Source organism: Nonomuraea sp. NPDC003560, assembly GCF_042878785.1.
In the GTDB taxonomy this organism is placed as follows: domain Bacteria; phylum Actinomycetota; class Actinomycetes; order Streptosporangiales; family Streptosporangiaceae; genus Nonomuraea.
Map to the genome: position 1 here is coordinate 1 of NZ_JBIAOF010000020.1, position 52,427 is coordinate 52,427.

Below are 52,427 nucleotides of genomic sequence, written 5' to 3' on the forward strand. Positions count from 1 at the left end.
GCCTGCAAGGTGATCGCCGAGATCTCCGGCAGCACGAACAGCGTCACCGTGACCGTGCCCAGCCACCACAGGGTCCGCCGCCACCGCTCGACCTGGCCGATCATCCAGGCGAGCGTGAGCGCGTACAGAGCGAAGGAGGCGGCGAACTTGAACGGCTTGAGCCAGACCCCCTCGCCCATGACGGTCCGCCCGTCGACCACCAGGCCGACGCCGCTCACCAACGCGAGCGCCGCCATCGCGAGGGCACAGGCGACGAGCGGACCGTGCCAGGTTCTCCAGCGCAGGGAAGTCATGACGTCTCCTTCAGATCGACTGACAACAACCCTGCTGGTCAGGCGCGACACGAACCAGAGACGTGATCACCGGCTGCACATGACATCGTCATGAATCGGGCAAGCGGGTCGTGGAGACGTCCCAGGCGCGTGGGCGACCGGCCCGGGCACCGGCGCGAACCCCTCCTCGCTGAGAACCGCACCGCCGCCCGGGCGCAGATCAACGTTCCCGGTCGGGTGCCTCGGCGAAGCGGCGGGTGGCCACCAGCGCGGCCAGGTCGGGTGCGAGCCGCAGTTCCGCCGTGTCCATGCCGGGGTGGTCGAGCCAGTGCATCCGGGTCCGGTCGACGCTCCCGTCGAACCGGGGCGGCCAGTGCCGGGCCGGGGTCAGGTCGTCGATGACCAGCGTGCCGCCGGGCCTGAGCAGCCGCTGGGGGTCGGCGGGCGGCTCGCCGTGCTTGCCCTGGCCGCCTCCGTCGAGGACGAGCAGGTCGTACGGCGCGTCCCGGTGGATCTCCCGCCAGTCGCCATGGACGACCGACACCTGTGGCTGATCGAAGAACACCTCGGCGGCCAGGGCCGCCGAGACCGCGTCCCGTTCGACGCTGACCAACCGGGTCCCGGGCCGCGCCCCTGACGCCAGCCAGGCGAGCCCCACCCCGCACCCCGTCCCGGTCTCGCCGATCATCTCGGCCCCGGCGGCCAGCGCCAGCAGCAACCGTCCCTGCTCGGGACGGCAGGACGCCCCGAAGCCCGCCCGCCGCGCGACCTCGACCGCCCGCCGCACCAAAGGCGGTAATTGCGCGAGATCGGGGTACGTCGCCGTGCCCTCAAGTGACATCGGTCCAGGCTAAGCCGGCCGACCGCCCTACGGCACCCTTTGGTCGAAGCGGCCGACCGAGGGTCCGTGGACGAACTCGCGCGACATGTGGATGAAGTTCTGCGGAAACCGAGCGGGAAGGCGCTGGCCTCGTCGAGGTGCTCCACCACCTCGGGCGGCAACTGCAGCTCACAGGCGGCGAGATTGCCGGTGCGCTGGTCGAGCGTCCTGGCGCCGGAGATCGGATGGATCCGGGCGTGGTGCGCCCGGGTCCAGGCGAGGGCGACCCGGGAGGAGGAGACGCCGAACTCGTCGGCGACAGCGTATCTCCATGACTCCCCATGACCTGCTGGCTGACCGGTTCGAGGGGCATCGTCCCCGTCTGAAGGCGGTCGCCTACCGCATGCTCGGCTCGCCGACCGAGGCCGAGGACGCGGTCCAGGAGGCGTGGCTGCGGCTGGCGCGCTCGGACTCGGGCGACATCGCCGACCTCGGCGCCTGGCTGACCACCGTGGTGAGCCGGGTCTGCCTGGACGTCCTGCGCACCCGCAAGGCCCTGCGGGAGGAGCCGCTGGAGGCGCGGCTGCCGGACCCGGTGGTCGGACGGGCCGAGGCCGCCGACCCGGCCGCCGCCCCCGAGCAGGAGGCGCTGCTGGCCGACTCGGTGGGCCTGGCGCTGCTGGTCGTGCTGGAGTCGTTGTCGCCGGCCGAGCGGCTGGCGTTCGTGCCGCACGACATGTTCGGCCTGCCGTTCGAGCAGATCGCGCCCATCGTGGAGCGCACGCCGGTGGCGGCCAAGAAGCCGGCCAGCCGGGCGCGTCAGCGGGTGCGCGGCGCGGCCCCCACCCCCGATCCCGACCTCGCCGGTCAGCGCCGGGTGGTGGAGGCGTTCCTGGCCGCGGCCCGCGAGGGCGACTTCGACGCGCTGCTGGCCGTCCTCGACCTCACGACCCTGGAGCGCCGATCGCCGGACGGTGATTGACGAAGGTCGCCGCGGTGCTGCACGATCGGTCGCGCGGGGTCGTCCACCGGCCGCCACCTACGAAGGGTTCGCTGATGACGCTCGCCTCCCGGCTCGGCCACGCCCCCGACGACCGGCTGCTCATCGTCAACGCCGACGACTACGGCATGAGCCGGTCGGCCAACCTCGGCATCACCTCCCTCCTGCGGGCCGGGGCGATCAGCTCGGCCACGGTGATGACGCCCTGCCCGTGGGCGCCGCAGGCCGTCGCCGAGGCCGCCGGTTTCGACGTCGGGGTGCACCTGACGCTGACCAGCGAGTGGGAGGGTTACCGCTGGGGCCCGGTCACCCGCGACCGGCCCGTCCCCACGCTGGTGGACGAGACCGGCTACTTCTTCCACGACTGCGCCTCCTTCGAACGGTCGGCCGACCCCGAAGAGGTCCGCGTCGAGATCGTCAACCAGATCCGCAAGGCCGTCGCGCTCGGCCTGGACCCCTCGCACGCCGACAACCACATGGGCAGCCTGTACGGCCTGGCCACCGGCCGCCACTTCCTGGACGTCGTCCTGCCGGTGTGCGCCGAGTTCGGCCTGCCCTTCCGCCTGCCCCGCTCGCTGGAGGGCACCGGCGCGCCGGAGGAGCTGGAGCCCGTGGCGCGGGCCCTGGCCGCGATGGCCGACGAGGCCGGGGTGGTCATCCTCGACCGCCTGTGGTCGCTGCCCTTCCAGCAGTCCGACGGCGAGGACTACGACTCGCTCAAGAAGGACATGATCGGGCTGCTGCGCTCGTTGCGGCCGGGCGTGACGGAGATCTACATCCATCCCTTCGAGGACACCGACGAGCTGCGCGCCATCATGCCGGGCGCGGCCAAGCGCGGCTGGGAGCTGGCCCTGTTCACCGACCCCGACGTCCGGGAGGTCCTGGACGCCGAGGACGTCAAGCTGATCGGCTGGCTGGACCTGCGGGCCGCGCAGCGCGGCGAACGCCCGTGACCCCGGGCCGCTGCCCGGGCCCGGTGGGCACCAGGTAGCGGCGTTTGCGCTCGGTGAGGTCGAGGAGCCGGCCGCCGTTGGCCTCGATGACCCGCCGGGAGGCGGTGTTCGTCCGGTCGCACATGACCAGGGCGGGGTCGACGCCCAGCCGCCGGGCGATCGGCAGCGCCGCGGCCAGCATCGCCGTCGCGTGGCCCAGACGGCGGGCGCCCGGGCGCACGTCGTAGCCGATGTGGCCGCCGAGCCGCTCCAGCTCCGGGGTGAGCCGGTGGCGGACGGCCAGCCTGCCGAGGAACCGGTCGCCGTCGGCCCACCACAGCGTGGTCATCGGCACGAACCCCGCGCGCACGCCCGCCTGGGTGCGCTCGCCGAGCAGCCGCCGGACGTAGGCCGCGAAGGCCGCCGGATCGGTCAGCGCCGCGGGATCGACGTCCTGGACGAACCACGGGAGCGGGAAGTCACGGTCGGCCCGGAACTCGGCCACCGCCTCCAGGAACGACGCCCGCAACCCGGGCGTGGGATCGACGAGGACCGGCATGCCGACCATGATGCCCGACGGCCGGTCAGGACGGGCGGGGTGTCCTCGCGGTGGCGCGGTCGAAGAGTTCGGCGAGCTCGTCGGCGCAGTGATCGGGGTCGAGGCCGCCGGCGACCCGGTCGGCCACCGCGTCGATGCCGGCGCGCAGGGACGTGGCCATCAGGACGCTGTCGAACGTCCGGAACGCGCCGCTGCGCTGGCCGTCGTCGAACAGGGCGACCAGCCGGGCGATGGCGGCGTCCCGCTCGCCGCCCCCCACGGGCGCGCGGTTGAACGCGATCTGCTGGACCGCGCGCACGTGGGCCGGATGGGCGGCGATGAAGGCGATGTTCGCCCTGATGAACGCCTCCAGCTGGGCACGGGCTCCGGACGCGGCCTCGATCGCCGGCCGCATGAAGGCGGCCGCGTCGGAGACGACCTGCCGGACGACGGCCTCGAAGAGCTGCTCCTTGGTGGAGAAGTGGTAGGAGATCAGCCTCTTGCTGCTGAGCCCGGCATGGTGGCAGATGGCCTCGAACGTGGTCTCCGGGTAACCCCGCTCGGCGAGCACGGCGATCGCGGCCGAGGCGATCTGGGCCTTGCGGGCCTCGGTGGCCGCCTGACGGGTTCCGGAGCTCTCCATGTCAGCCCAGCTTGCCACGCTTCGGGAACGCCGCACGCACGGCACGGCGGTTGACGACGACCGCGACGGCGGCGACCAGGACGCCGACCACGGCCTGCTCGGCCTTCATCCACAGCGGGTAGCCGCTGTCCGGCGCGAGGAGGATGAGCACGACGCCGAGGGGCGCGGCGACGGAGACGAACCGGATGCGCACGTAGGCGGCCCGTCTGCCGCGGGCGGCCTGCCCGGCGAGGGAGACGAGCCAGGCGGAGGCGGCGGCGACGGCGGCGGCGCGCAGCCACACCACCCAGTTGCCGCCGACGACGGCGGCCACGCCGAGCGTGGCGATCGACAGGAGCAGCACGGCGGCGAAGAGGATCCGGACGAGCCGCCAGACCTGGTTGTTATCCATAAGGATAAATTTACACGGTCGGATAAAAATCTGCGCGGGGATCCGCCGGGGAAAACTCGTTGCCGCCGGCCGGGCGCGGCGGCCACGATCGATCATGACCGTGACCCGCGAGGTGCTCGCCTACTACGCACAGGATCTGGAGCACGTCCGGCTGCGCGAGGGGCGCGGCCGCCTGGAGTTCTGGCGCACCCAGGACGTGCTGCGCCGCACGCTGCCGCCGCCCCCCGCCCGGGTCCTCGACGTGGGCGGCGGCACCGGCGTGCACGCCGAATGGCTGCTGGCCGACGGCTACGAGGTGGACCTGCTGGACCCCGTGCCGCTGCACGTGGAGCGGGCGGCGAGGGTGCCGGGGCTGCGCGCCCGGGTCGGCGACGCGCGGCGGCTGCCCGTGCCCGACGGCAGGGCGGACGCCGTCCTGCTGCTGGGCCCGCTCCACCACCTGGCCGACCGGGCCGACCGGCTGCGGGCCCTGGGCGAGGCCCGGCGCGCCGTACGGCCCGGCGGGGTGACCCGGACCGCCGGGCCCTGCTCCTGGACGCCCAGCGCTCGATGGAGTCGGAGCCCTCGCTCCTGGGCGCCAGCGGGCACCTGCTGACCGTCGCCCACCGGCCCGGCTGAGTTTCCTTACACGCCCTTGATCTCCAAAGGTTCATAGTACTAGGAGCCTAGATAAATGGAGGAAAGGGTGATCGACTTCTATCTGGACGCCCGGTCCGGCGTGTCGCCGTACCTGCAGCTGGTCCAGCAGGTGCGGCACGCGCTGCGCCTGGGCCTGCTGCGCGAGGGCGACCGGCTGCCCACGGTCAAGGAGGTCGTCGCCGCGCTGGCGATCAATCCCAACACCGTGCTGAAGGCCTACCGCGAGCTGGAGCACGAGGGGCTGGCGGCGGCCCGGCCGGGGGTCGGCACGTTCGTCACCAGGACGCTGGCCGACGCCTCCCTGGCCGCGCACGGGCCGCTCCGCCAGGACCTGCGCCGCTGGCTGGCCAAGGCCCGCCTGGCCGGGCTGGACGACGAGAGCATCGAGGCGCTGTTCATGAGCACCTTCCGGGCCGCGGCGCGGCGGGAGACGGCATGAGCGGCGTCCTGACCGCCCAGGGGCTGGGCAGGAGGTACGGCAGGCGCTGGGCCCTGCGCGACTGCGCGCTCGACGTGCCGGCCGGTCACGTCGTCGGGCTGGTCGGCCCCAACGGGGTCGGCAAGACGACGCTGCTGAAGCTGGCCGGCGGTCAGCTCAGACCATCCGAGGGCAGCATCTCCGTGCTCGGCGGGAACCCGCCGGACGCGCCGGGACAGCAGGCCAGGATCGGGTTCGTCGCGCAGGACGCCCCGGTCTACGCCGGGCTGAGCGTGGCCGAGCACCTGCGCCTGGGCGCGCGGCTCAACCCCGGCTGGGACGCCGCGCTCGCCGATGACCGCGTCCGGCGGCTGGGGCTCGACCCCGGGCAGCGGGCGGGCAGGTTGTCGGGCGGCCAGCGCGCCCAGCTCGCGCTCACCATGGGCCTGGCCAAGCGGCCCGAGCTGCTGCTCCTGGACGAGCCGGTCGCCGCGCTCGACCCGCTGGCCCGCCGGGAGTTCCTCCAGGGCCTGATGGAGGCCGTCGCCGAGCAGGAGCTGAGCGTGGTGCTCTCCTCCCACCTGGTCGCCGACCTCGAACGCACCTGCGACTACGTGGTCGTGCTGGTCGACTCGCGCGTGCGCGTCGCCGGCGAGGTCGAGGAGCTGCTGGCCACCCACCACCGGCTCACCGGGCCGCGCCGCGACCCCGGCCGGCTGCCCGGCGAGCAGCAGGTGATCTCCGCGCGCCACACCGACCGGCAGAGCACCCTGATCGTCCGCACGGACGCGCCGATCCACGACCCCGCCTGGACGGTCACCCCACTCAGCCTGGAGGACCTGGTGCTGGCCTACATGGAACGGCCGGCCGCCGTCCCCCCGCTCACCCTGGAGGTCCAGCGATGATCTGGCTGACCTGGCGCCAGTTCCGCGCCGCCGCCGCGATGACGGCCGGGGCGCTCGCCGTGCTCGCCGCCGTCCTGGCCGTGACCGGGCCGGAGCTGGCCGGCGACTACTCCGCCGGCGTCGCCGACTGCGCCGCCGACGGCGACTGCGCGCGCTTCTTCGACCGGTTCTTCGACGAGCACCAGGGCCCCTTCCTGGCCGCCACGGCCGTCGTGCTGGTCCTGCCGGCCCTGGTCGGGCTCTTCTGGGGGGCGCCGCTGATCACCCGCGAGCTGGAGAGCGGCACCCACCTGCTGGTGTGGAACCAGAGCATCACCCGCGGCCGGTGGCTGGCCGTCAAGCTCGGGCTCCTCGGGCTGGCCGCGGTGGCCGCCGCCGGGCTGTGCAGCCTCGTGGTGACCTGGTGGTCCGGCCCGCTGGACAGGTCCGCCGCACCGGGGTTCGGGCTGATGGACCCGCTGGTGTTCGGGGCGCGCGGGGTCGTCCCGATGGGGTACGCGGCCTTCGCGTTCGTCCTGGGCGTGACCGTCGGTCTGCTGGTCCGCCGTACGCTGCCGGCGATGGCGATCACGCTGGCCGTCTTCGCCGCGCTGCAGATCGTTGTGCCGCTGCTGGTCAGGCCCCACCTGCTGCCGCCGGTCAGCGCGTCGTTCGAGCTCGGCCACGACAACGTCGACGACTTCCTGGTGCCCGGCGGCGACGTCGGCGGCCCCGGTGCGCACGTGACGCTGGCCCCGGCGATCCCCGGCCGTCCGGGGGCATGGGTGCTGTCCGGCCGGCTCGTGGACGGCTCCGGGCGCGTGCTCGGCGACCAGGGCGACGGGGTCCTCATCCCGGTGTCCCTGACCTCGGGGCCCTGCGGGCCGTCCGCGATGCGGGAACAGGGCGAGGGCGCCATGAGCACGTGCCTGGCCGAGGTCAACCGGCTGGGGTACCGGCAGCGGGCGGTGTACCAGCCCTTCGAGCGCTTCTGGCCGTTCCAGTGGATCGAGACCGGGCTCTACGCCCTGCTCGCCCTCGGCCTGACGGCGTTCTGCTTCGACCGGCTCAGAAGGAGGCTGTCATGAGGGGCGGGACGCTGGCGGCGGGGCTCGTCCTGGTCCTGGCGACGGCCTGCGCCGGGCAGACGCCGCCGCGCGCCCGGCCCGGCGGCGCGTCCGCGGCCGCCCCGGCCGTGTGCGCGCCGCCGAAGGGCGGCGCTCCCCCCGGCGCGGAACGGCCGACCACGATCGACGTGGTGGGGCAGGCGTACCGGTGCGTCCTCGCCCGCTACTACGGCGCCGCCACCCTGGACCACCGGACGCTGCTCACCGCCGGGTTCGCCGCCTTCGTCACGGAACTCAACCGGGCCGGCCGCGACCTGCCCGAGGCCGCGATGCCGGCGCTGACCGGCGACAGGACGGCCGACTGGGCCGCGTTCGAGGCGGCCTACCGGCGGGTCATCGACCGGCTGCCGCGCGACGACGCCCTGCGCGCGCGGCTGGCCGCCGCCACGCTGGAGGCGATCGTGGCCGCGCTCGGCGACGACCACGCCCGCTGGGAGCACGGCACACCACGCCCGCCCGGCGCCTACGACGGCGACCAGTACGGCCTGGGCCTCACGGCCAGCGCCCGCCCGGCCGACGCCCCCGGGACGGCGCTGCCGCCGCTGTTCGTGACCGCCGTGCCCGGCGGACCGGCGCGGGCCGCCGGAGTGCGCCCCGGCGACGTCGTCGAGTCGGTCGACGGCTCGGCGCCCTTCGTCGGCACGCAGGTCACCCCGGCCGTCGTCGCCGCGCTCCACCCGCGCTACCCGCAGGCCGCCCCGGTCCGGCTGCGGCTGCTGCGTCCCGACACCGGCCGCCGCCGCACCGTGACGCTGAAGCCCCGCCTGTTCCAGCCCGATCCGGACACCCTGCCGGTCGTGGCGGCCGGCCTGCTCGCCGGGGACGTCGCCCACGTGCGGATGAGCGGCTTCGCGCCCGACTCCGCCGACCGGGTGCTGCGGGCGATCGCCCGGCTGCGGACCGGCAGGACGCTCGCCGGGGTCGTGCTGGACCTGCGCGGCAACGGCGGCGGCAGCCCCGGGGAGGTGAACCGGCTGCTGGGCGGCTTCGCGCACGGCGCGGTGACCGCCTACCAGTGCGCCGCGGACGGCTCGTGCGAGACCATGCGGACCGACGACACCGTCCCGCTGGTCGGGCTGCCGCTGGTGGTGCTGACCGACCGGGGGTGCGCCTCGGCGTGCGAGCACTTCAGCGCCGCCGTCAAGGACCTGCGGCTCGGCCGGCTGGTCGGGACGCGGACGGCCGGGGCGGTGTCGGGGCCGGCGCAGCCGTACGCGCTGGGCGACAACACCGTTCTCGCGTTCCCGTCCAGGCATCACCTGGCGCCGGGACGCGAGGTGATCGACCGGGTCGGCGTGCCGCCCGACGTGCACGTGCCGCTGACCCCGCGCGACGCCGCCGCCGGGCGCGACCCCGCCCTGGCCGCGGCGCTGAACCTGCTGCACCCCTGACGATTCCCGTGCCGACGAGGACGGACCATCTCATGAGCCATGCCGTCGTACCGAAGCCGATCACCCGCGCCGTGTCGACCCTCCTGACCGTGTCGTGCCTGCTGTCGGCGTGCGCCGCGCCCGCACCGCCGAGGGCCGCCGCCGCCCGCCCCTCGGCCACGACCGCCACGCCCGCCACGCCCGCCGCTCCCCCGGCGCTGCCCCCGCCGACCGGCGACCGGCCGGTCGGCGCCACCGTCCTGTACCTGAAGGACGCCTCCCGCGCCGACCCGTGGGCGCCCGAGGCGAAGGCCAGGGAGCTGATGGTCACCCTGTGGTACCCGGCGCGGACGCGGACGGGCACCCCCGCGCCCTACATGTCGGCCAAGGAGTCCGAGCTGACGCTGAAGGGCAAGCGGGTGACCAGTGCACCCTCCGACGTGCTCAGCAAGGTGCGGACCAACGCCCGCACCGGCGCCGAGCCCGCCGGACGGGCGGGCGGCCTGCCCCTGGTGGTGCTCTCCCCCGGCTTCACGCTGCCGCGCGGCACGCTGACCGCCCTCGCCGAGGACCTGGCCTCGCACGGGTACGTCGTGGCCGGCGTCGACCACGCCTACGAGAACTACGCCACGACCTTCCCGGACGGGCGGATCGCGACGTGCGTGGCCTGCGACAGCGACACCGATCCCGGGTTCGGGCCGAGGGTGACCGCGGCGCGGGCGGCCGACGTCTCCTTCGTGCTCGACCGGCTGACCGGCCCGGACCCGGCGTGGCCGGGCGCGCGGCTGATCGACCGGAAGCGGATCGCGATGGCGGGGCACTCGATCGGCGGGGCCGCGGCGGTGGGGGCCATGCTGAAGGACCGCCGGATCCGCGCCGGCCTCGACATGGACGGCACCACGTACGCCCGCATCCCCAGGGGCGGGCTGTCGCGGCCGTTCCTGTTCCTGGGGTCGGCGGGCCACCCGCCGGGCGGGCGCGACACCTCCTGGGACCGCGACTGGAAGCTGCTGTCCGGCTGGAAGCGGTGGCTGACGCTGCCCGGCGCGGACCACCAGTCCTTCACCGACGTGCCGCTGCTGGCCCGGGCGCTCGGCCTGGGCACGCCGGGCTCCCTTGACGCGGCCCGGCCCACGCAGATCGTCCGCGCGTACGTCCGGGCCTTCCTCGACCTGCACCTGCGCGGCAGGCCGCAGCCGTTGCTGGACGGGCCGTCGGCGCGCTACCCGGAGGTGCGGTTCTGCGTGCCCGGGAAGAAGGACTGCCGGTGACCGCCCGGCCGGGAGCCCGCGGTCAGGTGAGGCGGTCGAGCAGGTCGTCGAGCGTCCCGGTGAGGGCCTGCGAGCTGGCCGGGGTGAACCAGGTGGTGCGGACGCGTTCGTTGCTGCCGTTCGGGGTCTCGTGGTCGGCCGCGAGCCGCGCCAGCGAACGGCTCTCGTCGCCCAGGGCCCGCCCGAGCCCCTGGAACAGGCCGCGGACGTAGCCCTCCGCCACCTCGGGCGGCACGCCGTGCCCGGCGGCCCACGCGCTGAGCGTGGCCAGGTAGGACAGGTGGGTGGTGAGCGTGGCGGTCAGCGCGGAGAAGACGTTGAAGGCGGCCTCGTCCTCGGCCGCGAGCACGCCGCCCAGCCGTTCGAACAGGGCGTCGGTCACCGGGTGGGACGGCCAGGTCACCGTGACGGAGTCGCGGTCGCGGACGGCGGGCAGCGGGATCGCGCGTACCAGGGTGGCGCCGGTGTCCAGGAGCTTGCGCAGCTCCTCGACGGCGACGCCGGCCATCACGTTGACCACGATCGTGTCGTCGGCCACGCGCAGGCCGGCCAGCGCGTCGTGCCGGTCCGGCGGGCGCACGGCGATGACGACCAGCTCGGCGCGGTCCGCCACCTCCTGGTTGGAGGCGCACACGTGCACGTCGGCGTAGCGCTGCGACAGCTCCGCCGCCGCGCGGGCGCCCCGCGGGGAGAGGAACACCTCGGGACGCTCGCCGGGCCCCTCGCACAGGCCCGTCACGATGGCCCGGCCGATCTCGCCCACCCCGATGACCCCGATCCGCTGCACCAAGTCTTCCTCCCGATCCGTGGTCGTCCGTACTACAGCAGTCTGTACCGTTACTTCGGTTGCTGGCGGGATTCAGCGCGGAGATCTGCGTCCATAGCGTTGTCCTCATGAGCGATCCGTACAGAATTGACACATATGAGCGGGCGGCGCACAGCCCGCGGACCCGGCCGCGGCGATCGGCGTCGCGCCCCCTGCTGTGGATCATGGCGGTGGGCGGGGCCTCGGTGAACGTGGCGACCAACATCGTCCTGCGGGGCGATCTGACCGCCGTCGGGCTGGCGTCGGGCGTGGTGGGCGTGGCGGGCATCGCCGGGCTGCTGATCCTGCGCTTCGCCGGGGGCCGGTCGTGAGCGCGGTCGTGAGGCCCGTCATGGAGGCGGTCGTCACGCTGGAGCGCGTGAGCAAGACCTACGGTGACGTGGTCGCCCTCGACGACGTCTCGCTGGCCTTCCCGCGCGGCCGGTTCGTGGCCGTGATGGGGCCGTCGGGCTCGGGGAAGAGCACCCTCCTGCAGGCCGCCGCGGCCCTGGAGCCGCCTACCTCCGGCGAGATCACCATCTGCGGCGTCGAGGTCACCCGCATGTCGGAGACCCGGCGCACGGAGTGGCGCAGGAAGCACCTGGGCTACGTGTTCCAGTCCTACAACCTGCTGCCCACGGTGACCGTCGAGGACAACGTCACGTTGCCGTTGCGGATGGCCGGGGTGCGCCCGGACCGGGCCTGGCTCGGCGAGCTGGTCGACCGGATGGGCCTGCGCGACCGGATGCGGCACCTGCCCACGGAGTTGTCGGGCGGGCAGCAGCAGCGGGCGGCGATCGTCCGGGCCCTGGCCGCGCGCCCCGACGTGGTGTTCGCCGACGAGCCCACCGGCGCCCTCGACCTGCGCAGCGCCGCCCACGTGCTGGACCTGCTGCGCGAGCTGGTCGACGACCTGGGCCAGACCGTCGTCATGGTCACCCACGATCCGGCCGCCGCGGCCCGCGCGCACGACACCGTGCTCATGGCCGACGGGCGGGTCCTTGACATCCTGCCCGCCCCGACCGCCGAGGACCTGGCCGTACGGCTGGCGCGGCTGAGCGCGGAGCGGGTCGCATGATCAGGCTCGCACTTGCGCTCGCCAAGGCGGGCGGGCTGGTCGTGGTGTTCGCGGCGGTGCTGGGCGGGATGGCGCTGGTGACCGGGACCGGCGTGCTGGTGGACTCGGCCTTCCGCGCGCAGCCGCCCCTGCGGCTGTCGGGCGCGGACGTGCTGGTCTCGGCCCGGCAGAGCATCCCGCTGAAGGAGGAGCCGGACATCGCGCTGCCCGAACGCGCCAGGATCCCCGGCTCGCTGGTCGCCTCGGCGTCCGGGGTGCCCGGCGTCGCGGCCGTGGCCGGGGACGTCGCCTTCCCCGCCGCCGTCGGGTCCGGGACGGCCGGGCGGACCGCCGACCCGGCCACCGCCGGGCACGGCTGGTCGTCCCTCGCGCTGAGCGGCCGCATCACCGCCGGACGGGCGCCGCGCGCCGCCGACGAGATCGCGGTGAACGGCGCGCGGGTCGGCGACCGGCTGCGGCTGACGGCGGCCGGCACGCCGGGCACCTACCGGGTGAGCGCCGTGGTGGACGCCCCCGGCGTGTACTTCACCGACGCCGTCGCCACCGCCCTGGCCGCCAGGACGGCGGGCCGGGCGCGGACGGTGGACCTCGTCGCGGTCCGCGCGGAGCCCGGCGTCTCCCCCGAGACGCTGGCCGCCCGGCTGAAGGCCCGCCTGGGCGACGGCTACGCGTACGCCACGGGCGTGGACCGGGCCGACGCCGAGTCGCCGGGCGCGGCGGCCGGCCGCGGGCTGCTGCTCGTCCTGCCCTCCTCGATCGGCGGGATCAGCCTGCTGGTGGTCGGGTTCGTGGTGGGCGGCGGCCTGGCGCTGTCGGTCAACCGGCAGCGCCGCGACCTCGCCCTGCTGCGCGCGGCCGGCGCGACGCCGCGTCAGGTGCGCAGGCTGGTGGCCGTCCAGGCCGCGGCGGCGGCGCTCCCGGCCGTGCCGTTCGGGGCCGCGCTCGGCTACTTCCTGGCCGCCCGCTTCGGCGAGCTGCTGGCCGGGATCGGGCTGGTGCGCGCGGACCAGCCGCTGGTGTACGGGCCGCTGCCGGCCGTGGCCGCGACGCTGCTGCTGCTCGGCGTCACGCGGGTGGCCGCCTGGGCGGGGTCGTTGCGGGTCTCGCGCATGCCGGTGGTCTCCGGGCTGCCCGAGCCGCGCATGCCGTCGCCGGGGCGGACCCGGGCGGGGCTGCTGCTCATGCTCGGCGCGCTGGCGCTGTCCGTGACGCCGCTGTTCATGCGAGGCGAGGCGGGCATGATCGGTCCGGGCATCGCGTCGATCGTCGCGGTGATCGGCCTGGCGCTGGCCGGTCCGCGGCTGGTGCAGGGGGCTGCCGGGGCGGTGGCCGGATCGCGGCTCATGACGCGGCTGCCCGGCTCGCTGTGGCTGGCGGTGCACAACTCCCACGGGTACGCATTGCGGACCGCCGGAGCCGTGGCCGCCCTCGGCATGGTGGTCACGCTCGGCCTCAGCGTGGTGCTCAGCCAGACCACGATGGCCAAGGCGCGCGCCGACGAGGTCGCCCTGGGCCTGCGCGGCCTCGTCACGATCACCGCTCCTGACCTCGGCGGCGTCCCGCGCGGCCTGCTGGCCGACGTACGCTCGCGGACGAAGGCGGCGGGCATGGCGATGACGACCGTGGTGACCGAGCCGATGCTGACCGGCGACAGCCCCGCCCTGATGGCCACGCCCGCCATGGCGCTCGGCCCGGACGCCGAGGGCCTGGTCGACCTGGACCTCGCCGACGGCGGCCTGTCCGGCCTCAAGGGCGCGGCCGTCGCGGTGGAGGAGGGCCTGGGCCGGGTCGGCGGAAGCATCAACGTGATCATGGGCGACGGCGCGCGGGTGCGGGCTCGGGTGGCCGCCACCTACCGGCGCGGCCTCGGGTTCGGCCCGATCGTGGTCTCCCGCGACCTGGCCGCCGCGCACACGACGACCGGCCTGGACAGCGCGGTGCTGGCCCGTCCTGCCGACTTCGGCGACCTCGTGAGCCGCCCCGGGCTGCGCTTCGACGACCACGCCGCCGGACCGCAGGCCGCCATGGCCTCGGCCCAGACGCTGGTGAACGTGGCCGTGCTCGCCGTGCTGCTGGGCTACGTGCTGGTGGCGGTCGCCAACCGGCTGGTGGCGACGACGACCGCGCGCCGGGAGGAGTTCTCCGGGCTGCGCGCGATCGGCCTGACCCCGCGTCAGCTCAGGCGCGTGGTGCGCTGGGAGGCGCTGCTCGTGGGCGCCGGGGCGTCACTGTCGGGGCTGGTGCTGTCGGCGGTGCCGCTGGTGCTGCTGAGCGTGGGCTTCCTGGCCCGCCCGCTGCCTGCCGGGCCGTTGTGGCTGGTCCCGGCCTCTATCCTGGCAGTGATGACGATTGTGTCCCTCGCCATGGAGCTACCCGCCCGGAAGATCATGACGTGACGTGAAAGCTCTGTGGCGGTTCGTTCGGTATCACTTGATCGTGTTCGCGTCGGCCCTGGCGGCGATGGTCTCGCTGGCGCTGCTGGCCGTGGGCGTCGTGCTCGTCCCGGTGGGCGGGGCGGGGCTCGTCCTGGTGCCGCGCATGATGGCGGTGCTCCACCGGTGGACCGAGTGGCAGCGCGTGCAGGCCGGCGCGGTGCTGGGGGTCGCCGTGCCGGCGCGTCCGGCGCCGCCCGCCGTGACCGGGGTGCGCGACCAGTGGCGGCAGCTCCTCACGAGCACGCGGGCCAGGCGTGACCTGCGCTGGACGGCGCTGCACGTCGTCGTGGGCCTGCCCGCCGCGCTGGCCGCGCTCGGAGTGGCCGGGCTGCTGGTGAACCCCGTGCTGGAGGCCCCGCTGTGGTGGCTGTTCCCCGCGGACGACCCGCTGCGGCTGCTGGTGGCCCTCCCGGTCACCGGATGGGAGCAGGCGATCGGCATGGGCGTCGCGCAGGTCGTCCTGGCCGCGCCGCTGGCCTGGTGGGCGCTGCCTCGGCTGGCCCGGCTGCACGCCCGCGCCTGCCTGGCCGCGCTCGCCCCCTCGGAGGCCGACCGGCTGGCCGAGCGGGTCGGCGAGCTGACCGAGAGCAGGTCGAACGTCCTCGACGCGCACGCCGCCGAGCTGCGCCGCATCGAGCGCGACCTGCACGACGGCACCCAGGCCCGGCTGGTCGCCATCGCGATGCGGCTGGCCATGGCCCGCGAGGCGCTCGACGACGACGGCGGGCCCGTCGGCCGGCTGCTGAAGGACGCGCACGAGGGCGCCGAGGAGGCGATGACCGAGTTGCGGCAGGTGATCCGGACGATGTACCCGCCCGTCCTGGCCGACAGGGGGCTGGCCGGCGCGGTGGCCGCCGTGACGGCCAAGGCCGGCCTGCCCGTCGAGACGGACGTGAGCGGCCTCGGCGCCGTGCCCGCCGCGGTCGAGACGGCGGCCTACTTCATCGTGGCCGAGGCGGTCACGAACGCCACCAAGCACAGCGGCGCCGGCCACGTCACCGTACGGCTGGCGTCCGGACGCGTGCTGCGCATCGAGGTCTGCGACGACGGCAGGGGCGGCGTGGACGAGAGCCGCGGCACCGGCGTCACCGGCATCCGCAGGAGGGCCGCCGCGCTCGACGGTACCTTGTCCATCGACAGCCCTCCCGGAGGGCCCACCCGTCTTGTCGTGGAGCTGCCGTGCGCGTCGTGATCGCCGAGGACAACGTCCTGCTGTCCACGGGGCTGGAACTGCTCCTGACCAGCAAGGACATCGAGGTGGCCGCGGTCGTGCCGGACGCCGGCGCACTGCTGGACGCCGTCACCGAGCACCGGCCCGACCTGGTGATCGCCGACGTGCGGCTGCCGCCGTCGTTCCGCGACGAGGGCATCAGGGCCGCCGTCGCCCTCCGGCGCGCCGACCCCGCCCTGCCCATCCTGGTCCTGTCCCAGTACGTCGAGCGCATCTACGCCCGCGAACTGCTGGCGCACGGCTCCGGCGGCGTCGGTTACCTGCTGAAGGACCGGGTCAGCCGGGTGAGCCAGTTCGTCGAGGACGTCCGCCGGGTGGCCGCGGGCGGCACGGTCATGGACCCCGAGGTCATCGCCCAGCTCATGGTCGGGCGGGGCCACGGCCTGGACAGCCTCACCGGCCGGGAGCGGGAGGTGTTGTCCTGGATGGCCCAGGGCCTGAGCAACACCGAGATCGGCGAGCGGCTGACGATCACCGACAACGCGGTGCACAAGCACATCGGCAGCATCTTCGCCAAGCTCGGCCTGGCCGTCTCGGACGGCGGCCACCGCCGGGTCATGGCCGTGCTCACCTTCCTCGACGACCAGTGACCCGCCTCCCCTACGCCGGGCCCAGGCGGGCGCGGACGGCCGCCTCCACGTCGGGCGGCAGGGGGCCCTTGCCGGCGGCGGCGACGTTGGCCCGCAGGTGTTCCGGCCGGGCCGAGCCGACGATCACCGAGTGCAGCTCCGGATGGCCGAGGATGAATCGGAGCAGCAGTTCGGTCACCGGCGCGCCGTCCGCCAGCTCCTCCAGGCGGGCGGCGGCGAGCCTGGCGTGGCGCTGCGCCAGCGGCCGGCGCACCGGCTCGGGCACGGCCTCCGGCGGCGGCGCGAGCGAGCGGGCCACCGCCCCGCGGGCGATCGTGCCCGCCCCGCTCGCCGCGGCGGCCCCGACGAGCCCTTCGTGGGAGCGGTCGAGCGCCGAGTAGGGCAGCAGGAACACGTCGAACGCGCCCGTCGCGATGTGCTCGGGGAGGTGCGGCAGCTCCCCCGACATGCCGGTGAAGCGGATCAGGCCCTCGTCCTGGAGTTCCCGCATCCCGGCGACGGTGTCCTCGGCCGCCATCACCGAGACGCTCGGGCTGAGGTGCACCATCAGGACGTCGAGATGGCCGGTGCGCATCCGGCGCAGGCTCCGCTCGACGCCCGCGCGCACGTTCGCCCTCGTGTAGTCGTGCGCGGGGTCGGCCTCGGCGAGGGGGCAGCCGCATTTGCCCGCCAGGACGAACTCGTCGCGGCGGTGTCCGATCCAGCGGCCGATGTGCTCCTCGGCGTCGCCGTAGTCGGGCGCGGTGTCGATGAGGTTCACCCCGGCGTCGAGGGCCTCGTTCAGCACGGCGCGGGCCGCGTCGTCGGACACCGGCGGGCCCCAGGCGCGGGGGCCGCGCAGCTCCATGGCGCCGTAGCCGAGGCGGCTCACGCGCAGGCCGGTGCGGCCCAGTGTGGTGGCAGGGAGCGTCATGTCAGTGCCTCGCGTAGTGGCCGGCGACGGCGGCGAAGGCGGCCTTGGGGTCCCAGGGCAGGCCGGGGTAGGCGGCGCCGGAGCGGTCCTCGTAGACCTTGACGACGCCGTAGCTGGCCAGGTCCAGGTCGTCGCGGAGGTCGCCGTCGGGGCGGTGCGGGTGGTCGCGCAGCGCGAAGGTGAACACGAAGGTGCTGTCCACGCCGGCGGCGTCGAAGAGCTCCAGCAGCTCCCGCACGTACGCGGCCTGGCCCTCCTCGTCGCGGACGTGCTCGCCGGTCAGCCGGAGGGGCTCGCGGGTGCCCGGGGCGTACTCGACGATCTCCAGGCCGAGCGCGCCCCGGTCGCCCGCGCCGCGGTAGGTCGCCGAGCCGAACTCGGTGATCGCGACCGGCCTGCCCTCCGCGACGAGGCCGCGCACGCCCTGCTCGAACACGTCCACGATCTCGGCCGACCGGTAGAGGTCCACGGAGACGAGGTCGAACGGCGTCCAGTCGACGCCTTCGAGCGGCACGGAGGCGTAGGTCACCCGGCCGCCGAACCGCTCGCGCACGACGGCCACCGCCCGCCCGAGGAAGTCGTTGACCCGGGTGCGCACGCCGCCGACCAGCTCGCGCACCCGGTCCGGACGGCTCAGCAGGGCGACCCGCTCGTCGATGTCGTCCCCGGGCAGGAAGCCCTTGCTCATCAGGCACAGCTCGGCTCCGGTGACGAAGACCACCTCGGCGCCGCGCCGCCTGAGCCGTTCGGCGCGCTCGGCGCAGTCGGCGAACAGCGCCAGCATCTCCTCCTCGGTCAGCTCCAGCGGATAGGGCGAGAACCAGACCTCCAGCCCGAGGTCGGCGGCGTGACCGGCGGCGATCTCCAGGCGGTCGGGGTCGCCGCCCATGACGCGGACGGCGGTGCAGTGCAGGTCGTCCCTGATGACGCGCATCTCGCGCGCCACCACGTCGGGGTCGAATCCCGGGTGGCCGATCGTCCCGTTGACGACGAAACCGGTGTCGTAGCTGATGCCTTTGGCACGCATGGGCGTTCCCTTCTCATTTACGGTACTGACCGTACCTTAGCCCATATGAGGTACGGTCGGTACCCTCAGACCGAGGAGGGTGGCGATGGCCGAGGCAGGCGGGCGGACACGGCGGCGCGGGGTGGCGCTGGAGGAGGCGATCCTGAGCGCGGCGGCCGACGAGCTCACCGAGTCGGGCTTCGCCGGGCTGACCATGGACAAGGTCGCCGCCCGCGCCGGCACCAACAAGAACGCCATCTACCGCCGCTGGCCGGGCCGCCTGGCCCTCGGCGTCGCCGCCTACAAACGGCTGGCCACGACGGTCTCGCCGCCCGACACCGGCGAACTGCGCGGCGACGCCCTGGAGCTGCTGCGCCGGGCCAACCGCTACTGGAGCTCGCCGCTCGGCGCGATCCTGCGCGACCTGATCGCCGCCGCGGGCGGCGCCGCCGAGCTGCTGGCCCAGCTCCAGGAGCAGTCGGACGACGCGGTGGCCGCGCCCTGGCTGGCCGTCCTCGAACGGGCGGTGGCCCGCGGCGAGGCCGCCCCCGAGTCGCTGCGCCCGAGGGTCGCCACGGTGGCCATCGTGCTGCTGCGCAACGAGTTCGTGGTGCGGGGGGCGCCCAGCGCGCCCGACGACGTCCTCGTGGAGATCGTGGACGAGGTCTTCCTGCCGCTGGTCCGGCGAGGTCAGGACGCCTGAGGCGGGCTCACCAGAGCCGGTCGATCTCCCCGGGGTGGAGCTCGACGCGCGCGTGGTGGAACGACAGCCGGTGCGCCCGGCCGTGGGGCGAGGGGAAGTCGCCCATCGTGACCTTGTCGAACCCGGGCAGGTCGCTGGGGAAGGGCGCCTGCGGGGTGCCGCCGACCAGCACCGCGCCGGGGATCGCCGACCAGCCGGCGCTCTCGTAGAAGCCCTGGAGCGGGCGGTCGCAGGTGAACAGGGCGACGTCGAAGCCCGCGTCGGCGATGGCCGCGCGCGCGGCGCCCACCAGGCGGCGGCCGTGCCCCCGGCCGCGGGCGGCCTTCCTTGTCACCACGGTGCTCAGGCCCGCGGCGCGGAACCGATGGCCGGCATGGGTGAGGGTCTTGGACAGGATGTCCAGGGCGGCCAGGACCGTGCCCTCGCGCCCGTCGCCCTCGTCGAGGAGGAGCATGGTGCGGGGGGCGAGGGCGGGGTCGTGGGCGGGGCCGCCGCCGTCGGGCGCGGGGAAGTCGTGGCCGGGCCAGGCCTCCCGTTGCAGGTCGCGCACCTGGGCCAGCAGGTGCGCAGGCACGTCCGGCTCGGGGAACGACCTGATGGGCATGGTTCCCGAGTGTGCCGCGCGACGGCTCCCCGGGCAAACGGGGGCCGGTCGGACGGGTCAGGGGCGGGTGGCGGGCGAGGGGCGGTTGTCGTCGTCCTGGCCGCCGGGCGTGGCCGCCAGGATGTCGGTCAGGACCGCCAGGATGCGTTCGGCGTCGGTGAGCAGGCTGCCGCTCAGCGCCCAGCCGGCCGGGTGGGCGACCTCGCCCTTCTGGATCTCCGTCGTCATCTGGTCGTGGATGCGGCTCGCCTGCGCCTCCGCCCGGCCGAGCAGGGTGCGGGCCCTTCCGAGGTCCGGGTCGCGCCGTACGGTGGCGGTCAGGGCGTCGCCCAGCACGTCCAGGAGGTCGGCGTAGTCGCGGGCGTAGTCGGGGCTGACGTCGGTCGAGGGCCCGTCGTGGTGTTCCAGGTGGGCCAGGGCGTGCACGATCGTGTGCACGTGCGCGGCCAGCGTGGTCAGCCGGCGCAGCACCTGCTCGTGGTCCTGCGCGGCCGTGACCGGGTGGAGGCTGTGACGCAGGTTGTAACGGCGGCTCTCGGCGCCGTCGGCCACGGCGGCGGCCGCGTCGGCCAGGTGCTCGTCCAGCCGGACGGCCTGGCGTTCCCAGTCGGGCAGCGCCGAGAGGTTCCACTCGTCCCGTAAGCCCTCGGCGACGGAGGTCAGCAGCGCGGCCGTCTCGCGGGCCAGGCGGCGCACGGCCGCGTCGGGCCGGTCGCGGTACAGCGGCGGCCACAGCACGCTGTTGACCAGCGCCCCGCTCAGCGCGCCGATGGCCGTGGCCAGCACGTACGCCAGCAGGTAGCGCTCCTGGGAGGCGGCGGCGAAGGAGAGCAGCAGCACGGCGGTGGTGGCGACGTCGGAGCCGTGGTTGCCCATGCGGTGCCAGCGGGCGGCGACCAGCGCGGGCGGCACGACCAGGACCAGGCTGAGCACGCCCAGGCCGAGCAGGTGCCCGATGCTGCCGGCCAGGATGACCCCGGCGCCGACCGCGGCGACCCGGCGCAGGCCGTTGGTGAGCGTGCGGTACACGGTGGCGTGCACCATGATCACCGCGGTGGCGGGGGCGATCCAGGTGGCGCCGAGCGCCAGCAGCCGGCTGGCCGTCAGCCAGGCCAGCACCGCCGCCAGCGTCGCCTTGGCGATCTGCAACGCCTGCAACCGCTGGTACGACCCCGGCTTGGCCAGCCCGGCGGCCTGCCCGCGCACGTACGACAGCTCACGCTTGACGGCCGCGGACAACCGGCCACTCCAGCCACGCCACATGACGTGACATTTACCCACATTTAGGGCAAGCCACAAGCATCTTCCCGCCGTCGGGCCCGCCCGCGCCGGCATGAGAGGATCACGGGCCATGGAGATCATCAACAGCGGCCGGTTCGAGCCCGCCCCGGACGGTTCCGCCAACTTCACCGAGCACCTGAGCGTGCCCGCGCTCAGCTTCGGCACGTACTCCATCCCGGCCGGCGCCGTCGACGGCCAGTCGCCGCACGCCGAGGACGAGATCTACGTCGTCACCAGCGGGCGCGCCTCCTTCACCTCGGGCGGCGTCACCATCGAGGTCGGCCCCGGCACCACCCTGTTCGTCCCGGCCCGCGAGGAGCACCGCTTCCACGACGTCACCGAGGACCTGGTGACGCTGGTGTTCTTCGGGCCCGCCTATAGCGGCGTCCCCACGTCCTGACGCCCCCGGCCGTCAGACGCGCGAACTCGTGGGCCGCCAGCGCGCCACGAGCGCGCCGGGCTGAGGAGACTGGAGGGCGGGAGCGGCCGGCCGGCCGTTCCCGTCGCGTGACCGTCGCCCACCGTTGCCGCCCGGCCCTGACGAGATGAGAGCCCTCATGACTGTCACCCCAGCCCAGCTGCGCGATCTCGCGCGCCGCGCTCAGGACCTCGCCGCCGAGGTGCGCTCGCTGTGCGACACCGAGCCCGCCGGATCCCCCGAGGGCGACCAGCTCCGGGCCGCGCGGCACGCCGCCGACTGGCTGGACCGGGGCGGCGAGGACCTGCAACGGGCGGCCGGCGACCTGGCCCGGCTGCGGGCGCAGCGCGAGCAGGTCTGCGGCATGCCGTGGGGCGTCTGCCCCGAGCACGGCAACACCCTGTCCTACCGGGCGAACATCACCGAGTGCCGGGTCTGCCACCGCACCTGGCCGCAGGACCGGGCCGGCCGGCCCTGCCAGGAGCTGGTCCGGTGGAAGGTGACCGACCAGGCCGGGACGGTGACCAGGATGTGCGACGGGCACGTGCTCGGCGCCCGCGCCGTGCTGCACGGGGCCACCTTCACCCGGCTTGATGCCGAGGGCGCCCAGGCCTGAACCTGCCCGACAGGACGGTGGCGCTGTTGATCACCGAGACGTGGCTGTAGGCCTGCGGGAAGTTGCCGACCTGCCGGTGGTGCACGGTGTCGTACTCCTCCGACAGCAGGCCGACGTCGTTGCGCAGGCCGAGCAGCCGTTCGAACAGCTCGGTGGCCCGGCGCCGGCGGCCGGTCGCGGCCAGGGCGTCGGCCAGCCAGAAGGAGCAGGCCAGGAAGGTGCCCTCGCCGCCGGGCAGGCCGTCGATCTCCTGGTCCTCGGCCTGGTAGCGCAGGACGAGACCGTCGTGGACGAGGTCGCGGGCGATCGCGTCCACGGTGCCGACGACGCGCGGGTCGTCGGGCGGCAGGAAGCCGAGGCGCGGGATGAGCAGCAGGGCCGCGTCCAGGCCGGTCGAGCCGTAGTACTGGGTGAAGGTGTTGCGTTCGGCGTCGTAGCCGTGGGCGCAGACGTCCTGGTGGATGCGTTCGCGCAGGGCGCGCCAGCGGCCGACCGGGCCGTCGCGGCCGAACGCCTCGACGGCCTGGATCATGCGGTCGGCCGCGACCCAGGCCAGCACCTTGGAGTGCACGAACTGGCGGCGCGGCCCCCGGGTCTCCCACAGCCCGTTGTCGGGCCGGTCCCAGATGCCTTCGAGGTAGTTCATCAGGGCGTTCTGGACGTCCCAGGCCTCGTCGTCGATGGCCAGGCCGGACCGGCGGGCCAGGTGCAGGCAGTCGAGGGTCTCGCCGTAGACGTCGAGCTGGAACTGGCCGGAGGCGGCGTTGCCGACGCGTACCGGCTGGGACCCCTCGTAGCCCGACAGCCAGTCGGCGGTCCATTCGGCGATGCGCCGGCCGCCCTCGACGGTGTACATGATCTGCAGGTCGGCGGGGTGCCCGGCGACGGCCCGCAGCAGCCATTCGCGCCAGGCGCGCGCCTCGGCGTCGTAGCCGGCGGTCATCATGGCCTGGAGGGTGAAGCTGGCGTCGCGCAGCCAGCAGTAGCGGTAGTCCCAGTTGCGCGGGCCGCCCAGTTGCTCGGGCAGCGAGGTGGTGGCGGCGGCGACGAGCCCGCCGGTGGGGGCGTAGGTGAGGGCCTTGAGGGTGAGCAGGCTCGTGCGGACGGCCTCGTCGTAGTCCCCCTGGTAGCCGCACCGGCGGGCCCACTCGCGCCACAGCCGTTCGGTGTCGGCCAGGGCCTCGGGCGGGTCGACCGGTTCCGGGCGCGGCAGCCACGACTGCTGCCAGGTCAGCGCGAACGGCACCCGCTGCCCCTCCCCCACCGTGAAGGAGGCGGTGGTGCGGTGCCGGTCGGCGTCCGGACACAGCTCGACGGGGGTGCGCAGCCAGGTGGCGTCGCCGCCGGCGACCGCGGCCAGCACGCCGGGCTCGTAGCGCAGCCAGGGGACGTCGTGGCCGTAGTCGAAGCGCAGCACCAGTTCCATGGTCATCTCGACCCGGCCGCGCACGCCCTCGACGATCCGCACCACGTCGGGGGCCTCGCCGCGGGGCGGCATGAAGTCCACCACCCGGACGCTGCCGCCGGGGCCGTCCCAGGTGGTCTCCAGGATGAGGGTGCCCTCGCGGTAGCCGCGGGAGGTGGCCCGGCCGCCGCCGGCGGGGGCCAGCAGCCAGCGTCCGGCGGACGGGCCGTCGAGCAGCGCGGCGAAGCAGGCAGGCGAGTCGAAGCGGGGCAGGCACAACCAGTCGATCGAGCCGTCGCGGCCGACGAGCGCGGCGGTGTGCATGTCGCCGATCAGGGCGTAGTCCTCGATCCGCATCGGCGCCCGCTCCTTCCGTCAGGCCACGCGGTGGGGTTCGGCGGCGGCGGCGCGCAGCTCCAGCCCGTGGCCGGGGGCGTCGGGCCGGGGGCGGGCCAGGCCGCCGGAGGGGTCGGCGGCGCCGTCGAACAGCTCGGCCTCGATGCGCTGGTGGTCGTGGAACCATTCGACGTGGCGCAGGTTGGCGGTGCTCGCGGCGGCCGGGAGGTCCAGGTTGGGCGCGCAGTGGGCGGACACCTGCAGGTTGTGGCCCGCGGCGATCGCGGCGGCGGCGAACCAGCTGCTCGCGCATGCGCGCGGCCAGGCGGACGGCCTGTTTGGCGGTGTAGCCGCCGTTGGCGTCGACGTACAGCTCGGCCCGGTCGCCGATGACGCGGCGGGCCAGGGCCACGCGGTGCAGGTCGCGGTCGGGGCGGGTGCCGGACGACTCGCCGATCTTGATCTTGACGCGGCCGATGCCCCGCTCGTGGACCCAGTGGGCGAGCTGGGCGGTGGTGGCCTCGTCGTCGTAGGTGGTGAAGCCGCCCGAGCCGTACAGCGGGACCTCGGGCCGGGCGGCGCCGAACAGGCGGGTCAGCGGCAGGCCGAGCAGGCGCGCCTTGAGGTCCCACAGCGCCACGTCGGCGGCCGAGACGGCGTAGCCGGCGACGCCGGGACGGCCCGCGTTGCGCACCTGCCGGACCATCGCGGCGTGCAGGGCGGGGATGTCGGCGGCGTCCGCGCCGGTCAGGACGCCGGCCAGCAGCTCGGTGACGACCGAGGCGGCGGCGGCCGGGGCGTAGGTCCAGCCGGTGCCGGTGACGCCCGCGGCGGTCAGGGTGACGACGACCATGGTGGTGGACCGCCAGGCCAGCGTGCCGTCGCCTTCCGGCTGGTCGGTGGGGATGCGGTAGGCGGCGGCCCCGGCGTTCTCGATCGTGCTCATGACATCCCTGGCCCTACCCGGTGGCTCCCGGTGTGACGCATCGACCCCGTTTAAGCAACCTGAATTGCCTGTCCCGGTGCGGACGCCTAGGGTGGCTGGAATGTCAGTCAAGGAGCCCGCGGACGCGCTCGCCGCCGTGGTCGCGCTGCGCCGCCTGGCCGACCAGCTGGAGGACGCCGCCGTGGAGCAGGCGATGCGGGCGGGCTGGAGCTGGCCGCAGGTGGCCGAGGCGCTCGGCGTCACCCGCCAGGCGGTCCACAAGAAGCACGCCAAGCGGCTCATCGCGGCCGGGGTCGAGCTGAGGAGGCGGGCATGAGCGGCGCGTTCGACCGCTACCTGCACGACGTGCTGATCCGAGGGGAGGCCGAGGCGCGCGCGGAGAGCTCCCCCACGATCGAGGCCCACCACGTGCTGCTGGCCATGGCGGCGCCGCAGGACACCGCGGCGCGGGCGATCCTGGCCGAGGCCGGGCTCGACCAGGCGGGGGTGCGGGCGGCGTTGCGGCGGGAGTTCGAGCACAGCCTCGCCGCGGCCGGGGTGTCGGCCGCGGCCTTCGACCTGCGTTCGACGCCCGACCCCGAGCGGCGGCCGCAGCTCGGGGCGTCGGTCAGGCTGGCGATCGAGCGGCTGGCCGCCACCCATCGCAAGAAGGACCTGCGGCCGGTCCACGTGCTGCTCGGCGTCCTGCAGGCCGAGGTGGGCACGGTCCCGCGGGCGCTGGCCCTGGCGGGGATCGACCGCGCCGCGCTGGCCGAGCGCGCCCGCGCCGCCCTGTAGACCAGGCGCGGATCTTTTTCCTCCCGGCGATGTCGATCCGGGCCCCCGCCCTTCGTGTAGAGGGCAGAAGGAGGCATGACGACATGACCGAGACGAAGACATTGGTGACCGGGCTGTGCGTGGGCGAGTCGCCGCGCTGGCACGAGGGCAGGCTGTGGTTCTCCCACTGGGGGGTGCAGGAGATCGTCGCCGTCACCCCGGACGGCGAGCGCGAGGTGGTCGCCCGCGGCCCGAAACCCGCCGGGTTCTGCCTCGGCCGGCTGCCCGACGGCCGCCTGCTGGTGACCGGCGAGCACGAGCTGCTGCGCGTGGAGCCGGACGGCACGACGTCCGTCCACGCCGACCTGGGCGAGCTGCCGGCCGGGCCGAACGAGGTCGTCGTGGACGGCCGCGGCCGGATCTACGTGAACTGCGTCGGCTTCGACTTCGGCCGGGCCGACTTCGCGCCCGGCGTGATCGCCCTGGTCGGCCCCGGCGGCGAGGCCCGGGTGGTCGCCGAGGACCTGTACTTCCCCAACGGGATGGTGGTGACCCCGGACGGCTCCACGTTGATCGTCGCCGAGTCCTGGACGCGGCGGCTGACGGCGTTCGACATCGACGCGGACGGCGGGCTGTCCGGCCGCCGGGTGTGGGCGCCCATCGGCGGCGACGGCATCTGCATGGACGCCGAGGGCGCGATCTGGACCCAGGTGGACGACGAACAGGGGTCCGCCTGCGTACGGGTGCGCGAGGGCGGCGAGGTGACCGACCGGATCGAGCTCGACCGGGCCTGTTTCGCCGCCGCGCTCGGCGGCCCGGACGGCCGGACGTTGTTCATGACCGTCGCGGTGTTCCCGGGCGTCGAGCGGATGGCGGAGATGTTCGCCGGCCGGACGGGCGAGGTCAGGACGGCCGACGTGGCCGTCCCCGGGCTGGTCTGAGCCGGTGGGGGCCCGCGCCGTCAGCCGAAGTCGGCCTGGAACAGGTCGGCGCAGGTCCCCAGGAAGTCGCCCCAGTCGCCGTTCACGTTGGCGACCAGGGTGTGGCCGCCCTGCCGGTCGCCCATCGCGTACGTCATCGACCCCTGGATGTAGCCGCCCCCGCCCCAGAGCGTGACGCCGGACGCGAACCGCTGGGAGTAGACGCCGAGCCCGTAGCGGGCGCCGGGCACCCAGCCGGCGCCCTCGGTGGGCACGGTGGTGAACATCTCCTCCTGCTGGGCGGGCGGGAGCAGGCGCCCGCCCAGCAGGGCGGCCAGGAAGCGGTGGAGGTCGGCCGTGGTCGAGACCATGCCGCCGGCGGCCCAGGCCCACGACAGGTCGGCGTCGGTCACGTCGTGGCGGACCGTCTCCTGGCCGGTCTCGTCCTGGCCGGAGTAGTGGCGGGCGTGCGGGTCGCGCAGCCCTTCGCCGGCCGCGGGCAGGTACGTCCCGGTCAGCCCCAGCGGGGCCGCGACGCGCCGGTCGATCTGCTCGGCGAGCGTCGAGCCGGACGCCGCCTCGACGATCATCCCGGCCAGGTTGTAGTTGACCTTGGAGTAGACGAACCGCTCGCCCGGCTCCCCGGCGGGCGGGGTCTCCTGGCCGGGGATCGCGTCCGGCAGGCCGCTGGTGTGGTTGAGCAGCAGCCGCAGGGTGATGCGGGCGGCGTCGGCGCCGGGGAAGTACTCCTCGACGACCCCCGGCAGCCAGGTGGTCACCGGGGCGTCCATGGCCAGGTCGCCGTCGGCCGCCAGGCCCAGCACGACGGTCCCGACGAACGCCTTGGTGAAGCTGCCGATGCGGAAGTGCTCCCCGGGCCCGCGGGGACGGCCGGTCTCCAGGTCGGCCACGCCCGCGGCGCCGAACCACGGCGGGTCGTCGCCGTCCCGGACCTCGGCCACGACGCCGGGCCCGCGGTCGTCGGCCACCAGCCGGTCGAGCACCTGCCGCAACCTCGGACGATCGGGGTGAGTCATGGACATGCTGCCTCCAGCGACACGAATCGGATCCGCGAACGCGAGCAACCGTAGTTGACTATTCTGGACGTAGTCAACTGCGGTTGCTTAACGGCGGCGTGCGGCGGGCGGGGTCAGGCGTCGCGGCGGGCCGAGGCGATCAGGCGCATCAGCGCGGCGTGCAGGTCCTGGAGCTCGTCGAGGTCCATGCCGAGCCGGGCGACGATGGCCGGCGGGATCTTCTCCGCCTCGGCTCTGAGCTGCCGGCCGGCGGGCGTCAGGGTGACGGCCAGGGCGCGCTCGTCCTTGCTGTTGCGCTCGCGGTGGACGTAGCCCAGCGCCTCCAGCCGCTTGAGCAGCGGGGACAACGTGCCGGGGTCGAGCTGCAGGAGCTCGCCCAGCTCCTTGACCGACAGCGGCTCGTGCTGCCAGAGGGCCAGCATCACCAGGTACTGGGGGTGGGTCAGCCCGAAGGGTTGCAGGAGCGGCCGGTAGAGGCCGATCACGCTGCGCGAGGCGATGCTGAGGGCGAAGCACACCTGCCGGTCGAGCGCCAGCAGGTCTGTCGCCTCTGTCACAGGCTCCATGCGTGTACGCCTCCGATGCCGTCTGGTAACTTACTTTGTGTACAAACTAATAGCCTGCAAATCGATGCCACACAAATCGTACCCGTGGCCGGGCCGCCGAAAGAGGGACACCTCATGTTTCACCGCAAGCCGCTGGAGGAGCGCATCGCCGAGCGTCAGGCCAAGCTGCCTCCGCTGAAGGAGGGCAAGCACTTCGAGCACGGCCCGGCCAAGTTCGTGTTCGTCACGCTGCTGGTCGTGGTGGTGGTCACGCACCTCGTCGGCCTGGCCATCGTCATGCACTTCGCCTGATCTGCCGGGAACATCCCGGCGGCGGCCGCCGTTACATCCCTCGTGGCCGGTGTGCCCAGTGTCCCCGGGCCTCACCTATCGCCTTCGCGGACTACCGTTCGGCTGGAGCCGCGTTGTGCACCTCGCCGAGAGGCGACACGCACACCGGTGCCCACGCGTTGAGGGCCCCCGCCCGTCCCGGCGGGGGCCCTCGCGCGCGTCCAGGACCGGGCGGCCCGGCTCAGGCACGCGGCCAGGGGCGGCCGGCCAGGCGTTCGATGTCGGTGTTGAAGCGCCTGAGGTAGGCGGCGAAGGCGGCGACGTCCTCCGGCGACCAGTCGGCCATCACCTTCTCCAGGCCGCGCACGTTCCGCTCGCGCTCCTCGGTGAGGCTGCGCTCGCCCTCCGCGGTGAGGCGGAACTTGCGGGCGATGCCGCCCTCGGGGTCGGGGATGCGTTCGACCAGGCCGGCGCGCAGGAGGGCCGAGGTGTGCCGGTTGAGGGTGGAGACGTCCAGGCCGAAGGCGTCGCTGAGCTGCCCGATGGACATCGGGCCCGAGCCATGCAGCCGCCGCAGCAGGAGGTGGGCACTGCGGTCGTAGTGCCGGTGCCGGCCGAGCAACATCGTCTCGAACTCGATGAGATGTGTGGGCTTTTCCATCCAAATCCCCCCTTTCGCGAGATATGTGCACCTTACATGAATTATGTACATAACACATGATGTGTAGCGTGCACATCCTTCGACGACGGGAGAACAACGTGGGGGGCTCCACATCCACCGCCCGCCCCGGCGGCATCGTCAGCGTGATGGCGGTGGCCGGCATCGTCGCCTCGCTCATGCAGACCCTGGTCGTGCCGCTGATCGGCGAGCTGCCGCGGCTGCTGCACAGTACCGCCTCCGACGCCTCCTGGGTGATCACCGCCACCCTGCTGGCCGGCGCGGTCGCCACGCCGGTCACCGGACGCCTCGGCGACCTGTACGGCAAGCGCCGCATGATGCTCGTCTGCACCGCGCCGCTGATCGCCGGGTCGGTGATCTGCTCGCTGGCCGGGTCGCTCGCCCCCATGATCGTCGGGCGCGGGTTACAGGGCATGGGCATGGGCCTGATCCCGCTCGGCATCAGCGCCCTGCGCGACCTGCTGCCGCCCGAACGGCTCGGCCCCTCGATCGCGCTGATGAGCTCGTCCATGGGCATCGGCGGGGCCCTCGGCCTGCCGGTCTCGGCCGCGGTCGCCGAGTACGCGAGCTGGCGGGTGCTGTTCTGGGGCTCGGCCGTGCTGAGCGTGCTGATCGCGGTGCTGATCCGGGTGCTGGTGCCGCCCACTCCCCCGCTGCCCCGCGAGGGCGCGGCCGGGCGGCTGGACGTGCCGGGCGCGCTCGGCCTCGGCGCGGGGCTGGTGTGCCTGCTGCTGGGGGTCTCCAAGGGCGCCGACTGGGGCTGGGCGAGCGGCACCACGCTCGGGCTGCTCGGCGCGGCCGCGCTGATCCTGCCGGCATGGGCCCTGTGGGAGCTGCGCGCCGCGGAGCCGCTGGTGGACCTGCGGGTGACCGCCCGGCGGCAGGTGCTGCTGACCAACCTCGCCTCCATCATGGTCGGCTTCTCGATGTACGCCCAGGCGCTGATCGTCATGCAGATCCTCCAGCTCCCCGCGGCCACCGGCCACGGACTGGGCCAGTCGATGCTGGCCGCCGGCCTGTGGATGGCCCCCTCCGGCCTGATGATGATGGCGGTCTCGCCGCTCGGCGCCCGGCTGTCGGCCGCGCGCGGCCCGAAGGTCACCCTGATCGCCGGGAGCCTGGTCATGGCGCTCGGCTACGGCTCCTCCATGGGCCTGCTGGGGTCGGCCTGGGGCATGCTGGTCGTCACCTGCGTGTGCAGCCTCGGCGTCGGCCTGGCCTACGGGGCGATGCCCGCCCTCATCATGGGCGCGGTGCCCCGGTCGGAGACGGCCGCGGCCAACAGCTTCAACACGCTGATGCGCTCGATCGGGACGACGGTCTCGGCGGCGGTCGTCGGCGTGATCCTGTCGCAGCTGACGATCCGGCTCGGCGCGCACACGCTGCCGTCGGAGGCCGGCTTCCGTACCGGGATGCTGGTCGGCTGCGGGGCTGCGCTGGCCGCCGCAGCCGTCACCATGGCGCTGCCCGGCCGTCGCGGCGGCCGGACGGCCGGGGACGAGGCCGCCGCAGCCGTCTCGCCCGCCCGACGGTGACGTCGCGGGAGCCTCTTGGCTTCCTACACATTTGGTAGGAAAATCAGGCAATACCGGTTCTCGTCACTGGGAGGCTGACGGTGCCCTTGCCCGATTTCCTGATCGCGGGAGTGCCCAAAGCGGGGACGACGGCGCTGCACACCGCGCTGCACCCGCACCCCGACCTGTTCCTGTCGCCCATCAAGGAGCCGAAGTTCTTCCTCACCGACGGGCCACCGCCCGGACGGGGCGGACCGGGCGACGCCGAGACCTACCGGGAACACGTCTGGCGGCGCGCGGACTACGAGGCGCTGTTCGCCGCCGCTCCCCCCGGCACCCTCGCCGGCGAGTCCACCCCCTTCTACCTGTACGACCTGGACGCCCAACGCCGCATCCGGGAGACGATCCCGCACGTCCGGCTCATCGTGAGCCTGCGTGACCCGGTCGAGCGCGCCCACTCCAACTGGACCCACCTGTGGTCGGCCGGCCTGGAGCCGATCGGCGACCTCGTCCGCGCCTGCGAGGCCGAGCCGGAGCGCATCGCGGCCGGCTGGGCGCACTTCTGGCACTACACCGCCCTCGGCCGGTACGGCGGGCAGCTCGCCCACCTGTTCACCCTGTTCCCCCGCGACCAGGTGCTCATCTTCCGTTACCGGGACATCGTGGACCGTCCGGCCGAGACCCTCGACCGCATCTGCGGCTTCCTCGGCGTGCGGCAGGGGCTGCTCACCGGCGTCCCGAGGGAGAACGTGACCGCGCACCCGGACCCCGGCGCGCGGCACGCGTTGCTGTCCACCCTGCGCCGCGCCCTTCCCGCGGCCCTGTCCAGGCCGCTGGAGCGGCTGCTCCAGCGGCGCGGCCGGGCGCGCCGGCCGCTGGAGTGGGCGCAGCGGCAGCGCCTGATCCCCTACTTCGCGGCGGACGTCGAGCTGCTCCAGCAGGTCACCGGCGAGGACTTCAGCGACTGGCTGCGGCCGCGGGAACGTTCGGGCGGGCTGGTCGGCAGCCGGCCGCCCGGCCAGCGCCAGGCCAGAAACGGCCGCGCCCCCTGACCACGAGCCCCTTGACCACGGGCCCCCTGACCACGAGCCCCCTGACCACGAGCCCCCTGACCACGAGCCCCCTGACCACGGGCCTCTGACCGCGACGCCGACCGGGGACGGGCCGGTCAGCGGGGCGGGCGGAGTTCCGTGCGCAGGTCGTGGGCGCCGTCGGCGCGCGTGTACTCGTAGTAGAGGCGCAGGCCGCCGTCCGGGAGGTCGACGAAGGTGAGGTAGCGCAGGCCGCCGCCGTGGTGCGGCGACATCGCGGCGGGCCGGTCTCCCAGGGCGGCCAGCGCGTCGGGGTCGGCGCCCACGGCCACGCCGGTGCGCTCCTCGTAGTTCTCCTCCGCGCTGCCGCGGCCGTCGTAGAAGGCCACGACCCGGTCGCCGTCGAAGCGCACGGCGCTGATCCGGACGCCGCGGGCGTCCCACAGGCCGGGGCGGCCGGTCAGAGCGGTGCCGTGCCAGGTCCAGTCCAGGCCGTCGGCGCTGGTGGCGTAGTCGGTCACCATCCGGTCGGCCTCGTCGGGGTCGGCCAGCGGATGGCAGGAGGCCCACAGGTGCCACACGTCGCCGTGCCGTACGATCACGGTGTCCTTGACCCCGGTCTTGGGGTCGCCCGGCAGCACCGTCGTGCGGGTGCGCGGGTCGAACGCGGCGGGATCGGCGGCCTCGACGACCTCCACCCGCCAGTGCTTGGTGCCCGGCGTGGCGCAGCTCAGGTACAGCCGCCAGCGTCCCTGCGGGGTACGGACCAGTGCGGGCCGCTCCAGCGACTCGGCGTCCATCTCCTCGCGGGTGATCGTGGTCAGCGGCTCGAAACGCTCGCCGTCGGACGAGCGGGCGACGACGACCGCGTACCCGCGGCCCTCGCCGACCGGGCGGCGCAGGCGGTAGGCGAGGTAGATCAGCCCGTCCGCGGCGACGGCGCTCGGCGCCCCGGCCCAGTGGCCGTGCGCCGGGACCGGCGGCTCGACCGCCACGACGGCGCGGCCGGGATCGGGGAGCAGGGCGTTCTCGTCGATCGACATGGAACCGAGGCTAGGCCAGGACGTGGAGCCGGACATGGCTGCTTACCTCTCCTTGGGATTATCCTTATTACCTATAGACTTTATGGGGTTATGGCCGTCCGCCGCATGCCCGGCACGCCGGAAGTGCGGGCGCGTTTCGCGGCGCCGGGCGCGCAGCGACCCCTCCGGCGGCCTGCGTCCCACGCATATGCTGGTCCGATGCCAACCCCTGAGTTCGTCCTCGCGCTGCGCGAAAAGATCGGCACCGAGCCGCTGTGGTTGTCCGGCGTGACCGCGGTCGTGCTGCACGAGGACCAGGTGCTGCTGGTCCGCCGGAGCGACACCGGCGCCTGGACGCCCGTGACCGGCATCATCGACCCGGGCGAGCAGCCGGCCGACGCCGCGTTGCGCGAGGTGGCCGAGGAGACCGGCGTACGGGCCGTCGCGGAACGGCTGGCCCTGGTGCACGTCACGCGCGAGGTCACCTACCCCAACGGCGACCGGGCCCGCTACCTCGACCTGGTGTTCCGCTGCCGCTGGCGGTCCGGCGACCCCTATCCGGCCGACGGCGAGAACAGCGAGGCCCGCTGGTTCCCCCTGCGGGAGCTGCCGGACCTGAGCGCCGACATGCGCGCCCGCCTCGACGCCGCCCTCGCCGACGCCCCGGCCGCCCGCTTCCTCACCACCGACCACTGACCGCGCACCCCATCCCTGACTGCGGGACCCTTCACCGCGCGGCCCTTTACTGCGAGCCCCTTCACCGCGTGGCCCTTGACTGCGGGGCCCCTCGCCGCGCCCCCTCACGCGCGGCCACGGGCCGCCCCGGCGTGGCGGGTGCGCTGCCCCGCGATCTATGGTGGTGGCCGGATGCGGAAGGATCGGGCCCATGGCGGGAAAGACCATCGTCCTGACCGGCGCCAGCGACGGCATCGGCCGTGCCGCGGCACGCGCCCTGCGACAGCGGGGCGACGAGGTCGTCCTCGTCGGCCGGTCGGCCGGCAAGACCGCGGCGCTGGCGAAGGAGCTGGCGGCCGACCACCACGTGGCCGACTTCGCGCGCCTGTCAGAGGTACGCGACCTGGCGGCCACCCTGCTCGACCGCCACCCGGCCATCGACGTGCTGGTCAACAACGCCGGGGCCATCATGGGCTCGCGCACCACCACGCCCGACGGCCACGAGGCGACCTTCCAGATCAACCACCTGGCGCCGTTCCTGCTGACCACGCTGCTGCTGCCCCGGCTGCTGGCCGCCGGCGGCACGGTGGTCACGACGTCCAGCCTGATCAACACCCGCGCCCGGCTCGACCTCGACGACCTCGACGCGGTGCGCCGCTACTCGGGCAGCCGGGCCTACGCCAACTCCAAGCTGGCCAACATCCTGTTCACCCGCGAGCTCCAGCGCCGCCACGGTGCGGACGGCCTGGCCGCGGCCTCCTTCCATCCCGGCGTGGTGGCCACCAACTTCTCCGGCGGCGGCGACAGCGCGGCGCGGCTGCTCTACCACACGCCGCTGAAGCGGTTCCTGCTCACGCCGGAGCAGGGCGCCGACACCCTGGTCTGGCTGGCCACCTCGCGACCGGGCGCCGACTGGGCCCCCGGCGGCCACTACGAGAAGCGCCGCCCCTCGGCCGTCCACCGCCTGGCGGACGACCCCGGCCTGGCGCGCCGCCTGTGGGAGCGCAGCCAGGCCCTCATCGAGCCCGCCTGACCTGTGGGACCGCAGCCAGGCTGCTCGTCGAGCTCGCCTGACCGGTCCCACGGCCCTGACCGGTCTCACGGCCGCGGGCGTGAGCGGTGGGCGGCGGAGGGCCGACCCCGTCATGCCGGTGTTAGGTCGGTGGCGGCATCCTGGAGTCCCCGGAAGGAGACAGATGCCGCCACGTCCCAGGCTGCCCGCACGTACGGTCCGGCTGCGCTTCACCCTCCTGTACGGCGGGCTGTTCCTGGCCTCCGGCGCGGGCCTGCTGGTCCTGGTCAACCTCGTCGGCATGCCGCTGTCGCGGACCGTGCCGGTGCCGGGGCGGCCCGGCGGCGGGCCGGCCCCGGCCGCCGCCGAGGAATACATCGCCCTGCTCCAGGCCCAGCTCGCCGACGTGCACGCCACGCAGTCGCGTCAGCTCCTGGCGGGGTCGGTGCTCGCGCTGGCCGTCATGGCCGTGGTGTCGATCGTGCTCGGCCGGGTGGTCGCGGGCCGGGTGCTGCGCCCGCTGCGCACGATCACCGCCGCCACCCGCCGCGTCTCCGCCGACAACCTGCACGAACGCCTGGCCGTGCCGGGCCCGGCCGACGAGGTCAAGGACCTGGCCGACACCATCGACGGGCTGCTCGCCCGCCTGGAGGGCGCCTTCGCCGCGCAGCGCCGGTTCGTCGCCGACGCCTCGCACGAGCTGCGCACCCCGCTGGCCACCATGCGGGCGCGGCTGGACGTTGCCGTGGCGAAGCCGGAGCCCGTACCAGACCAGACGCTGGCGCTGGCCGACCGGCTGCGCACCGACCTCGACCAGGTCGACCGGCTCCTGGAGGGCCTGCTCGCGCTGGCCCGCGCCCAGCACGGCAGCCTGCCCGACGCCGCTGCGATCACGCTCGGCGACCTGGTGCGGCACACCCTGGACGCCCGCGCCGCCGACCTCGCGGCCCGTCGCCTCACCCTGGACGACGAGGGCGTCGCCGAGGGAGTGCGGACGCGGGGCAGCGTCGCGCTGGTCACGCGTATGGTGCACAACCTCGTCGACAACGCGATCGTCCACAACCAGGACGGCGGCTGGATCAGGGTCGAGGCCGCGGCCGACGGCCGGTGGGCACGCCTGGTCGTGGAGTCCGGCGGGGACCGGCTCGACCCCGGACAGGTGGCGCGGCTGGCGCGGCCGTTCCAGCGGCTCGGCGCGGACCGCACCGGGTCGGCGGACGGCTCGGGGCTCGGCCTGTCGATCGTCGCGGCCGTCGCGCAGGCGCACGGCGGCGGCCTCGACCTCGCGGCCCGCCCCGAGGGCGGGCTGCGCGCCACCGTGCGGCTGCCGGCATGAGGGTGCTGGTGGTGGAGGACGCGCGGGCGCTGGCCGCCGTGCTCGCCGAGGGCCTGCGCGACCAGGGCATGGCCGTGGACGTCGCCCACGACGGGCTGGAGGCGGCGGCCAAGCTCGACCTCGCCCCCTACGACGTGGTGCTGCTCGACCGCGACCTGCCGGGCATCCACGGCGACACCCTCTGCCAGATGCTCACCGACCAGGACGAACGTCCCATGGTCCTGATGCTGACCGCGGCCGGCTCGCCCGGCGACCGGGTGAGCGGGTTGACCCTGGGCGCCGACGACTACCTGGCCAAGCCCTTCCACTTCCCGGAGCTGGTGCTGCGGGTGAGGGCGCTGGCGCGCCGCCGTCCCGGCGCCCGGCCGCGCACGTTGCGCGGGGCCGGGATCGAGCTCGACCCGCTGCGGCACACCGTCACCCGGGACGGCCGTCCGCTGGAACTCTCGGTCAAGGAGTTCGCCGTGCTGGAGGCGCTGCTGCGCGCGTCGCCCGGCTTCCTGAGCACCGAGGCCCTGCTCGAACAGGTCTGGGACGAGCACGCCGACCCGTTCACCAACACCGTGACCGTCACCGTCGGCCGCCTGCGCCGCAAGCTGGGCGAACCGCCGGTGATCAGCACCCGGCCGGGCGTCGGGTACCGGATCGGGTAGCGGGGCCGTCCGGCGTCCACAAGTGTTCTTCACCGGCGGGGGTGCAAGGTCAGACCAGGGGCTGATGCGCGGCGGAGTTCCGTCTGCGATCGTGAGGGCGTCAGGACGTGAGGACGGCCGGGGGCGCACCCTGGCGGTGATCGTCCGCGCGACGGGGCCGGTCCGCCCCTGGTGAGCAGGCAGGAGGAGACGCCGTGATCAGATTCGGCTATGCCGACACCCCGTTCGGCCAGATCCATCACGCCTCGTGCGGCACGGGCGAGCCGGTGCTCCTGCTGCACCAGACCCCCCGCTCATGGGACGAATACCGCGAGGTGCTCCCCCTGCTCGGCCGCACCCGGCGAGCCATCGCCATGGACACGCTCGGCTTCGGCAACTCCGCCCGCCCGCCCGAGCACTCGATCGAGACCTACGCCGCCGGCGTGTTAGCCCTCATGGACGCCCTCGGCCTGCCGCGAGCCGCCGTGGCCGGGCACCACACGGGCGGCGTCATCGCGGTCGAGACGGCGGCGCGCGCGCCCGACCGCGTCACCGCCCTGGTGCTGTCGTCCACGCCGATGGTCGACCCCGAAGGGCGGCGGCGGCGTGTGGGCCATCCCTCCATCGACGCCGTGCGCGAGCAGTCCGACGGCTCCCATCTGGGCGAGTTGTGGAGTCGGCGGGCCCCCTACTACCCGTGGCCGCTGCTGACCCGGTTCGTCCGCGACGCGCTGACGGTCCTGCCGGAGGTGGAGCGCGGGCACGAGGCGGTGGCCGCGTACCGGATGGAGGAGCGAGTCGGGCTGGTCCGCTGTCCGGTGCTGGTCGTCGGAGCCACCGACGACCCCTTCGCCTTCCCCGAGCTCGAACGCCTGGCCGCCGCCCTTCCCCACAGCACCCAGGCCGTGGTCAAGGGCGGCATGATTCCGCTGGAGCACCAGGCGGCGGAGTTCGCGGCGCTCGTGGCGGACTTCCTCGACGGCCAGGCCCGCGAGACCGGCTGAGGCGGCCCCGGTCAGGCGGGAGTCACCCATTCGACGAACTGGATGACGATCCCGTTGGGGTCGGTCACCTGGAACAGGCGCTCACCCCAGGGCTCCTCGCGCAGCGGCATGGTGATCGCGACGCCCGCGTCACGCAGCAGCTTCTCCTGCCCGTCCAGGCCGCCGTCCAGGGTGAAGGCCAGGATGAGGCCGGAGGCGTGCTGGTCGCGCTGCTCCGGCGGCAGGACCTCGATGCCACGGGCGAGCAGCACGATGTCCGTCGCGTCGGCGCGGGTGAGCGAGGCGAACCCGTCCGCGGCGACCCGGACGGTGTAGCCCAGGTGTTCGGTGAAGAACGCCTGGGAGGCGGCGACGTCGTCAACGGTGAGCGAGACGGTGGACGTGGTGATCTGCAAGAAGGTCTCCATGAGAGATGAGAACGGCTGAACGAAACACGAGCCGCCGGTCAGGACGGCCCTGCCCGACGTCGACCACGACGGCCCACGCCCCCAGCGGCCGTGGCCCGCCGTGGCCGTGGCCCGCAGCGGACGGCGTCGGCGGTGAACGTGGTCAGGGGTGAGGGGCGGTCGTCGCGGGAGGGGGATCAGTGAGCGCGGCGGCGGGGGAGGTTGCGGGTCACTTGCGGGTCCTGCCATCCCCGTGCGCCATGGTCGGCGGACGGTCTGCGGACTCCGCCGCCCGGGAGGGAAGAGTGCTGCGAGTTGCGTTCACGGCCCTCCGACGCCCCGAGGTCGATCTTGAAAGCTACAGCCGGGAAGCGCTTGAGTTCCAAGCAGGTTCTCCTTTTCGTTCGTCGGTCGCAAACTTAGGACGGACGTAAATATAGTCCGAGGGTTCGAGGGGTGTCAACATAAAAATACGACGAGGGTAAGATTCCTTCATGGCTCACGAGACCTCGCCCGCACCCGGCCTCCGCGAATCCAAGAAGCAGGAGACCCGGCAGCTCATCTCCGACCACGCCACCAGGCTGTTCATCGCCCAAGGGTTCGAGCAGACCACCATCGCCGAGATCGCCACCGCCGCCCGCATCGCCAAGAAGACGGTGACCAACTACTTCCCCCGCAAGGAGGACCTGGCCTTCGACCATCAGGAGGCGTTCACGTCCGCCCTGGCCGACGCCGTCGCCGCCCGCGGTCCCGGCGAGTCGGCCCTGTCCGCTCTACGACGTGCCTTCCTGGCCTCCGTGGCGGCCCAGGACCCGGTGGCGGGGTTCTCCGGACCGGAGTTCGCCCGCATGATCGCCGACAGCCCCACCCTGACGTCCTGCCTGCGCGGCCTGCACGACCAGCGCGAACAGCACCTCGCCCGGGCCCTCGCCGACGCCACCGGCACGACGGCAGACGACATCACCGTCCAGACCGCCGCCGGGCTGCTGGGAACCGTGCACCGGGTGCTGTTCCAGCGCATCCACGAGCTCACCCTGGCGGGCCTGCCCAACGACCGCATCGCCGACACGATCGCCCCCGACGCCACCCGCGCCTTCGACCTCCTCGAACCCGCCCTCTCCACCTACGCCCCCGCCTGAAGGCCCGCCTGAGCCGCAGAAGGCCGCCTCCCCAGTCCCGGTAGGCCGCCCGTGGTCTCAGGAGCCCTCTAGGCTCAACGACGGGCCGAGGCTCAATGGCTGCCTCTCAGCCTCAGGAGCCGCTGGATGGGCCAGTGGCGGGTCGGACGGGAGGTGCTCGGTCGCCAGAGTCCTGGGCGGCGTCGCCAAGGTCAGGGGCGGCCCGGGTCTCGTGGGCGGCCAACCACCCAGAATCCGCCACCCACTTGGGGCCGCCCGCTCAGGAGCCGCTGGCCGCTCAGGAGTCGTCCCAGTGTCAGGAGTCCTGCGGGTCGGGGGCCAGTGGTGGGGTGGGGGGGAGGTGCCAGGTTGTCAGGAAGGCTTTGGCCAGGGTGCAGGCGCCGGCGTACGGGCCCTCGGTATGGGACAGGGCGGCGGCGGTGATCTCCGCAACGCGGTTCTCGACCAGGTGGCCGACCTCGTCCGCGGTGGAGACCGTTCCCGCCCGCTCGGCGAGGTAGCCGATCGTGGCACCCGCGCCGCAGACGAAGTCCGCCAGCGTCACCACGCCCCGCTCCCCCAGCGTCCGCAGCCCCCGGGCGGTGTAGGGCACGTTCGCGGCCGGCGCGACCAGGCCGGCCCGCACCGTCGCCGCCCGCCGCGCCGACAGGGTGCCGGTCCGCGCCCCGGGAACCAGCACGTCGGCGGGCACCTCGTACAACGCCTCGGGTGGCAGCACGGGCAGGCCGAGCCGGGTCACGCAGGCGTCGCCGTGCTCGGCGCGCAGTTCCTCCAGGGCCGCGACGTCCAGGCCGGCGGGGTCGCTGACGCATCCGTGCAGGGTGGACAGGGCGACCAGGCGCGCGCCGCGCCGCGCCGCCTCGCGCACGACGGCGCTGCCCACCTTGCCGAAGCCCTCCACCGCGAGCGTCCGCCCGGCCAGGCCGCCGAGCGCCGTCGCGGCGGCCACGACCACGCCCAGCCCGGTGACGACGGTGTCCACCAGCTCGCCGCCGGCCTCCCCGTGCATGATCGAGTCGGCCCGGTACCCGGGCAGCGGCGCGAAGTCCTGCGTCCGCGTGCCCAGGTCCGAGGAGGTGAGGAAGGTGCCCTTCTCGACCAGCGGCGCGACCTCCCAGCAGAAGCGCGCCACCGTGCCCGCCCGGTCGGCCGGCGAGGCCCGGAGCACCGCCTTGGCCCCGCCGATCCGCTCGCCGAGCACGGCCAGCTTGTACGTCATCGCCCGCGCCAGCAGCCCCGCCTCCTCGCGGGTGACGTCCGGCGCCAGCCGGGTGCCGCCCGCGCTGACCGGGCAGTCCAGGTCGAAGGCGATGCAGCCGTCCACCGAGACGAGTTCCATGATCCTCATCCGCGCTCCCCGCGTCCGTGCGAACCGTGCCTGCCGCCCAATCTCCGCGCCGCCCGGCCGCCTGTCCATGGGTCACCGTCGATCGGAATGGGCGCCCGGAACGCACTCCAGCACCCGGCCTCCTGTCCATGGATCGCCCTCGACCGGAATGGCCGCCCGGAACACGCTCCAGCGCCGGGCCCCCTGGCCATGGGTCAGCCCTGGCCGGGAAGCCCGGATGCCTGTCCAGGGTCAGGGAGCGTTGTACCCCAAGGTGTACGGACCGGTGCCGGAGTAGGAGTGCACCCGGTAGCGGTAGTAACCGGCCGCGCCGGTGTAGGTGAGCGTCTCGTCGGCTCCCGACCCGGCGCTCTGCGCGACCGTCGCCCACGTGGACCCGTTCCAGCGCTGCAGGTACAGGTCGAAGTCGGCGCCGGACGGGCCGTCCAGGCACGCCTGGTGCGGGCCGGTGACGGTGGTCTGCAGATACCCGCCGTCGGGCTGGTACTGCTCCGCCCCGGAGGCCAGCGTCCCGGACTTGGTGGTCTCGTAGCCGGAGCAGCCGCCCGCGACGGCCACCGACAGGGCGAAGGCGGCCGTGTGGGTGGCGGCGGGGCCGGTGGCGGTGACCGTGATCGTGTACATGCCGCCGGGCGTCTGCGCGGTGGTGGAGACCGTCATGACGGACGTGCCGCCCGACTGGACGGTGGGCGGCGCGAACGTCGCGGCGGCCCCCGCGGGCAGCCCGGCGGCGGCGAACTGCATCTGCTGGGGCCCGCCGCGCGTGACGGCGGTGGAGATGGTGGTCGTGGTCGACCCGCCCGGCGTGACGCCGCCGCTCGTGGGCGAGAGCGAGATCGCGAAGTCGTCGCCGCCGCCGTTCGGCGGGGTGTTGTCGATCATGCCGGAGATCTCGTTGTACACCTCGGTGATGCGCGTCCCCCAGTTGGGGCAGCCGCCGAGGTGATGCAGCGCGATCACCTTGTGGCTGGAGGCGGCGATCACCGGGGAGCCGGAGTTGCCGCCGGAGGTGTCGCAGCGGTAGCCGGTGTTGACGCCCGACGACACCACGTCGATCTTGCAGGCCGCGCCGCCCTGGGTGTCCTCGTACAGGGACAGGCGCTTGGGCAGGGTGTCGCCGTGGCCGGGGATGTAGATGCGCTCGCCCGCCACCGGGGGACGCGGATCGAGGTACAGGGTGCCGAACTGCTGGATCGCGGCGAAGTCGGCGACGCTGAAGAGCGTGTAGTCGAGCGCTTCGAGCGCGCTGGTCTTCAGGAACTGGCCGCCGCCGACCTTCGTCCCGGCGCCCGGGTTGTCGCCGCCGCAGGTGGCGCAGTCGTAGTCGAACTGGAACTCGCTGGCGCTCAGGTCGGCGGCGCTCTCCATGCAGTGGTGGTTGGTCAGCATGCGGTTGGTGTTGCCGACCCGCCAGGCCGTGCAGTAGCCGAGGCCGTTGAGCAGCTGGCGGGCCACGGCGCGGCTGCGGGCGTACTCGGTGGGGTTGCTGTCCTTGTAGCAGACCACGTCCCGCCGTGCGTCGGTGCCGCAGACGCTGAACGCCCGCGGCGTCAGGGCCGCGGCCTCCTGGGTGGTGTAGCCGCGGAAGTACCGGTCGATGCGCACGCCGAAGCCCTGCCGGGCCAGCCGGACGGCGTTGCGCGGCCCGGACGCGTGCAGGGTGACCACCGCCGTGTCGCCGTCCACGGAGAGCGCGGCGAAGCCGGGGACGCCGTGCAGCGTGTACCCGGAGCCGGCCGGGTAGCGCCCGCGGGTGGGGTCGCCGTAGTAGGTGTGGGTCTCGCGGCCGTCCGGCGAGGCGACGGTGACGTAGTCGCCGGGCACGAGGGTGAGCGCGGCGAAGTGCACCTTGACGTACCGGGAGCCGGGCCGGGTGACGCGCGTGCTCCAGCTCCGTCCGGCGGCGCCGTAGGGCAGGGACAGGTCGGCGAGCACCTCCTCGCCGGCCGGGGAGACCCGGCTGTCGAGCTGCGCGTGCAGGGGTGCGGCGGCGGGGGCCTGCGCGAGGGCGGGGGCCGGGGTCGCCGGCGCGACGACGGCCAGCGCGGCGATCAACGCCGTGGCCGCCGCTCTCCATCGGGAAGGACTCATGCGGGGGACACCTCCACGTGAGGGGTGACCGAAGCAGGCCGCCGATCGCCGGGAGCCGGGCCCGGTCCGGGCGCGTAGGCCGCGCCGGCCAGGGGCCGGCGGAGCCGGCGAACAGGCGGCCCGCCGTGGTGGGGGTGGGCAGAGGGTAACTCCGCCTCCCATCCGTACCGTTATCGGTAGCGATACCGATATTTCGGGTTATCGGGCGGAAAGCTCCAGCGCGTCACATCAGGCAGCCCTCCCCGAGCCGACCGATGTACAAAATGATTGACATGATGTCCGCCTTCTTTTACGTTCATCATGTCTACTTTCTTTGACATGGAGACCTGCCTTGAAGGCCATCACCCGGCACGTCTACGGCCCCCCGGCCCTCACCGACCTCGACCGTCCCGCCCCCGGCCCCGGCGAAGCGCTCCTGCGCGTGCACGCCGCCTGCCTCGACCACGGCGTCTGGCACCTCGGCTCCGGGCTGCCCTATCCCGTCCGCCTCGCCACCGGGCTGCGCCGCCCCCGCTCGCCCCTCCTCGGCCGCGACGTCGCCGGGACCGTCGAGGCCGTCGGCCCGGGGGTCACCGGTCTGGCGGCCGGCGACGAGGTCTTCGGCGTCTGCGACGGCGCGCTCGCCGAGCACGCCGTCGCCCGCGCGGACCGACTCGTCCCCAGGCCGGCCGGTCTGTCGTCCGAGGCCGCCGCCGCCGTCCCGACCAGCGGGCTGACCGCGCTCCAGGCGCTGCGCGACCACGCCCGCCTGCGCCCCGGGCAGCGCGTGCTGGTCATCGGCGCGGGCGGCGGGGTGGGGACGTTCGCCGTCCAGCTCGCCAAGGCGCAGGGCGCGCACGTCACCGGCGTGTGCGGCCCCGGCAAGGGCGACCTCGTCCGCTCACTCGGCGCGGACGAGGTCGTCGACTACACCCGCCAGGACCCGGCCGCCGGCCGCCACGACGTCGTCCTCGACACCGCGGGCAACCGTCCCCTGCGGGACCTGCGGCGGATGCTCACCCCGCGGGGCACGCTCGTGATCGTCGGCGGCGAGAACGCCTCCGGCCGCTGGCTGCACGGCACCGGCCGCCAGCTCCGGGCGACGGCGCTGTCGCCGTTCGTCCGGCACACCCTGCGCGCCCCGATCACCCGGACCGATCCGGCGGACCTGCGCCACCTGGCCGGCCTCGCCGCGACCGGCGAGCTCACCCCCGTGGTCGGCCGGACGTTCGAGCTGGCCGGCTTCCCCGACGCGATGGATCACCTGCGGTCGGGCCACGTGACCGGCAAGGTCGTCATCGTCATGCCCGGCCCGAGGTAGGTCACCAGTCGCCGGCCTCGACGCGGGTGTTGCGCAGCGGTTCGCCCGCGCCCCCGGCCGGCGCCGCCCACAACACCGCGTTGGCCAGGATCCGCCGCACGCCCGGCTGGTGGAAGACCGGGTAGTTCTGGTCGCCGGGGCTGAAGTAGAAGACGCGTCCCCTGCCGCGCCGGTAGCAGCAGCCGCTGCGGAACACCTCGCCCCCGGAGAAGGAGCTGACGAACACCAGCTCGTCGGGCGCCGGCACGCCGAACGGCTCACCGTAGGTCTCCTGCTCGGGGATGACCAGCGGCTGGGGCACGCCCGCGGCGATCGGGTGGGCCGGCTCCACCGTCCAGACCAGCTCGCGGTCGGCGGTGTCGCGCCAGTTGACCGTGCAGGTGGTGCCCATGAGGGCGCGGAAGACCTTGGAGTAGTGGCCCGAGTGCAGCACCAGCAGGCCCATCCCGGCCCAGACGCGCTCGCACACCCGCGCCACGACCTCGTCGTCCACCTCCTCGTGCGCCGCGTGGCCCCACCAGGTGAGCACGTCGGTGCCGGCCAGCGTCGCGGCGTCGAGGCCGTGCTCGGGGTCCTGCAACGTCGCGGTGCGCACGCGCACCCGCTCCCCCAGGTGCTCGCGCAGGCCGCCGGCGACCGCGCCGTGCATGCCCTCGGGGTAGCGGCGGCGCACCTCCTCCTCCCGCTGCTCGTGTACGTTCTCGCCCCAGACGGTCACGTTGATGCTCACGCGCGATGTTCTCCCTCCGGACCTGCCGCACCTGCCGTCCGGTCCTTACCCGCCCGTCCGCCGGTTCCGCCTCCGATGGGCGGGCGGAAAATGTCTCGCGGGAGGAAGAACGGTTTGGGTAGGTTCGCCAGTGACCATGGAAGTCATGCGAAGCCGCGCGCCGGACGGCCCTCCTGTCGAGATCGCCTGCGACGAGTCCGGCGCGGAGGGCGAGAAGCTCGTCGGCGGCAACACCGACGTGTTCGCCCACGCCGGCGTCTCCCTCGACGTGGCCGCCGCGGCCGACTGCGTGCGCGAGCTGCGCCTCAGGGCGCCCTCACCGGTCACCGAGTACAAGGCCGGGCACGTGCTGCGCGAGAAGAACCGGGCCACCCTGGTCTGGCTGCTCGGCCCGTCGGGCCCCATCCTCGGGCAGGCCCGCGTGCACCTGACCGACAAGGCGTACTTCGCCGTGAGCAAGGTGACCGACCTGCTCACCGGCCACCACTCCAGCCTCGGCCTCGACCAGGACGAACGCTCGGCCGCCCTGGCGGCCACCCTCTACCAGGAGGGCCGCCACGCCTTCGGCCCCGCCCGCTGGACGGCCTTCCTCGACGCCTTCAACCACCTGCTGCGGGCCAGGAACGGCCGCGGCCCCGAGATCTCCGCCGAGTCGGCCTTCGAGCTGGTCGCCGACCTGCGCACCACCCCCGGCCCGGCCGGCGAGATCATGGACGAGCTGTGGGCCGCCCGGCCGCTCGTGGACGCCTTCACCGCGCGCCTGCTCGACGACCCGCACGTCTTCCCCGCGCTCGACCCGCTGATCCCGGCCATCGCGCACGCGGTCGCCCACTGGGGCGCGGGCGGCCGGCCCGTCTCGGTGGTGCACGACCGGCAGACGACGCTGACCGAGGAGCGCATCGAGCGGCTGCGGCTGCTGCTGGCCCGCCCGGACGGCCCCGCCGGCCCGCTGGTGCTGACCAGCCTGACGCTGGTCGCCTCGCACCTGGACCCCCGCGTCCAGGTGGCCGACATCGTCGCCGGAGTGGCGCGCAAGATCGCCTCCGAGGAGCTCAACGGCCGCGGCGACCCCGAGCTGACCGGCCTGCTCCGCCCGTACGTGGACCTCGCGTCGGCCTGGCCGGACGAGCGCACCCGGGCCGCGCTGATCGCGGGTCAGCCGAGCCAGGCGCGCGCCTCGGCGGCGGCCTCCGGGTCGAGCACCGGCTGGGAGTAGACCTCGATCAGCGTGCGCATCAGCAGGCGCTCGCCCTCCGGCGTGGACAGGTCGGCACCCATGCCGCGGCAGACGTGCGGGTACAGGACCGTGACCGAAAGCGCCATCGCGGCCATCACCGCCGCCCGCGCCCGCGGCGGCACGTCGGGCGGATCGGCGCGGTCCTGGTCGGCGGCGGCCAGCCAGCGCTCGCCGAGCCGGGTCATCTCGTCGAACAGCGGCGCGGCCCAGCCCTCGGTCAGCGCCCGCGCCAGGTAGGCGCGGTAGGGGCCGAGCGCGGCCACCGGGTTGAAGCCGGCCGGCGGGCGGCCGGCGGCCTCGGCGTTGAGCCGGCGCACCGTCTTCATCAGGTGCTCGTCGCACGCCTCGCGCAGCGCCTGCTTGGAGCCGAAGTGGTGGCGGACCAGGCCGAGCGAGACCCCCGCCGACTCGGCGATGTCGCGGATCGTGGCCCGCTCGAACCCGTGCTCGCCGATGTGCCGGATCGCCGCGTCGCGGATGCGGGCCCGCGCGGTGAGGTCCTCAGGGTCCTGGACGGTTGTCATCACACCACCGATTCGTACAGCGGACTGTTCACCGGACAAGCATCCTATACCGGCGTACAGCCCCGCCCGGCCCCGGTCGCGCGGGAGGGGCCGCCGGCGACTACGCTCCTGCCCTGTGCCGACGTTCGAACTGCCCCTGCGCCTGGACACCACGATCCGGCCCTACGACTGGGGTTCCGTCACCGCCATGCCCGAGCTGTTCGGCACCGAGCCGACCGGCCGCCCGCAGGCCGAGCTCTGGATGGGCGCCCATCCCGCCGACCCGTCGATCGCCGGCGGCGTGCCCCTCGACCGGCTCATCGCGGGCGACCCCGTCGCCGCCCTCGGCGCCCCGGCGGTCGCGAGGTTCGGGCCCGCGCTGCCGTACCTGCTGAAGGTGCTCGCGGTCGCGCGGCCGCTGTCGCTCCAGGTCCACCCCACGATCGCGCAGGCCGAGGCCGGGTTCGCCGCCGAGGAGGCGCGCGGCGTGCCGATCGGCGACCCGGCCCGCACCTACAAGGACCGCTCGCACAAGCCGGAGATGGTCTGCGCGGTCACGCCCTTCCACGGGCTGTGCGGCTTCCGCTCCCCCGTCGTCACCGCCGGGCTGCTCGCCCGGCTCGGCGTGCCGGGCCTGCAGCCCTGGATCGACGCGCTCGCCGTCCGGCCCGCCGGGCAGGCCCTGCGCACGGTCTTCGCGCAGATGCTGGACGACGCCTCCGCGCCGCTGCGCGCCCAGGTCGAGGACGCCCTCGCCGCCGGCTCCGACCCGGACCTGGCCCCGTACGCCGACATCGCCGCGGCCTGCCCAGGCGACCCCGGAGTGGTGGCCGCCCTGCTGCTCAACCACGTCGACCTGCGGCCCGGCCAGGCCCTCTACCTCGGCGCCGGCGTGCCGCACGCGTACCTGGGCGGCGTCGGCGTGGAGATCATGGCCAGCTCCGACAACGTCCTGCGCTGCGGGCTGACCACCAAGCACGTCGACGCGCCCGAGCTGATGCGGGTGGTCGACTTCACGCCCGCCGAGCCGCACCTGGTCGAGCCCGAGCGCCCGGCCGGCGGGGAGCGGCGCTACGTCCCGCCCGCCCCCGAGTTCGCCCTCACGCGTTACGACCTGGGCGAGGCCGCCTCCTTCGAGCTGCCCGCCGGGCTGCCCCGGATCGTGTTGTGCCTGGAGGGCGAGGCCCGTCTCGGCGAGCTGACGCTGCGGCCGGGCGAGTCGGCGTTCGTCCCGGCCGTCGCGGGCGCGAGCCTGTCCGGCAAGGGCGTGGCGTACGCGGCCCAGCCGGGCGCCTTTACGATGTAGATCAGCACGACGGGGACATTTCGGCCCGTGGTTGAACGTCGCGTTCCTAGGCTCCTGCCATGAACACGGCAACCCTCGGCCACGTCGCCATCGAACCCAGCATCCTCTACTTCGGCACCCCGGTCGTGCTGCTGAGCACGGAGAACCCCGACGGCACGGCCAACCTGGCCCCGATGTCGTCGGCCTGGGCGCTCGGCCGGACCGTCGTGCTCGGCCTCGGCGCCGACGGGCAGAGCGCGCGCAACCTGGCCGAGCGGCCCGAACTGGTCGTCAACCTGCCGGCCCCGCACCTGTGGCCGCAGGTGGAACGGCTCGCGCCGCTCACCGGCCGCGACCCCGTGCCCGACACCAAGGCGGCCGGCTGCCGCTTCGAGCCCGACAAGTTCGGCGCGGCGGGCCTGCGCCCCGAGCCCTCCGAGACCGTACGTCCGCCGCGCGTGGCCGAGTGCCCCCTCCAGCTGGAGGCGGCCGCGGCGCGGATCATGCCGAACGAGTCCGAGGACTTCGTCATCGTCGAGGCCGTCGTGCGCAGGGTGCACGCCGACCCGCGGATCGTGATCCCCGGCACCCAGCACGTGGACCCGTCCGCGTGGAGCCCGCTGCTGTACAACTTCCGCCACTACTTCGGCCTCGGCCCGGAGCTCGGCCACTCCTACCGGTCGCAGACGGCCTGAGCGCCGCGGCGGGTCAGCCGGCCCCCGAGGCGCACCCGGCGTACGACCCGACCGGCGACGAGACAGACGACTGGGCCGAGGCCAGCGCAGAGGGCTCCTCCAGCCCGCGCGGCGGCGGCGTGGGACGGTCGGCCGCCACGGTCAGCACGAGCGGCCCGAACCGGCGCCACCACCCGTGCGCCACCCCGCGCCCGCCCGCGCGCACGGTCAGCCCGCTCCACCCGTCGCGTGGCCGCCCGCAGCCCAGCGACACCTCCAGCGCCCGGTGCTCGGCGCGGCGCAGCACCTGCGCCGCGCTCTCCTTGGCCGACCACAGCAGGCTGCCCAGCAGCGGGTCGTCGCCGGCGATCCGCTGCTCCTGGCGGGTGAACCGGTCGGCGACGAACCCCGGGCCGCGCGGCTCGACCAGCTGCAGGTCGCAGCCGACGGCCCCCGGCTCCAGGCCCAGCAGGCACACCGCCCATCCGGCGCGGCTGGTGATCGAGATGCCCACCGGCAGCGGGCGGCCGTCCCGCCACGCCTGCGCCGCGCCGTCGGGGCGGCGCCGCACGTCGGGGTCCCCGGCGGGGCCGGGGCAGACCAGGTGCAGCGCCTGACTGACGGTCCAGCGGGCGAGCGGGTGCTCGGCGGGCCGCCCGTCGCCCGTCCGGCCCTCCCCCGCCGGGAGTTGCCCCTCCCCGCGAGCCAGCCACCTCATCGAGCCTCCATTCCGCGCTCCCGCGCTACGGATGACCTCCGGCCGCGGCACGGCGGCCGGGATCGCGTGATCGACCGACCCGGCCGCCACGCCCGGACGGCCGTCTCGCGCAGCTTCTCCGCCCGCACCTCCTCGAACGCCTCGTAACGCCTCGCGCGGCGGCGGACGCGCCGAGCGCCGCCCCGCGTGCGTGCATACCCGTACGTGCCCGCGCTCCGCCGCCGGACACCCGCGGGACCTCTCGACTAGTGTGATCTTGTGACCGGAATTTTCACAGTGTTCCCAGCCTCGCCGGGCGACGGTGAGACGCTGGGAGAGATCCACGCCGAATCCTGGAAGGCCGCCCACGCCGGCTTCTTCTCCCCCGGCTTCTTCGACCAGGCCGTGCGTCACCGGCGCGGCAAGTGGCACGACGTGCTCGCCGAGACCCCGGCGGGCCTGGTGCTGGCCGCGCTCGACGGGCGCCGGCTGGCCTTCGCCCACTTCGGGCCCTCGCCGTCCCGGGCGGGCGCGGCGGAGCTCCTCGGCTTCTACGGCCATCCCGACGGCTGGGGCACGGGCGTGGCCGCCGCCCTGATGACCGACACCCTGCGCCGCATCCGCGACGAGGGCTTCACCCGGGTGCACCTGTGGACGCTGCGCGACACGCCGCGGGCGCGCCGGTTCTACGCCAAGAGCGGCTTCACCGAGTCCGGCGCGGCCCGCACCCACGACTACGGCGACGGCAACCCCGTCGAGCAGGTCGAGTACGAGCTGTCCTTCCGCTGACCGCAGCCTCCTTCCCACGCGTGCCGACTTGACAGAGTTCCCCGGCGTATTTCGCGGTGAATACCCCGGCGCGGGCTCTTTCGTTGACCGCCTCCATGGCCCATGGCAACCATTCTTGAGTATGGCCAAGCGGGCACGAGAAACGGTCGAGTGATCGCGTGAGAGGAATGGCATGAGCGCGAATGCTTTGTACGCCGGTCGAGACTGGAAACTCGACCACGACAAGCGAGTCAAGGTCAGCAACGCGGAACTTCGTTACACCGTCGTGGGGCGCGGCGAGCCCGTCCTGTGCATCCACTGCACCTCCATTTCGGACGGTCTCATCACGCCGCTCCTGAAGTACAACCCGGAGCTGCTGGACAAGTACCAGTTCATCAGCTATTACCGCGCCGGTTACAACGGCAGCACGCTGGAGAAGGACAGCCTCAGCATCGAGGAGGGCGCCGAGCACGCCAAGCAGCTCCTCGACCACCTCGGCATCGACAAGGCGCACGTCATGTCGTACTCCTTCGGCGGGGTGATCGGCTTCCAGTTCATGCTCTCCTACCCCGAGCGCACGCACTCGGCGGTGCTGCTGGAGCCGTACCTGCCGCGTGAGGGCGCCGAGGCCGAGAAGGCCAACAACGACGCCGTGATGACGGCCATCGAGCTGGTGCAGAAGGGCGACAAGCTCACCGCCGCCTGCGACTTCATGGCCGCCGTCTGCGGCCCGAGCTATCTCGGCTCCGTGGACATGACCTGCCCCCTCGACGTGTGGGAGCGGGTCGAGGAGTGCGCGGACGTCACGTTCAAGGTCGACTTCCCGGCGCTGGGCGGCTGGGGCTTCCGCATGTCCAAGGCCGACCAGCTCGTGCCGGACAAGCCGCGGATGCCGGTGCTGGCCGTGATGGGCCTGGACAGCGAGGCGGCCATGCCCGGCTTCCGCGAGGCGCAGCACTTCCTCATGAACTGGCTGCCCCAGGCCGAGCGCTGCGGCATCGTCGGCGCCACCCACGGCCTGCAGATCATGAACCCGAGAGCGGTCGGCGAAGGCGTCTCGGCCTTCCTCGCCAAGCACCCGATGCAGTAGCACCCGAGGCAGTGAGAGGAGAGCGATGTCGGATCTGACGGCTGAGCGACTGGCGGCGGCACATCAGGCGCTGCGGTCCGGCGACCGCGAGCGCGCGCTGGAGTACTGGCACCCCGACGTGCGGTTCCAGTCCCCCGGCAACCACCCGTACGCCGGCTGGCACGACGGCCTGGACGCCTTCATGGGCTTCATCAAGACCTGGCAGCGGCTGGCCGGCGGCACCCTGCGCATGGAGCAGATCGCCTGCCTGGTCAACCCGGTGGACGGCTACACCATCGACGTCAACCGGTGCACCGCCGTGCGCAAGCGCACCGGCTCGGACGGCACCTCCTTCTACGAGCACCTGCAGATGGAGGGGGTGGACCTGATGCGGTGGGAGAACGGCCGCATCGTGGAGGGCCGCGGCGGCATCTTCGGCGACGGGACCGCCAACTTCAGCTCGTTCTTCGGCCCGATCGGCCCCGACGGGCGCAGATCCGACGACTGAGCGGGCGATCCCCGGCGGGCCGGTCGGTACCGGCCCGCTTTCTCGTGCCCGGGGCCCGTCCCGGCCCTCCTTCGTGCCCCCTTTTCCCGCAGGAACGCGCCCACAGGAGAAGACATGACCCGTTTCCGTGGCGTCCTCCGCGCCTCCGCCGCCGCCCTGGCCGTCATCGCCGCGCTGGCGGCGGCGACGCCCGCCCAGGCGCTGCTGACCCCGTCCTTCCGGGCCGTGGACCCGCCCGGCGACCCCACCACCCTCTGGGAGGTGGACGTGCTGGACGCCGCCCACGCCTACGCCGTCGGCTGGCGCGGCTACGACGGCTCGCCGGACACCTCCGTGCTGCGCTGGGACGGCTCGTCCTGGAGCAGGCTGCCGCTCACCGCCGGGTACGACGTGCCGAGCCCGTGCTGCGTCGCGGCCGTCGCGCCGGACCAGGTGTACGTCACCGGCAGCAGGACCATCGCCGACGTCTCCTGGCCGCGCTCGGCGTACTGGAACGGCTCGGCCTGGTCGGAGATCCCGCCCCCGCCCGGCTGGACGCCCCGGCTGCCCGGCGACGAGTGGACCGGCCCGATCGCCGCCACCAAGGACGGCTCGCTCTGGTCGATCAGGTTCAGGAACACCTCCGGCACCGACATCCTGCGCCTGCGCCAGGGCTCCTGGACCGTCTACCCGCGCACCGAGAACCTGGGCCTGCTGCGCGCCGTGGACGGCGGCGACCAGATCGTCTTCGCCGCCGAGAACGGCGTCGTCCTGTGGGACGGCACGGCCATGCGCTCGCTGGGCAGGCCGGGCGTCAGCCCCCGGGGCGTGTACGTCGAGGGCCCCGGCCGGATCTGGGTCAGCGGCTACCAGCCCCGTCCCAACCGGCCCGCCACCCCGGCGATCGCCCGCTACGACGGCGCCCGCTGGACCGTCTCGGCGCTGCCCGGCGACGCGGACACCGCGAGCATCAGCGGCGACGGCGAGGGCCACCTGATCCTGCCGAACAGCGGCGGCACCACCGCACCCGCCTACCTGTACTTCGACGGCGCGTCGTGGACCCGGGTCAGCGGCCCGGCCCGCCCGTCGGCCGGGTACGCGGGCGCGTACGCGGTGGACCGGGTGCCCGGCACGTCCACGATCCTGTCGGTGGGCGGCGCCAACGTGACCAACCTGACCGGGTTCGCGATCAGTGAGCTGATCAGCCCCCGCTGAGCGGGCGGCGCGGACCCCGTGAGCGGGGAGGGGCGGCAGGCCCCTCCCCGCTCACGCGCGCCCGCGGGCCGCGCCGCCGGCGCGGATCGCCGCGAGGAGCGTGCCGGCCAGCAGCAGCGCCGAGGTGACCGTCAGGACCACGCCCAGCCGGTGCAGCCCCTCGTCGGTGGCGCGCTCGCCGTAGGTCACGCTGATGAGCAGCGCCGAGCAGATGGCCCCGGCGTACTGCGAGGTGCGCAGCAGGCCGGCGGCCATGCCGATCAGGGCGGGCGGCGCCTGGGCGTACATGGCGGCCTGGTTGCCGACGATGTTGAGCCCGTTCTGCACCCCGAAGACCATGCTGAGCAGGCACAACGACAGGATGGACGCGCC

57 protein-coding genes and 4 pseudogenes (1 of these 61 running past the window's edge) are annotated in these 52,427 nt (G+C 74.2%); 36 read left to right on the top strand and 25 right to left on the bottom strand.

All coding sequences use genetic code 11. The features are described from left to right. The 3 genes and pseudogenes from ACFYUV_RS48105 to ACFYUV_RS48115 form a co-directional block, all read right to left on the bottom strand. A pseudogene (locus ACFYUV_RS48105) lies at window positions 1–293 on the bottom strand (hypothetical protein); the annotation flags it as partial. Window positions 294–492: 199 nt separating this feature from the next. Further along, complete coding sequence (locus ACFYUV_RS48110) at window positions 493–1,113, bottom strand: O-methyltransferase (protein WP_387682139.1); 621 nt, start codon at window positions 1,111–1,113, stop codon at window positions 493–495. 137 nt (window positions 1,114–1,250) lie between these two features. Next, window positions 1,251–1,403 (bottom strand): annotated as a pseudogene (locus ACFYUV_RS48115) (aldo/keto reductase); the annotation flags it as partial. Between the two features lie 20 nt (window positions 1,404–1,423). Here ACFYUV_RS48115 and ACFYUV_RS48120 point away from each other — a divergent pair. Together ACFYUV_RS48120 and ACFYUV_RS48125 are read left to right on the top strand one after the other, a co-directional pair. Then, a pseudogene (locus tag ACFYUV_RS48120) lies at window positions 1,424–2,035 on the top strand (sigma-70 family RNA polymerase sigma factor); the annotation flags it as partial. A gap of 113 nt (window positions 2,036–2,148) precedes the next feature. Then, window positions 2,149–3,045 (top strand): polysaccharide deacetylase family protein, encoded by an 897-nt coding sequence (locus ACFYUV_RS48125; RefSeq protein ID WP_387682141.1) that lies wholly within the window; start codon window positions 2,149–2,151, stop codon window positions 3,043–3,045. Here ACFYUV_RS48125 and ACFYUV_RS48130 read toward each other — a convergent pair. Genes ACFYUV_RS48130 through ACFYUV_RS48140 form a run of 3 tightly spaced genes read right to left on the bottom strand, consistent with a single transcriptional unit; the run spans window position 2,990 to window position 4,596 of the window. Beyond that, window positions 2,990–3,583: a GNAT family N-acetyltransferase gene (locus ACFYUV_RS48130; protein WP_387682144.1), complete on the bottom strand. Its 594-nt coding sequence runs from the start codon at window positions 3,581–3,583 to the stop codon at window positions 2,990–2,992. The two genes, ACFYUV_RS48125 and ACFYUV_RS48130, sit on opposite strands and share 56 nt — an antisense overlap. Before the next feature lie 25 nt (window positions 3,584–3,608). After that, complete coding sequence (locus ACFYUV_RS48135) at window positions 3,609–4,205, bottom strand: TetR/AcrR family transcriptional regulator (RefSeq protein WP_358297399.1); 597 nt, start codon at window positions 4,203–4,205, stop codon at window positions 3,609–3,611. A 1-nt stretch (window position 4,206) separates the two neighbouring features. Continuing rightward, window positions 4,207–4,596, bottom strand: a complete 390-nt coding sequence (locus ACFYUV_RS48140) for a hypothetical protein (RefSeq protein WP_387682147.1) — start codon at window positions 4,594–4,596, stop codon at window positions 4,207–4,209. A 94-nt stretch (window positions 4,597–4,690) separates the two neighbouring features. Here ACFYUV_RS48140 and ACFYUV_RS48145 point away from each other — a divergent pair, with 94 nt between their 5' ends. The 6 genes from ACFYUV_RS48145 (at window position 4,691) to ACFYUV_RS48170 (ending at window position 10,305) form a co-directional block, all read left to right on the top strand. Then, window positions 4,691–5,191, top strand: coding sequence for a class I SAM-dependent methyltransferase (locus tag ACFYUV_RS48145; protein ID WP_387682150.1), 501 nt, complete (start codon window positions 4,691–4,693; stop codon window positions 5,189–5,191). A gap of 90 nt (window positions 5,192–5,281) precedes the next feature. Then, the gene (locus tag ACFYUV_RS48150) at window positions 5,282–5,674 is read left to right on the top strand and encodes a GntR family transcriptional regulator (RefSeq protein WP_387682153.1); all 393 of its coding nucleotides are present in this window, start codon (window positions 5,282–5,284) and stop codon (window positions 5,672–5,674) included. After that, the gene (locus tag ACFYUV_RS48155; RefSeq protein WP_387682156.1) at window positions 5,671–6,558 is read left to right on the top strand and encodes an ABC transporter ATP-binding protein; all 888 of its coding nucleotides are present in this window, start codon (window positions 5,671–5,673) and stop codon (window positions 6,556–6,558) included. The genes ACFYUV_RS48150 and ACFYUV_RS48155 overlap by 4 nt, the downstream gene beginning before the upstream one ends. Continuing rightward, window positions 6,555–7,625 (top strand): ABC transporter permease, encoded by a 1,071-nt coding sequence (locus ACFYUV_RS48160; protein WP_387682159.1) that lies wholly within the window; start codon window positions 6,555–6,557, stop codon window positions 7,623–7,625. The genes ACFYUV_RS48155 and ACFYUV_RS48160 overlap by 4 nt, the downstream gene beginning before the upstream one ends. Then, a complete protein-coding gene (locus tag ACFYUV_RS48165) occupies window positions 7,622–9,055 on the top strand; it encodes a S41 family peptidase (RefSeq protein ID WP_387682161.1) in 1,434 nt (477 codons plus the stop codon). The genes ACFYUV_RS48160 and ACFYUV_RS48165 overlap by 4 nt, the downstream gene beginning before the upstream one ends. 32 nt (window positions 9,056–9,087) lie before the next feature. Then, a complete protein-coding gene (locus tag ACFYUV_RS48170) occupies window positions 9,088–10,305 on the top strand; it encodes an alpha/beta hydrolase family protein (protein WP_387682164.1) in 1,218 nt (405 codons plus the stop codon). A 22-nt stretch (window positions 10,306–10,327) separates the two neighbouring features. On the opposite strand, the gene ACFYUV_RS48175 is transcribed toward ACFYUV_RS48170, so the two are convergent. Beyond that, entirely contained in the window at window positions 10,328–11,092 is a 765-nt protein-coding gene (locus ACFYUV_RS48175; RefSeq protein WP_387682167.1) for an NAD(P)-binding domain-containing protein, read from the bottom strand. Between the two features lie 107 nt (window positions 11,093–11,199). Here ACFYUV_RS48175 and ACFYUV_RS48180 point away from each other — a divergent pair, with 107 nt between their 5' ends. From ACFYUV_RS48180 to ACFYUV_RS48200, 5 genes are read left to right on the top strand one after another with little or no spacing between them, the layout of a single operon-like run. Beyond that, window positions 11,200–11,442 carry a hypothetical protein gene (locus ACFYUV_RS48180; protein ID WP_387682169.1) on the top strand — a complete coding sequence of 81 codons (243 nt, stop codon included), beginning with the start codon at window positions 11,200–11,202 and terminating at the stop codon, window positions 11,440–11,442. Window positions 11,443–11,462: 20 nt separating this feature from the next. Further along, window positions 11,463–12,188: an ABC transporter ATP-binding protein gene (locus ACFYUV_RS48185; protein WP_387682416.1), complete on the top strand. Its 726-nt coding sequence runs from the start codon at window positions 11,463–11,465 to the stop codon at window positions 12,186–12,188. Next, the gene (locus ACFYUV_RS48190; RefSeq protein ID WP_387682172.1) at window positions 12,185–14,584 is read left to right on the top strand and encodes an FtsX-like permease family protein; all 2,400 of its coding nucleotides are present in this window, start codon (window positions 12,185–12,187) and stop codon (window positions 14,582–14,584) included. Before ACFYUV_RS48185 ends, ACFYUV_RS48190 begins: the two co-directional genes overlap by 4 nt. A gap of 40 nt (window positions 14,585–14,624) precedes the next feature. Further along, window positions 14,625–15,815, top strand: a complete 1,191-nt coding sequence (locus ACFYUV_RS48195) for a sensor histidine kinase (RefSeq protein ID WP_387682175.1) — start codon at window positions 14,625–14,627, stop codon at window positions 15,813–15,815. Further along, entirely contained in the window at window positions 15,803–16,444 is a 642-nt protein-coding gene (locus tag ACFYUV_RS48200) for a response regulator (protein ID WP_387682178.1), read from the top strand. Before ACFYUV_RS48195 ends, ACFYUV_RS48200 begins: the two co-directional genes overlap by 13 nt. A 10-nt stretch (window positions 16,445–16,454) precedes the next feature. Here ACFYUV_RS48200 and ACFYUV_RS48205 read toward each other — a convergent pair whose 3' ends face one another. After that, window positions 16,455–17,357, bottom strand: a complete 903-nt coding sequence (locus ACFYUV_RS48205) for an aldo/keto reductase (RefSeq protein WP_387682180.1) — start codon at window positions 17,355–17,357, stop codon at window positions 16,455–16,457. Window position 17,358: 1 nt separating this feature from the next. Continuing rightward, window positions 17,359–18,384, bottom strand: coding sequence for a hypothetical protein (locus ACFYUV_RS48210; RefSeq protein ID WP_387682183.1), 1,026 nt, complete (start codon window positions 18,382–18,384; stop codon window positions 17,359–17,361). A gap of 85 nt (window positions 18,385–18,469) precedes the next feature. Between ACFYUV_RS48210 and ACFYUV_RS48215 the strand changes: the two genes are divergently transcribed. Then, a complete protein-coding gene (locus ACFYUV_RS48215) occupies window positions 18,470–19,066 on the top strand; it encodes a TetR/AcrR family transcriptional regulator (RefSeq protein WP_387682186.1) in 597 nt (198 codons plus the stop codon). A 7-nt stretch (window positions 19,067–19,073) separates the two neighbouring features. Here ACFYUV_RS48215 and ACFYUV_RS48220 read toward each other — a convergent pair whose 3' ends face one another. Both ACFYUV_RS48220 and ACFYUV_RS48225 read right to left on the bottom strand, forming a co-directional pair. Continuing rightward, window positions 19,074–19,670: a GNAT family N-acetyltransferase gene (locus tag ACFYUV_RS48220; RefSeq protein ID WP_387682189.1), complete on the bottom strand. Its 597-nt coding sequence runs from the start codon at window positions 19,668–19,670 to the stop codon at window positions 19,074–19,076. 57 nt (window positions 19,671–19,727) lie between these two features. Beyond that, window positions 19,728–20,909, bottom strand: coding sequence for an aromatic acid exporter family protein (locus ACFYUV_RS48225; RefSeq protein WP_387682192.1), 1,182 nt, complete (start codon window positions 20,907–20,909; stop codon window positions 19,728–19,730). Window positions 20,910–21,021: 112 nt separating this feature from the next. Between ACFYUV_RS48225 and ACFYUV_RS48230 the strand changes: the two genes are divergently transcribed. Continuing rightward, complete coding sequence (locus tag ACFYUV_RS48230) at window positions 21,022–21,351, top strand: cupin domain-containing protein (RefSeq protein WP_387682195.1); 330 nt, start codon at window positions 21,022–21,024, stop codon at window positions 21,349–21,351. A gap of 157 nt (window positions 21,352–21,508) precedes the next feature. Continuing rightward, complete coding sequence (locus ACFYUV_RS48235) at window positions 21,509–21,985, top strand: hypothetical protein (protein ID WP_352363651.1); 477 nt, start codon at window positions 21,509–21,511, stop codon at window positions 21,983–21,985. On the opposite strand, the gene ACFYUV_RS48240 is transcribed toward ACFYUV_RS48235, so the two are convergent. The 3 genes and pseudogenes from ACFYUV_RS48240 to ACFYUV_RS48250 form a co-directional block, all read right to left on the bottom strand. Continuing rightward, window positions 21,951–23,747, bottom strand: coding sequence for a glycoside hydrolase family 15 protein (locus ACFYUV_RS48240; protein WP_387682198.1), 1,797 nt, complete (start codon window positions 23,745–23,747; stop codon window positions 21,951–21,953). The genes ACFYUV_RS48235 and ACFYUV_RS48240 overlap by 35 nt on opposite strands. Window positions 23,748–23,765: 18 nt before the next feature. Beyond that, the gene (locus tag ACFYUV_RS48245; protein ID WP_387682201.1) at window positions 23,766–23,984 is read right to left on the bottom strand and encodes an enolase C-terminal domain-like protein; all 219 of its coding nucleotides are present in this window, start codon (window positions 23,982–23,984) and stop codon (window positions 23,766–23,768) included. A gap of 106 nt (window positions 23,985–24,090) precedes the next feature. After that, window positions 24,091–24,672 (bottom strand): annotated as a pseudogene (locus tag ACFYUV_RS48250) (mandelate racemase); the annotation flags it as partial. A 100-nt stretch (window positions 24,673–24,772) separates the two neighbouring features. On the opposite strand from ACFYUV_RS48250, the gene ACFYUV_RS48255 reads away from it, so the two are divergent. The 3 genes from ACFYUV_RS48255 to ACFYUV_RS48265 all read left to right on the top strand — a co-directional run bounded on the left by ACFYUV_RS48255 (window position 24,773) and on the right by ACFYUV_RS48265 (window position 26,369). Continuing rightward, window positions 24,773–24,988 carry a hypothetical protein gene (locus ACFYUV_RS48255; RefSeq protein WP_352324434.1) on the top strand — a complete coding sequence of 72 codons (216 nt, stop codon included), beginning with the start codon at window positions 24,773–24,775 and terminating at the stop codon, window positions 24,986–24,988. Beyond that, complete coding sequence (locus ACFYUV_RS48260; RefSeq protein ID WP_387682204.1) at window positions 24,985–25,449, top strand: Clp protease N-terminal domain-containing protein; 465 nt, start codon at window positions 24,985–24,987, stop codon at window positions 25,447–25,449. The genes ACFYUV_RS48255 and ACFYUV_RS48260 overlap by 4 nt, the downstream gene beginning before the upstream one ends. 83 nt (window positions 25,450–25,532) lie before the next feature. Beyond that, window positions 25,533–26,369 carry an SMP-30/gluconolactonase/LRE family protein gene (locus tag ACFYUV_RS48265; protein WP_387682207.1) on the top strand — a complete coding sequence of 279 codons (837 nt, stop codon included), beginning with the start codon at window positions 25,533–25,535 and terminating at the stop codon, window positions 26,367–26,369. Between the two features lie 20 nt (window positions 26,370–26,389). Here ACFYUV_RS48265 and ACFYUV_RS48270 read toward each other — a convergent pair whose 3' ends face one another. After that, on the bottom strand, window positions 26,390–27,385 hold the full coding sequence (locus ACFYUV_RS48270; protein WP_387682210.1) for a serine hydrolase domain-containing protein: 996 nt from the start codon (window positions 27,383–27,385) through the stop codon (window positions 26,390–26,392). Between the two features lie 113 nt (window positions 27,386–27,498). Next, on the bottom strand, window positions 27,499–27,951 hold the full coding sequence (locus tag ACFYUV_RS48275) for a MarR family winged helix-turn-helix transcriptional regulator (protein WP_387682213.1): 453 nt from the start codon (window positions 27,949–27,951) through the stop codon (window positions 27,499–27,501). 114 nt (window positions 27,952–28,065) lie between these two features. Between ACFYUV_RS48275 and ACFYUV_RS48280 the strand changes: the two genes are divergently transcribed. Next, on the top strand, window positions 28,066–28,242 hold the full coding sequence (locus tag ACFYUV_RS48280) for a hypothetical protein (protein ID WP_189650423.1): 177 nt from the start codon (window positions 28,066–28,068) through the stop codon (window positions 28,240–28,242). A gap of 220 nt (window positions 28,243–28,462) precedes the next feature. On the opposite strand, the gene ACFYUV_RS48285 is transcribed toward ACFYUV_RS48280, so the two are convergent. Beyond that, on the bottom strand, window positions 28,463–28,882 hold the full coding sequence (locus tag ACFYUV_RS48285) for a MarR family transcriptional regulator (protein WP_358297465.1): 420 nt from the start codon (window positions 28,880–28,882) through the stop codon (window positions 28,463–28,465). 98 nt (window positions 28,883–28,980) lie between these two features. On the opposite strand from ACFYUV_RS48285, the gene ACFYUV_RS48290 reads away from it, so the two are divergent. Next, on the top strand, window positions 28,981–30,435 hold the full coding sequence (locus tag ACFYUV_RS48290) for an MFS transporter (RefSeq protein ID WP_387682217.1): 1,455 nt from the start codon (window positions 28,981–28,983) through the stop codon (window positions 30,433–30,435). 80 nt (window positions 30,436–30,515) lie between these two features. Next, window positions 30,516–31,466, top strand: a complete 951-nt coding sequence (locus tag ACFYUV_RS48295) for a sulfotransferase family protein (protein WP_387682220.1) — start codon at window positions 30,516–30,518, stop codon at window positions 31,464–31,466. Window positions 31,467–31,582: 116 nt separating this feature from the next. Here the strand turns inward: ACFYUV_RS48295 and ACFYUV_RS48300 are convergent, their stop codons facing one another. After that, the gene (locus ACFYUV_RS48300) at window positions 31,583–32,488 is read right to left on the bottom strand and encodes a hypothetical protein (protein ID WP_387682223.1); all 906 of its coding nucleotides are present in this window, start codon (window positions 32,486–32,488) and stop codon (window positions 31,583–31,585) included. Between the two features lie 198 nt (window positions 32,489–32,686). Between ACFYUV_RS48300 and ACFYUV_RS48305 the strand changes: the two genes are divergently transcribed. From ACFYUV_RS48305 to ACFYUV_RS48325, 5 genes are all read left to right on the top strand, one after another. Next, window positions 32,687–33,163, top strand: a complete 477-nt coding sequence (locus ACFYUV_RS48305) for an NUDIX domain-containing protein (RefSeq protein ID WP_387682226.1) — start codon at window positions 32,687–32,689, stop codon at window positions 33,161–33,163. A gap of 190 nt (window positions 33,164–33,353) precedes the next feature. Continuing rightward, a complete protein-coding gene (locus ACFYUV_RS48310; RefSeq protein WP_387682229.1) occupies window positions 33,354–34,175 on the top strand; it encodes an SDR family NAD(P)-dependent oxidoreductase in 822 nt (273 codons plus the stop codon). 163 nt (window positions 34,176–34,338) lie between these two features. Further along, on the top strand, window positions 34,339–35,490 hold the full coding sequence (locus tag ACFYUV_RS48315) for a sensor histidine kinase (protein ID WP_387682232.1): 1,152 nt from the start codon (window positions 34,339–34,341) through the stop codon (window positions 35,488–35,490). Beyond that, on the top strand, window positions 35,487–36,143 hold the full coding sequence (locus ACFYUV_RS48320; protein ID WP_358297483.1) for a response regulator transcription factor: 657 nt from the start codon (window positions 35,487–35,489) through the stop codon (window positions 36,141–36,143). Before ACFYUV_RS48315 ends, ACFYUV_RS48320 begins: the two co-directional genes overlap by 4 nt. Before the next feature lie 194 nt (window positions 36,144–36,337). Next, window positions 36,338–37,126, top strand: a complete 789-nt coding sequence (locus ACFYUV_RS48325) for an alpha/beta fold hydrolase (RefSeq protein WP_387682235.1) — start codon at window positions 36,338–36,340, stop codon at window positions 37,124–37,126. 11 nt (window positions 37,127–37,137) lie between these two features. On the opposite strand, the gene ACFYUV_RS48330 is transcribed toward ACFYUV_RS48325, so the two are convergent. Beyond that, window positions 37,138–37,521, bottom strand: a complete 384-nt coding sequence (locus tag ACFYUV_RS48330; RefSeq protein WP_387682238.1) for a VOC family protein — start codon at window positions 37,519–37,521, stop codon at window positions 37,138–37,140. Window positions 37,522–38,006: 485 nt separating this feature from the next. Here ACFYUV_RS48330 and ACFYUV_RS48335 point away from each other — a divergent pair, with 485 nt between their 5' ends. Continuing rightward, window positions 38,007–38,651 (top strand): TetR/AcrR family transcriptional regulator, encoded by a 645-nt coding sequence (locus tag ACFYUV_RS48335; RefSeq protein WP_387682241.1) that lies wholly within the window; start codon window positions 38,007–38,009, stop codon window positions 38,649–38,651. 295 nt (window positions 38,652–38,946) lie between these two features. Here ACFYUV_RS48335 and ACFYUV_RS48340 read toward each other — a convergent pair whose 3' ends face one another. Next, window positions 38,947–39,999, bottom strand: a complete 1,053-nt coding sequence (locus tag ACFYUV_RS48340) for a Glu/Leu/Phe/Val dehydrogenase dimerization domain-containing protein (RefSeq protein ID WP_387682244.1) — start codon at window positions 39,997–39,999, stop codon at window positions 38,947–38,949. A 231-nt stretch (window positions 40,000–40,230) separates the two neighbouring features. After that, the gene (locus tag ACFYUV_RS48345) at window positions 40,231–42,090 is read right to left on the bottom strand and encodes a trypsin-like serine peptidase (protein WP_387682247.1); all 1,860 of its coding nucleotides are present in this window, start codon (window positions 42,088–42,090) and stop codon (window positions 40,231–40,233) included. 331 nt (window positions 42,091–42,421) lie between these two features. Here ACFYUV_RS48345 and ACFYUV_RS48350 point away from each other — a divergent pair, with 331 nt between their 5' ends. Continuing rightward, complete coding sequence (locus ACFYUV_RS48350) at window positions 42,422–43,390, top strand: NAD(P)-dependent alcohol dehydrogenase (RefSeq protein WP_387682250.1); 969 nt, start codon at window positions 42,422–42,424, stop codon at window positions 43,388–43,390. A gap of 1 nt (window position 43,391) precedes the next feature. Here the strand turns inward: ACFYUV_RS48350 and ACFYUV_RS48355 are convergent, their stop codons facing one another. Then, entirely contained in the window at window positions 43,392–44,120 is a 729-nt protein-coding gene (locus ACFYUV_RS48355; protein WP_387682253.1) for a ThuA domain-containing protein, read from the bottom strand. 145 nt (window positions 44,121–44,265) lie between these two features. Here ACFYUV_RS48355 and ACFYUV_RS48360 point away from each other — a divergent pair, with 145 nt between their 5' ends. Beyond that, window positions 44,266–45,336 carry a hypothetical protein gene (locus ACFYUV_RS48360; protein WP_387682256.1) on the top strand — a complete coding sequence of 357 codons (1,071 nt, stop codon included), beginning with the start codon at window positions 44,266–44,268 and terminating at the stop codon, window positions 45,334–45,336. Here ACFYUV_RS48360 and ACFYUV_RS48365 read toward each other — a convergent pair. Next, a complete protein-coding gene (locus ACFYUV_RS48365) occupies window positions 45,276–45,881 on the bottom strand; it encodes a helix-turn-helix domain-containing protein (RefSeq protein ID WP_358297507.1) in 606 nt (201 codons plus the stop codon). The two genes, ACFYUV_RS48360 and ACFYUV_RS48365, sit on opposite strands and share 61 nt — an antisense overlap. 115 nt (window positions 45,882–45,996) lie before the next feature. Between ACFYUV_RS48365 and manA the strand changes: the two genes are divergently transcribed. Further along, window positions 45,997–47,166 carry a mannose-6-phosphate isomerase, class I gene (manA, locus tag ACFYUV_RS48370; protein ID WP_387682260.1) on the top strand — a complete coding sequence of 390 codons (1,170 nt, stop codon included), beginning with the start codon at window positions 45,997–45,999 and terminating at the stop codon, window positions 47,164–47,166. Between the two features lie 59 nt (window positions 47,167–47,225). Continuing rightward, window positions 47,226–47,840 (top strand): flavin reductase family protein, encoded by a 615-nt coding sequence (locus ACFYUV_RS48375; RefSeq protein ID WP_387682262.1) that lies wholly within the window; start codon window positions 47,226–47,228, stop codon window positions 47,838–47,840. Between the two features lie 13 nt (window positions 47,841–47,853). On the opposite strand, the gene ACFYUV_RS48380 is transcribed toward ACFYUV_RS48375, so the two are convergent. Beyond that, entirely contained in the window at window positions 47,854–48,537 is a 684-nt protein-coding gene (locus tag ACFYUV_RS48380; RefSeq protein WP_387682265.1) for a hypothetical protein, read from the bottom strand. A gap of 258 nt (window positions 48,538–48,795) precedes the next feature. Here ACFYUV_RS48380 and ACFYUV_RS48385 point away from each other — a divergent pair, with 258 nt between their 5' ends. The 4 genes from ACFYUV_RS48385 to ACFYUV_RS48400 all read left to right on the top strand — a co-directional run bounded on the left by ACFYUV_RS48385 (window position 48,796) and on the right by ACFYUV_RS48400 (window position 52,055). Next, entirely contained in the window at window positions 48,796–49,305 is a 510-nt protein-coding gene (locus ACFYUV_RS48385) for a GNAT family N-acetyltransferase (RefSeq protein ID WP_387682268.1), read from the top strand. A 172-nt stretch (window positions 49,306–49,477) separates the two neighbouring features. Next, window positions 49,478–50,374 (top strand): alpha/beta hydrolase, encoded by an 897-nt coding sequence (locus ACFYUV_RS48390; protein ID WP_352363708.1) that lies wholly within the window; start codon window positions 49,478–49,480, stop codon window positions 50,372–50,374. A 25-nt stretch (window positions 50,375–50,399) separates the two neighbouring features. Continuing rightward, window positions 50,400–50,861: a nuclear transport factor 2 family protein gene (locus ACFYUV_RS48395; RefSeq protein WP_352328301.1), complete on the top strand. Its 462-nt coding sequence runs from the start codon at window positions 50,400–50,402 to the stop codon at window positions 50,859–50,861. A 114-nt stretch (window positions 50,862–50,975) separates the two neighbouring features. After that, window positions 50,976–52,055, top strand: coding sequence for a hypothetical protein (locus ACFYUV_RS48400; protein ID WP_387682272.1), 1,080 nt, complete (start codon window positions 50,976–50,978; stop codon window positions 52,053–52,055). A 51-nt stretch (window positions 52,056–52,106) separates the two neighbouring features. Here the strand turns inward: ACFYUV_RS48400 and ACFYUV_RS48405 are convergent, their stop codons facing one another. After that, window positions 52,107–52,427, bottom strand: the 3' portion of a protein-coding gene (locus ACFYUV_RS48405; protein WP_387682275.1) for an MFS transporter. The gene runs 930 nt beyond the window's last position; 321 of the gene's 1,251 nt are visible here — the last part of the coding sequence; its start codon lies off the right edge, out of view; its stop codon occupies window positions 52,107–52,109.

What these genes read in the sequence shown, in the direction of transcription:
- ACFYUV_RS48110 (WP_387682139.1), bottom strand. Translation starts at nt 1,113, where the DNA reads ATGTCACTTGAGGGCACGGCGACGTACCCCGATCTCGCGCAATTACCG.
- ACFYUV_RS48125 (WP_387682141.1), top strand. Translation starts at nt 2,149, where the DNA reads ATGACGCTCGCCTCCCGGCTCGGCCACGCCCCCGACGACCGGCTGCTC.
- ACFYUV_RS48130 (WP_387682144.1), bottom strand. Translation starts at nt 3,583, where the DNA reads ATGCCGGTCCTCGTCGATCCCACGCCCGGGTTGCGGGCGTCGTTCCTG.
- ACFYUV_RS48135 (WP_358297399.1), bottom strand. Translation starts at nt 4,205, where the DNA reads ATGGAGAGCTCCGGAACCCGTCAGGCGGCCACCGAGGCCCGCAAGGCC.
- ACFYUV_RS48140 (WP_387682147.1), bottom strand. Translation starts at nt 4,596, where the DNA reads ATGGATAACAACCAGGTCTGGCGGCTCGTCCGGATCCTCTTCGCCGCC.
- ACFYUV_RS48145 (WP_387682150.1), top strand. Translation starts at nt 4,691, where the DNA reads ATGACCGTGACCCGCGAGGTGCTCGCCTACTACGCACAGGATCTGGAG.
- ACFYUV_RS48155 (WP_387682156.1), top strand. Translation starts at nt 5,671, where the DNA reads ATGAGCGGCGTCCTGACCGCCCAGGGGCTGGGCAGGAGGTACGGCAGG.
- ACFYUV_RS48160 (WP_387682159.1), top strand. Translation starts at nt 6,555, where the DNA reads ATGATCTGGCTGACCTGGCGCCAGTTCCGCGCCGCCGCCGCGATGACG.
- ACFYUV_RS48165 (WP_387682161.1), top strand. Translation starts at nt 7,622, where the DNA reads ATGAGGGGCGGGACGCTGGCGGCGGGGCTCGTCCTGGTCCTGGCGACG.
- ACFYUV_RS48170 (WP_387682164.1), top strand. Translation starts at nt 9,088, where the DNA reads ATGAGCCATGCCGTCGTACCGAAGCCGATCACCCGCGCCGTGTCGACC.
- ACFYUV_RS48180 (WP_387682169.1), top strand. Translation starts at nt 11,200, where the DNA reads ATGAGCGATCCGTACAGAATTGACACATATGAGCGGGCGGCGCACAGC.
- ACFYUV_RS48185 (WP_387682416.1), top strand. Translation starts at nt 11,463, where the DNA reads ATGGAGGCGGTCGTCACGCTGGAGCGCGTGAGCAAGACCTACGGTGAC.
- ACFYUV_RS48190 (WP_387682172.1), top strand. Translation starts at nt 12,185, where the DNA reads ATGATCAGGCTCGCACTTGCGCTCGCCAAGGCGGGCGGGCTGGTCGTG.
- ACFYUV_RS48205 (WP_387682180.1), bottom strand. Translation starts at nt 17,357, where the DNA reads ATGACGCTCCCTGCCACCACACTGGGCCGCACCGGCCTGCGCGTGAGC.
- ACFYUV_RS48210 (WP_387682183.1), bottom strand. Translation starts at nt 18,384, where the DNA reads ATGCGTGCCAAAGGCATCAGCTACGACACCGGTTTCGTCGTCAACGGG.
- ACFYUV_RS48215 (WP_387682186.1), top strand. Translation starts at nt 18,470, where the DNA reads ATGGCCGAGGCAGGCGGGCGGACACGGCGGCGCGGGGTGGCGCTGGAG.
- ACFYUV_RS48220 (WP_387682189.1), bottom strand. Translation starts at nt 19,670, where the DNA reads ATGCCCATCAGGTCGTTCCCCGAGCCGGACGTGCCTGCGCACCTGCTG.
- ACFYUV_RS48230 (WP_387682195.1), top strand. Translation starts at nt 21,022, where the DNA reads ATGGAGATCATCAACAGCGGCCGGTTCGAGCCCGCCCCGGACGGTTCC.
- ACFYUV_RS48235 (WP_352363651.1), top strand. Translation starts at nt 21,509, where the DNA reads ATGACTGTCACCCCAGCCCAGCTGCGCGATCTCGCGCGCCGCGCTCAG.
- ACFYUV_RS48240 (WP_387682198.1), bottom strand. Translation starts at nt 23,747, where the DNA reads ATGCGGATCGAGGACTACGCCCTGATCGGCGACATGCACACCGCCGCG.
- ACFYUV_RS48255 (WP_352324434.1), top strand. Translation starts at nt 24,773, where the DNA reads ATGTCAGTCAAGGAGCCCGCGGACGCGCTCGCCGCCGTGGTCGCGCTG.
- ACFYUV_RS48260 (WP_387682204.1), top strand. Translation starts at nt 24,985, where the DNA reads ATGAGCGGCGCGTTCGACCGCTACCTGCACGACGTGCTGATCCGAGGG.
- ACFYUV_RS48265 (WP_387682207.1), top strand. Translation starts at nt 25,533, where the DNA reads ATGACCGAGACGAAGACATTGGTGACCGGGCTGTGCGTGGGCGAGTCG.
- ACFYUV_RS48270 (WP_387682210.1), bottom strand. Translation starts at nt 27,385, where the DNA reads ATGACTCACCCCGATCGTCCGAGGTTGCGGCAGGTGCTCGACCGGCTG.
- ACFYUV_RS48275 (WP_387682213.1), bottom strand. Translation starts at nt 27,951, where the DNA reads ATGGAGCCTGTGACAGAGGCGACAGACCTGCTGGCGCTCGACCGGCAG.
- ACFYUV_RS48280 (WP_189650423.1), top strand. Translation starts at nt 28,066, where the DNA reads ATGTTTCACCGCAAGCCGCTGGAGGAGCGCATCGCCGAGCGTCAGGCC.
- ACFYUV_RS48285 (WP_358297465.1), bottom strand. Translation starts at nt 28,882, where the DNA reads ATGGAAAAGCCCACACATCTCATCGAGTTCGAGACGATGTTGCTCGGC.
- ACFYUV_RS48300 (WP_387682223.1), bottom strand. Translation starts at nt 32,488, where the DNA reads ATGTCGATCGACGAGAACGCCCTGCTCCCCGATCCCGGCCGCGCCGTC.
- ACFYUV_RS48305 (WP_387682226.1), top strand. Translation starts at nt 32,687, where the DNA reads ATGCCAACCCCTGAGTTCGTCCTCGCGCTGCGCGAAAAGATCGGCACC.
- ACFYUV_RS48310 (WP_387682229.1), top strand. Translation starts at nt 33,354, where the DNA reads ATGGCGGGAAAGACCATCGTCCTGACCGGCGCCAGCGACGGCATCGGC.
- ACFYUV_RS48315 (WP_387682232.1), top strand. Translation starts at nt 34,339, where the DNA reads ATGCCGCCACGTCCCAGGCTGCCCGCACGTACGGTCCGGCTGCGCTTC.
- ACFYUV_RS48320 (WP_358297483.1), top strand. Translation starts at nt 35,487, where the DNA reads ATGAGGGTGCTGGTGGTGGAGGACGCGCGGGCGCTGGCCGCCGTGCTC.
- ACFYUV_RS48335 (WP_387682241.1), top strand. Translation starts at nt 38,007, where the DNA reads ATGGCTCACGAGACCTCGCCCGCACCCGGCCTCCGCGAATCCAAGAAG.
- ACFYUV_RS48340 (WP_387682244.1), bottom strand. Translation starts at nt 39,999, where the DNA reads ATGAGGATCATGGAACTCGTCTCGGTGGACGGCTGCATCGCCTTCGAC.
- ACFYUV_RS48345 (WP_387682247.1), bottom strand. Translation starts at nt 42,090, where the DNA reads ATGAGTCCTTCCCGATGGAGAGCGGCGGCCACGGCGTTGATCGCCGCG.
- ACFYUV_RS48360 (WP_387682256.1), top strand. Translation starts at nt 44,266, where the DNA reads ATGCGAAGCCGCGCGCCGGACGGCCCTCCTGTCGAGATCGCCTGCGAC.
- ACFYUV_RS48365 (WP_358297507.1), bottom strand. Translation starts at nt 45,881, where the DNA reads ATGACAACCGTCCAGGACCCTGAGGACCTCACCGCGCGGGCCCGCATC.
- ACFYUV_RS48375 (WP_387682262.1), top strand. Translation starts at nt 47,226, where the DNA reads ATGAACACGGCAACCCTCGGCCACGTCGCCATCGAACCCAGCATCCTC.
- ACFYUV_RS48380 (WP_387682265.1), bottom strand. Translation starts at nt 48,537, where the DNA reads ATGAGGTGGCTGGCTCGCGGGGAGGGGCAACTCCCGGCGGGGGAGGGC.
- ACFYUV_RS48390 (WP_352363708.1), top strand. Translation starts at nt 49,478, where the DNA reads ATGAGCGCGAATGCTTTGTACGCCGGTCGAGACTGGAAACTCGACCAC.
- ACFYUV_RS48395 (WP_352328301.1), top strand. Translation starts at nt 50,400, where the DNA reads ATGTCGGATCTGACGGCTGAGCGACTGGCGGCGGCACATCAGGCGCTG.
- ACFYUV_RS48400 (WP_387682272.1), top strand. Translation starts at nt 50,976, where the DNA reads ATGACCCGTTTCCGTGGCGTCCTCCGCGCCTCCGCCGCCGCCCTGGCC.